Here is a 56353-nt window from a genome sequence, read left to right on the forward strand (position 1 = left end):
ACGGTGGCATCCGGTACATCGCCTTGCATGAAAATCCCGTACCAGGTCTGGGCACTGATCTCATCCATGCCCAGTTCTTTCAGCGTGGGAACATCCGGCAAGGCAGGAGCGCGTTCCGGGCTGGATACGGCCAGGGCGCGCAAGCGGCCATTGCGTATCTGCGCCACGGCCGACGGCATGGTCTCGAACATGAAGTCCACTTGATCGCCACTGATCAGCGCCATCACAGCCGGGCCGCTGCCTTTGTAGTGCACGGCGGTCATGGTGGTGCCGGATTTCTTTTCCAGCTTGCCGGCCATCAGATGCAGCATGGTGGCTACGCCACTGGTGCCATAGTTCACGCCAGCGCCTTGCTTGGCGGCGGCCAGCAGGTCGTCCACGCTGTGATAGGGCGAATTGGCGTTCACCACCAGCACATTGGGCATGGCGGCAATCAGGGTGACGGCTTTCAGGTCCTTGCGTGTGTCGTAGGGGAAGTTCTTCAACACGGCAGGTGCAATCATGTGATGCACGGCACCAAACAAGAGCTGATTGTCGGCGGGGCTGGAGTTGGCCACCATGCTGGCACCCAGCACGCCGCCTACACCTCCTTTATTTTCTACAACAACGGTTTGACCTATTTCATTGCCCAGAGCTTCGGCCAGAGGACGAGCCAGGGTGTCGCCCGAACCACCCGCGGCAGAAGGGACGATCAGTCGCACCGGGCGTTCGGCCCAGGCGGGGGGAGCTGCCCAGCTTTGGGGCGCGGCAGCAAAGATAAAACTGAGGGCAAGTACAACACGGGACCAGGGTTTCATGTTTTTTTACCTCCTCGGTAGTCGTCGGTTTCAGCCTTTGCCGGAGCCCAGGCTGCCGGGGTTGCTGCGCAGCTTGTCGATTTGATCTTGTCGTGGTGTCAGCCCCAGGCCGGGGGCGTCGGGCATGCGCAGCCAGCCTTGTTCGGGCTGAGGCAGGCCGGTGTAGATCTCGGCCATCATGGCGCTGGCGGCCAGGTGCCATTCCACATCGCCGCCATTGAGCAATCCGCAGTGCAGGTGACCGTTGTGGGAGGGGAACGCCCCGCCATTGGCGACGGACGCGTTAAAGCTTTCCGCCAGAGCGAAGATCTTGCGGGACTGGGTGAAACCTCCAGAAATCAGCACGTTGGGCTGCAGAATGTCGACAGCCTGCTGCATCAACAGATCCCGAAAGCGGTAGGACTGGCCTTCGTTTTGACCAGCGGCAATGGTGATCCCAGTGCTTTGACGCAATTCGCGCAAGCGGCCCGTGTCGTTCTGGGTAATGGGTTCTTCAAAAAAGCCGACGTCCAGATCACGGGCATGGCGGGCGATGGCTTTGGCGTGCACATAGTCCAGGCTGCAATTGCCGTCGATGTACAGCGGAATGTCGGCGGGGATGGCTTCGCGTACCAGGCTCATGCGGCGCATGTCCTGGCGGATCAGTTCGGACAGGGGGCGCGGTTCGTCGCGACGTTGCAAGCCGTGATGGCCTACCACCATCTTCAGGCCCTTGAAGCCTTGATCCACGCAGTCGCGCGCGACTTTAACCAGCTCTTCTTCGCCCAGGAAAGCAAAGCCGAAGGTCGCGTAGGCCGGTACTTTTTCACGGGCACCACCCAGCAGTTTCCATACGGGCAGACCCAGGGCTTTACCCTTGATGTCCCACAAGGCAATGTCCAACGCAGAGATGGCGTGCATGGCATAGCCCGTCTGACCACGAGGGCACACGTTCCAGTACATGCGATCCCACAGGCGCTCGGTGTTCAAGGGGTCTTGCCCGATCAGGTCGCTGGCCAGAATATCGTTGATGGTGCTGGCAACAGGGTGCTCTTCGGTAATGGCGCTAAGTCCATAGCCGGTGATGCCTTCATCGGTCTCGATTTCCACATGGCAGATGGCCAGGTTGGTGGGTTTTTGGATGCCCGCGCTATCGAATTGAAAAGGCACGTTCAAGGGAATCGCGCGTACTGCCGTGATTTTCATTTTCCTGTCTCCTTGCATTTTTTTGAATGCGTTTGCATGTAATTGTTTTAGGTTTATAGCGTTTTGTTGCAAGCGCGATCAATGGTGTAAACCCTTGATTTTATTGATATATAAAAGTCCAATCTGATGTATCAAAAAGGGTTTGCAGCGTTGTTTTTAAGGTTTTTAGTTGAAGGTTTTCTGCATCGGCAGATGCTTTAGCGGACGGGAGTGCAGACGTTTTGTGGGGTGCTCAAAAGCAGTGCAGGGGCTTGCAGCATAAGCAGGTAGACCGGCGGGGAAGAGGCAAGCAGGAGCGGGTTGTTAGTCCCTGTGCAGATCGCCGTGAAACGCTGGCGATAGACTCATCGAAAGAACGAATCATAAAAAAAGCCCTGCCAGGCAGGGCAGCTTGGCAGGGCTTTTTCTATACCGCGAAGTACGAGCAGGGAGCGGTCTATTTCCCCCGCAGCAACTGCATCTGACGACGATCTTTCTTGGTCGGACGTCCAGCATCAAAGTCCAGTGCAGGTTCAGGTGCCAGACGGCGTTGTTCGGCGGCTTGCGCGCGTCGTGTGCTGCTTTCTTCCGTCTCTTGATACAGCTGGCGGGCAAGCGGCGCGGGGCCACGTACACCGCTTAAGGCGGTGACGTGAACCTCCATGGCAGGAGTCTCCTTGCGCAAGGTAATCACATCACCGATTGAGACTTCGCGGGCAGGCTTGGTGCTTTGCTGATTCAGCAAAACCCGCCCTTTGGTGATCTCCTCGGAAGCCAGGCTGCGTGTCTTGTAAAAGCGCGCTGCCCAGAGCCATTTATCCAGTCGTAATTTGTCCATGCGCTATTGTAAATCCAGTCTGCAAAAGCTGGGCTTAATGCAGTTCCACCGCAGCGGCAGGAGCAGCCTGTACACGAGGCAAACGCAGACGCAGCAGCAGAACCAGACTGAAGACGGCCAGCAATCCGGCCCAGAACATGACGCGGTGAAAGCCGTCTGCCCAGGCGTGCTGGATGGCTTGCATCCAGAACAAGGAATCTGCTGAGGCAGGCAGATTCACCTGACCGGAGCTGATAATTTGTTGTGCCTGTTCCAGCATGGGATTGACCGGATCAAGACGACTGGACAGGGAGCTGACTGCTCCTTGGCTCATCAAGGAAGCCAGCAGGGCAACGCCCAAGGTCATTCCGGTTTGGCGGATGGCATTGGTGGTGGCTGATGCCATGCCGGAACGCTCACGCGGCACCAGATTCATGACCAAGGTACTGCACGCCGGTACCGACAAGCCCATGCCAATGCCCAGTACGGCCAATGCGAAACCGGCCATCCAGTAGGAAGCTCCAGGTTGCAGCACCATCATCAACCAGGAACCGGTAGCCATCAGGCCAAAGCCCGTAGTCAGGATCAACTTCAATCCAAAGCGCTGGCTCAAGGCTCCAAAACGGGAGGCCAGCACGGCCATGCCAATGAACTGGGGAGCCAGCCCCCAGCCGGTTTGGGTGGCACTCCAGCCCAGGGCGTTCTGGAAGAACAGGGACAGGAAAAACACATTGCTATAGGCGGCAAAGCCCAGCACAAAGGAGGCGATATTGGCGGTGCTGAAGCGGTAGTCCCGAAACAGGCTTAAAGGCAGCAAAGGGCGGGCGACGCGGGTTTGGGCATAGATAAATGCCACGAAGGTGAACGCTGCCACGACCAGAGAGCGAATCGTCTCGGTGGCGTGCCAGCCTTGCTCACCCGCGCAGATCAGGCCATAGGTCAGGGAGCCAAGCCAGATAACGCTAAGCAACTGGCCGACAGGGTCGAAAGCTGCGTGTTCGGGATTGGCCGACTCCTGAATACCCCACATGCCCAAGCCCAGGGTCAGCAGGCCCAGTGGCAGATTCAGGCTGAAGATCGAAGGCCAGTCGGCTACATCGACCAGCACACCGCCCAGAATCGGGCCCAGTACCAAAGCCAGGGCGCTGAAGGAAGACCAGCCGCCAATGACACGGGCACGCTGGGCCGGGTCTGGAAAGGCGTGGGTCAGGATCGACAGGGCTCCAGGAATAAGTAAAGCCCCGGCCATGCCTTGCACGACACGACCCCAGAGCAGGGCGCTTAGTGAACCGGCCAAGGCGCACATCATGGAGCCGACGGTGAAGGCCAGCACGCCCAGCAACCAGCTCTTCTTGCGTCCGTAGCGATCCCCCAGTAGCCCGGCAGACAACATGAAGGCGGATAGGCACAGCGCATAGGAATCCACGATCCACTGCAGTCCGGCCATATCGGTTTGCAAGGCTTGTTGCATGCGTGGCAAGGCAAGATTCACGATGCTGATGTCCAGGGTGACCATGAAAGTCCCCAGGTAAATGGCGATGGTTAGAGCAAGTCGGCGAGTCATGATATTTGATAAATGAGAATTATTATCGACTACTATAAATTATTGACTGACTGTCAGTCAATGAAAAATAAACAGGCTGGCTAAAATAGCGCCGTGACACCCGACGAGGCACTTTGTCGGGGTTTTTCTGATACTTTGACATCCATGACCGCTGCCAAAACACCTCGTACCCAACCCTCTGAAGTTCGTCGCCGAGACTTATTGGAGGCGGCTGCCACTTTGTTTCTGCAACAAGGGTTTGAAGCCACGCCGGTGGATGAAATTGTGTCGCGGGCGGGCATGTCCAAGGGCTTGTTCTATCACTACTTCAGCTCCAAGCAGGAGATTCTGGCTGCCCTGCGCGAGCAGTTCATCCAGCAGTTTCATGATCGTGTGCAGGGGGCGCTGGAGCAGGCGCCAGCAGAGGATTGGGTGCAGCGTCTGGCCTGTTGGATTCGAGCTTCGGTACAGGCGTACAGAGACACCCTGGAGATGCATGATCTGGTGTTTTCAGACCATATGCGCAGCAATTACCAGGGCGAACGCAATACGGTAACCGAGCCCTTGCACCGGATCCTGAGCGAAGGGCAGAAAGCGGGTGCCTGGTCTGTGGCCGACGTGAATTTGACCGCCTGGGTGATCTACCAGGGCATGCACGGCGCGGTCGACAATATGGGGTTGGAAACTGCAGAGCAGTGGGCCGTCATGGAGAACAATCTGGTGACTCTTTTTGTGTCTATGCTCGGGGCGACGCCGCCTCACCAAAATATGTAGGCTGTTCCAGTCGCACTGGATTGCTGCACTCAGCATACGCAGAACTGGCCTTGTTCTGATTTCTAAACAAGGCCAGTTGCTGGATGAGCAAAGGCTTAGCGGAACTGGAAGTGTTCCTTGTGCAAGGTCCAGGATTTTGCAGGCAGTGTTTGCTTGAGCTCACGTCGCAACTGTCGGCCCATTGCAGCCGGTCCACAGAACCAGATATGCAAAGGCTTGTCGGCCTGGTAATGCTGCAGCACCTCTTTGGGCGTCCAGCGACGGCCATCGGCATAAATTTCCAGGTTCACGTCCGGGTGCTCTTTGGCAGCCTTGCTCAAGGCCTGAGCCAATGGGTCAGTGCTGTGCTGACAGGCATATTGCAGATAGGCGTAGGGAGCGTGACCGTCCTGATGTTCCTGGCTTAACCAGGATAGAAATGGCGTGGCCCCGACACCCGCACCCACCCAGATATAAATGCCCTTGTCATCGCGGTCCGGCTGAGTGAAGCGTCCATAAGGGCCGTCCAGCTCAATGTTCTGGCCCACATGCAAACGCTCGGGCAGGCTGCGGGTCCAGTCGCCCAGCTGCTTGATATGAAAGCGCACAATTTGGTTGTCCTGATCCGCATCGGACAAGGTAAAGGGGTGGGACTCGGATTCACCCTTCAAACGCAAAAAGGCAAACTGCCCAGCCTGGTGACCTGGCCAGGATTGGTCCATGCGGCATTGCACCTCCAGCACATCACCTTGTGACGTACAGGAGATCACGGTGCCCGTGTGTGGGTAGGCCGAACTCAAGTTGCGTAGCAACTGGATGCCAGCTGCTGCTGTCCCGATCATCATGGTGATGGCCAGTGCCCAGCCGCCTATACCGCTCCAGTAAGCAGGGGGCGTCAGTACCACGCCATGAAAGATCAGGATCAAATAGGCCACTGGCATCAGGCGATGCAGGCTGTACCACTTTTTATAGGAAATCGTGCGGTGCGCCAGGGTGATGATCAGCATCAGAATCAGCGCGTAAAACGTCCATTCACCCAGTGATTTTGCATAGGGCTTGAACAGGCTGACCCATTCAGGAACCGGGGTTTTGGCCAGACGGCCGCCCGTGCCGATCGCTGCCGAGATCAGACCTTTGGATTCCTTGCTGAGCCAATGAGCCAGACTGAGCAAAATGGCGATGATACCCAGCCATTTATGCAGCCTGTAGGCTTTGTCCATGCCGCCTAACCAGGGTTCCAGACGGCGGGGACGCAGGGCCAGAATCATGATGGCTGTCATGGTGCCCAGTGCCAGAATCCCGGTTAACAGCATGCCTTCTTGTCGGACCACCCACAGCATATCGCCCGGTGGCGAGGGGGCCAGCCACAGGGCTTCAACAGCCCAGATCAGAAAGAAAGTGGAGAGCAGCAGTAAGAGAGGGCGACGCATGGTCTTTTCCGGATTGTTTGAAAGAGCCGGGTGCTGCGTAGTCGCGATGTGATGAACGTTCCGACGCAGCGCACCGGGAACACCTTATTGATGTTAGTACGCTGCCAGGCCGTTTGCGGAGCCAATATTCAAGAGTGTTTTGAGAAAACTCAAAGCGCTCCTAAATATTTGTTATTTAAAGAATTTGTTAATGATTCTGGTTGCTGTTTACTCTATTTCAGCTGGTTGCAGAGTAGTTCTTTTGATTGCTTTTCAAACCCGTCAAGCCGGGCAGATAAGCGATGCCAGATCCAGCAAAGCCGCGTCCTGGTGAGGCTGTCCGATCAGTTGCAAACCCAAGGGCAGTGGGCTGTTTTGACCGGGCGCGGGCAGGCTCAAGGTGGGCCAGCCCAACAAGGACCAAGGACGATTCAGTATCGAAGAGCCCGTGCTATCCAGTCCATAGGGAGCCGGGCCGGGAGCCGCTGGAGTCAGCAAGGCGTCGAAATGGCCATAACGCTCCTGCCATTCTGTTTGCAATTGGCGACGGTGCGCCTGCCAGGCGTGGTAATCCGCTGCAGGCAATTCCAGGCCTTGTTTGATGGCTTGCACGGTAATGGGGCGCAAGGCATCCGGGCTGGCTTGCCAGACGGGTAGCAGGCTGCGGGCCATTTCATAAGCCATGATCTGGCCTTGCAGGATCAGCAGCTCTTTCAGTTGTGGGTCCGCAGGCAGACGCTCCAGGTGGGCGCCTTGTTGCTCCAGATGCTCACAGCCTTGTTCCAACGCGGCCAGTGCTGCGGGTGTGATCGGGCCCAGATCTTTGCCATCCAGCACGCCAATGCGCGGCGCTGTGGGGACTCGACTATCAGGCAAGCCTTGCAGGACAGTGGCCACGCGGCGCAGCACGGACAAGTCCCGGCTGAAGTAGCCGATCGTGTCCAGGCTGTCGCACAACAGGAAAAGACCGCTGCGATGCACCGCGCCAAAGCTGGGTTTGAAACCCAGAATGCCGGTGAACGCAGCGGGGCGCATCATGGAGCCTCCCGTTTGGGTGCCCAATGCAAAATCAACCATGCCAGCTGCTACGGCCGCAGCCGAACCACTGGAAGAGCCGCCGGGCGTGTGCTCCAGGTTCAGTGGATTACGGGTGGGGCCGGGGGCTGCGTAGGCAAATTCGGCGGTGACGGTTTTGCCCAGGGCAATGGCACCAGCCTGACGCAGCAGGGCGACACAGGCGGCGTCCCGCTCGGCGGGTAGCGCATTGGGGAAATGCGCGCCGTAGCACGTGGGCATGCCTTGAACATCCAGCACATCTTTCACACCAAAGCTCAAACCCGCCAAGGGGCCAGTGGGATTGGTGCTGATACAGGTGGCGGGATCAGCCAGCCAGGACCAGGCCTGGATAGCCTGGTCCTGCGTAGCGAGAGGGGAAGGGTTTGCAGTCATAAGCGAGAACTGGAACTACTGAATCGAGATGTTCTGTGCCTTGATCAGCGCGGTCCAGCGTTTGGTTTCTTCTTTCACAAAAGCGGTAAATTCTTCAGGTGTGCCACCTACAACTTCCGCGCCTTGGGATTCCACAATCTGACGGTAGTCGGGGTCTTTCAGGGCGTCGTTGACAGCCTTGTTCAGTTTTTCCAGTACATCAGCAGGCAAGCCGGCGGGGGCAATCACGCCAAACCAGTTCGAGGCCACCAGATCCACGCCTTGTTCTTTGAAGGTGGGGGTGTCAGGCATGGCTTTCAGACGCTCTTCCGAGGTCACACCCAGTACGCGCAGGCGTGGGTTGTCGATTTGCATGTGGGGCAGGAACAGGCTGGCCAATTCCAGATAGAAGGAGATATTGCCGGCCAGCAGGTCGTTCGATGCAGGAGCGCCACCACGGTAAGGCACGTGTACGGCGTCAAAGCCGGAGGTGGCCTTGAACTGTTCCGTCAGCAAGTGCGAGGCACCACCAGCGCCAGTCGAGGCGTAGTCGAGTTTTTCGGGGTTCTTCTTGCCGTCGGCGACCAGATCAGCCAGAGACTGGTAGGGCGAGTTGCTGTTTACACCCAGTGCCATGGCACCGCGTTCGATCAGGGCGATGGGCTGCAAATCTTGTTCAGGGTCAAAAGGCAGGTTACTGCCGTACAGCGCCTTGTTCACTGACATGGGGCCAAAGTTGCCCAGGCCGATGGTGTAGCCGTTGGGCTTGGCGCGCGCAATCATGCTGGTGCCGATATTGCCGCTGGCACCGGGCTTGTTTTCCACCACGATTGTCACGCCCAGGCTGTCGCTCATTTTTTGAGCCAGCATGCGCGAGCGGGTATCCGAGCTGCCACCTGCAGCGTAGGGCACCACAAACGTAATGGGCTGCGAAGGGTAAGCCGCGTCGGCCATGGCCGAACCGGAACCCAGCAAGGTCAGCGTGAGCAGGCCACTCAGTAAAGGGGCGCGATGCTTGAATACCGTCATGTCTATCTCCTGCTTTGGGCCAATATTCGCAGTGACGTGCAGTATGGCCCTGTTTTTGATAAGTGTCAGGACGGATGGTAGTAAGAGCTGATTATGTTGTCTAATATTAAAAATAATCGTTATTGATCTGTTTTTTAACCTAATTGGCGGGCATATGCTGGACTCCAAATTAAGTGAAATGTTCTTGGTGGTGGCTGAAGAGCTGCATTTTGGTCGAGCCGCCCAGCGTTTGTTCATGACCCAGCCGCCCTTGAGTCAGGCCATACGCAGGCTGGAAGAGCAGGTAGGGGCGACCTTGTTTATCCGCACCACACGCACGGTGCAATTGACGGCGGCGGGAGCGGAGTTGCAGCGCCGCCTGCGCTTGATCGGCAACGAACTGGAGCAGACCTTGCAAGCGGTACAGCAGGTGCACAGAGGCGAGACTGGCATGTTGCGCATAGCCCTGACCCCCAGCAGCGCCTATGCGGGGGTATCCAAGCATTTGTATCGCTTTCGACAGGACTTCCCGCAGGTGGATATTCAGATCTACGAGATGAACTCCAGCGATATGCCTGCGGCTCTTTATGAGCGCCGGGTGGATGTGGCCTTGATTCGGCCTTCCTTTGCCGTGCCCGATTTGAACCCGCAGCTGGTGGAGTCCGAACCCATGATGTTTGTCGTCAGGCGGGATGATCCACGTGCTCAGGAGCATAGTCAGGGGCTGACCTTGCACCAGGCTTTCTCTTACGAAATGGTGGCGTATTCGCGGCAACAGTCGCGTTACTTTCATCTCTTGCAGCAGCGCATGCTGCAGCGCTCAGGCTGCCTGCCGCGCTTTGCACAGGAAAGCATGGTGCCCACGGTGCTGGTCATGGTTGAAGCGGGCATTGCTCCGGCTATTGTTCCCGCTTCCCTGGCGCGCTTGCGCACCGATACCTTGGAGTATCTGCCTTTGCTGGATGCAGACGATATTGCGGCCGAGCTGATGAGTGCTTATGTCTCGGACAATACCAACCCGGCCTTGGTGAATTTTCTGGCGGTGCTGGAGCAGAATCGCTCAAGCTGATTGACGGGCGGCCAACCATTCCCGCATGGATTGACCCGTGCGCTGCCGAAACAGGCGGGACAGGGCAGAGGGGTTGGCGTAGCCCAGATCCAGAGCAATACGTTTGGCAGATTGGCCTTGTGCCAGCCGCTGGCAGGCCAGCGACAGGCGCCATTGGGCCAGATAGTCTGCCGGTGTGTCGCCCACCCAGTGCTTGAATTGCACGGCAAAGGCGCTGCGCGACATCTTGGCTTCCTGTGCCAGTGATTGCACGGTCCAGTCCCGACCGGGATCGGCCTGAATAGCCAGCAGTGCGCGCGCGATGGGTGGGTGTGACAAACCTCGGAACAGGCCTACGGGAATCTCGCAACGATCAGGATGGTCAAACAGCCAGCGTAGTAATTGCAGCAACACGATCTCGAACAGACGGTCTGCCAGCAGGCGATGGCCGCAGCGCACGGACTCCGTTTCTGCAAAGAGCAGGCCCAGTGCCTGTTCAAGGCCGGCCGCTTCTTCCAGCGGCACAATAATCAGATCGGGCAGGGAGCGGGCCAAGGGATGATGCTCACCCCCATCAAAATCCAGGGTGGCACAGGTGAAATCCGAGCCTTCATTGGGCAGATCGTAAAAAGCGTGCTCCAGCGGACGGGGGTAAAACAGCAGGCTGGGGCGGTCAATGGTCAGGACTTCCGGCACGGGATCGCGCGGATCGTGGCGCACGCTTAACTGGCCACGCCGCAGAATGTGCAAGAAGGCCCGTCCGGGTTGGGCCGCAAAGCGGGTGACGCCACACAAAGAGCCGTTGTAGAACAAATGAGCCCGAACACGGAATTGTTCCAGCAAAAGGGAGAGGCGATCCAGGTTCATGAAAACATCCTTGTCTGGATGAAAAGGTAAGTTGTCGGGACTAATCTTATCCAATGATCTTGATCTTGGCGAGACACTATCCCTGCAAGCTTTTTCCGGCCACCCCGGCCCACTTCACCAGGAGATCATCATGTCGCGTCTTACATTGCCTGACCTTGCCCAAGCTCCCGCCGCCAGCCAGCCTGCTTTGCAGGAAATTCAAAAAGCCTTTGGTGGCAGCGTGCCTGCCATGTTCCGTATGGTGTCCAATTCGCCCGCCGCCTTGCGCAGCATGTGGGGCTCTTTCGGTGCCTTTGCCGGTGGCAAGCTGGGTGCGAAACTGGGCGAGCAATTGGCGGTTGCCATTGCCGACCGTAATCGTTGCGAATACTGCCTGGCTGCCCACAACGTGCTGGGTGCCAATGCTGGCCTAAGCCCGGAGACACTGGCCCAGGCTCAGCGTGGTCAGTCGGATGATCCACGTACCGCCGCCGCTTTGAAATTTGTGCTCAAGCTGGTGGATCAGCGTGGGCAAGTCTCGGCCGCCGATGTACAAGCCGTGCGCGATGCCGGTTTTTCCGAAGGTGAGGTGGTGGAACTGGTCGGTGTGACTGCCTTGAACCTGTTCACCAACTACATCAACAATGCGCTGGAGGTTCCGGTGGATTTCAAGGCCGTTGAGCTGACTGCCTAAGCATCGATATGGAAGCCCGCTTGCTGATATGCATGCGGGTTTTCTTGCGTCTGTTGTCTGTGTCTTATTTGGCTGACAAGGGACCGGAATTGATAGCTGTCAGCGGCTGGTTCACATCAAAAAAGCGCGCATCAATGCCGGTGATGCCAAAGCGGTTGAGCCGCTTGCTGTGCATGTCCAGATAAGCCTGCGCGCTGGCTTGATCGGTGAATAGATACACGCCACCTGCTTTGGACTGTTCTTTATTCTCGGTCCAGATTTTCCAGATCAAGCCAGGTTCCAGGCAGATGGATTGCGCCAGTTCTTGCATGGCTTCGCTCATCTCTGAACCCCAAGGGCCGGGGTAAGGAAAATCAACATACAGCAGGGTGCTCATGATCGGCTCCATATCAAAATACGTGTCGAACATCATACCTTGATGTTTGAATTGTCCAGTACTGTCTCTTATTTGTCATGGGACGTTGAAAGGCCCGTGATTGGCTGGCCTCCCCCTTGAAGGGGGCGTATAGTTTTTCTTTTGCTATTTGCTGGTGGAAGCCCTCATGTCCTGGACCGCTTTGTTGTTGGTGGTGTGTGCTGCGTTCATTCATGCGGGTTGGAACTTGCTCTCTAAACGGGCGGCGATGGCAGGGGCGCATTTTGTATTCGCCTATTCCTTTTTTGCCATTCTGTTTTATTTCCCCATCACGCTGTGGGTGGTCTTTACGCAAGGCAATATGCCCTGGACCAGCGAGACCATTACCTGTTTGGTGCTTAGTGCCTTGCTGCACATGGGTTATAGCCTGAGTTTGCAAAAAGGCTATCAGGTTGCAGACCTGTCCGTGGTGTATCCCATTGCCCGTGGTACGGGCCCCATGCTCTCTTCCATTGGTGCTTTTATCCTGCTGGGCGAGCCTGTGCGTCCTTTGGGAGTGCTCGGCATCTTGCTGGTCGTGATGGGGATTTTGCTGATCGCCACGCAAGGTCGACTGCGCCGTTTTTTCAGCCCTGCAGCGCTGACGGGTGTGCGTTGGGGCATGCAGACCGGGATTCTGATTGCGGCCTATACCGTGGTCGATGCCTATGGCGTCAAGGTGCTGCTGATCTCGCCATTCCTGCTGGACTGGTTCAGCAATGTGTTGCGCCTGGGGATGCTGGCCCCTTTTATCGCCAAGCGGGGCCGGGCAGGCTTCGTCAAGTTCAAACCTTATTGGAAACTGGCGGCTGCAGTGGGTTTGTTATCGCCCATGTCCTACATCCTGGTCTTGCAGGCATTAAGCATGGGCGCACCCTTGTCCATGGTGGCTCCCGCCCGTGAAATGTCCATGATGGCCGGCACCATATTGGGTATGGTCGTCCTGCGCGAAAAGGCCAATGTCTGGAGTTTGCTCGGTTGCGCCATCATGATCAGCGGAGTCATTGCCCTGACATCCGGGCCGGCGGCCTGATCCGTCTCTTGAAATATGGTGGGTCGTCCCTATCTGTCTGCAATAGGGCGCGCTTTGGCGTGCGGCAATCAACCCATTTTTTTGCTTTTTCACCATGAGCCAGACTGACACTGCGAATACGTCCGAAACCTTGGGTTTTCAGGCTGAAGTCAAACAATTACTGCATTTGATGATTCACTCCTTGTACAGCAACAAGGAGATTTTCCTGCGTGAGCTGGTATCCAATGCGTCGGATGCCTGTGACAAACTGCGCTTTGAAGCTATCGACAATCCGGCTTTGCTGGAAGGCGACCCGGAAATGCGTATCCGCGTGGAGTTCGACAAGGACCAGCGCACGATCACCATTTCCGACAACGGCATTGGCATGTCCCGTGATGAAGCCATTGCCAACCTGGGCACCATTGCTCGCTCGGGCACCAAAGAGTTCTTCTCCCAACTGACGGGCGACAAGCAAAAAGACACTCAACTGATTGGTCAGTTTGGCGTGGGCTTTTACTCCTCCTTTATCGTGGCCAATAAAGTGTCCGTGCTGACACGTCGTGCCGGTAGCGATCAGGAAGCCGTGCTGTGGGAGTCCGCCGGTGAAGGCGAGTTCACCATTGCCGCCGCTGAAAAAGCCGAGCGCGGAACCACCATCACCTTGCACCTGCGTGAAGGCGAGGACGATTTCCTGGACGGCTGGCGACTGCGCAACGTGCTGCGTCGCTACTCCGATCACATCTCCTTGCCCGTGCAAATGCGCAAGGAAGAGTGGGACGAAGAAAAGCAGCAACAAGTAAAGCAGGACGAGTGGGAAAGCGTGAACCAGGCCAGCGCCTTGTGGACACGCTCCAAGTCGGAAATCACCGACGAGCAGTACCAGGAGTTCTACAAGCATATCGCTCACGATTACGAGAACCCTCTGGCCTGGACACACAACCGGGTCGAAGGTCGTAGCGAATACACCCAGCTCCTGTTCGTACCCAAGCAAGCTCCTTTCGATCTGTGGGATCGCGATGCTCGCCGTGGTGTGAAGCTGTACGTGAAACGCGTGTTCATCATGGATGATGCCGAGCAGCTGCTGCCTGCTTACCTGCGCTTTGTGCGCGGCGTCATCGATTCGGCTGATTTGCCACTGAACGTTTCGCGTGAAATCCTGCAAGAAAGCCGTGATGTGCGTGCCATCCGTGAGGGTAGTGCCAAGCGCATCCTGTCCTTGCTGGAAGATCTGGCCGAGAACCAACCCGAGCAATATGCCGAGTTCTGGAACCAGTTCGGCCAGGTCCTGAAAGAAGGCACTGGCGAAGACATGGGCAATCAGGCCCGTATCGCTGCCTTGCTGCGCTTTGCCTCCACGAATCAGGAAGGTTCGGCCCAGACCGTGTCCCTGAACGACTACATCGGTCGCATGAAAGAAGGTCAGGACAAGATTTACTACGTCACGGCTGACACTTTTGCCGCTGCATCTAACAGCCCGCATCTGGAAGTATTCCGCAAGAAAGGCATCGAAGTGCTGTTGATGTCCGACCGTGTGGACGAGTGGATGTTGTCTTACTTGCGCGAATTTGAAGGCAAGCAACTGGTATCCGTGGCCAAGGGTGGCCTGGACCTGGATTCGCTGGCGGACGAGGAAGAAAAGAAACATCAGGCCGAAGTGGCTGAGACCTTCAAACCTCTGGTCGAGCGCCTGCAAACCACACTGGGCGAGAAGGTCAAGGAAGTGCGCATTACTGCCCGCCTGGTCGATTCCCCCGCTTGCGTGGTGGTCGATGCCAACGAGCTGAGCCCGCACCTGCTGCGTATGCTGCAAGCCGCTGGCCAGGAAGCTCCCGAGGTCAAGCCGATTCTGGAAATCAACCCGGAGCACGCCTTGATCGCCAAAGTCCAGGCCGCTGACGACGAGGCTTTTGGTGAGTGGGCTCAATTGTTACTGGAACAAGCCATGCTGGCCGAAGGTGCCGCATTGCAAGATCCCGCCAGTTTTGTGAAGCGTGTGAACCGCTTGCTGTTGAATCTGTAAACCTGAATCTTGCTGGCTCTGCCTGTGGGTGGAGCCAGCAAGCGTTTATCCTCATAGCCTTGATCTTCATTTTTAAGATCAAGGCTTTTTTGCGTCCATTGGCAGAGGACTAAGGGGAGAAGCGGGAAGATAAGGGACTAAACAAACGTTTGTGGCTAAGCGATTTTTTATTTTTTGTCCATCTTAATGAGAATTGATCGTAATACGATGTATGGACGCCACAATGTAAGGACAAAAACGCGGTTTTTGAACCGAATTTCAGGAAATCGTAAGATTTGGATGGACTTCATAATAAGAATGATTGATATTACCGCTTCCTTTAAAAGCGCTTATCTGGCAGCGAAACATCGCTAATAGCGAGCGATCGGACTTGATTCGATGGCACTGCCCCAAAAAAGAGCGATAACTACCACATGGAGCTGGTGATGTTGTTTGTTTCCACCCTGCCGCCTAGTCGGTTCGCCGAGACGGTTTTGTCCGCAGCATTGTTTGCTGCTCTGACAACTCCTGCAATTGCTCAAACCGCCAATCCAGGCGTGACCGAGCTGCAATCCATCAAAGTTCAAGGCACGACGGATGCTAATGGCATTGATGGTTTTCAAGCGCATAAAGCGCAATCGGTGAAGTTTTCCGAGACACTGCTTAACACCCCGCGTTCCATCACCGTGATCCCGGAGGAGGTGATCAGGGACCGTGGCGCAACGTCGCTGCAAGATGTGTTGCGTACGACTCCTGGCATTACCCTGGGATCGGGCGAAGGAGGCACGCCTATGGGTGACCGTCCCTTTATCCGGGGTTACGAAGCCAGTACCGATATTTTTATCGACGGTGTGCGCGACTATTCCCGTGGCTCGCACGAGACCTTCAACCTGGAATCGGTTGAAGTCTTGAAAGGTCCCAGCTCGGCTTATACCGGCCGTGGCGGTACCGGCGGCAGCCTGAACCTGGTGACCAAGTCTCCCAAGCTGAAAGACTTCTTCCAGGTGGAAGCGGGCTATGGCACGTCTGATCAATATCGTCTGACTGCTGACGGTAACTACGCTTTCTCGGATACCGGCGCCATCCGTCTGAATCTGATGCGTATGGGCGGCGAAGTGGCAGGGCGCGATGGTGTAAAGATTGATCGTTGGGGCATTGCTCCTTCCATCGCCTTTGGTTTGGGCACGCCAACGCGTGTGACCTTGTCTTACTCGCGTCTTGAGAACAAGGACATGCCGGACTTGGGCTTTCCTTTCAAGAATGCCGCCAATCCGGATCGCGTCACCCCACTGGAGGCCGATCGCGATAACTTTTACGGTCGCCGCAATGTGGACTTTCGCAAGTACATTGCCGATACCGCTTCGGCCAGCGTCGAACATGATCTGAATGATCGTTTCACGGTGCGTAACGTCACGCGTTACAGCAAGACTCTGAATCACTATCTGATGACGCGTCCGTCTTTTGATAACTGCGCCGCAGGTGCAGGCGGGGCTTGCGCGACGGAAGGTGCTGGCTTGCAGTTCCGTCGTGACGACCGTACGAACTACCGTGTTGCTGAGTCTCTGTTGAACCAGACAGATGTCTACGGCAGCTTTAATACTGGTTCGATCAAGCATGACATCGTTGCAGGTGTGGAAATCAGTAAGGAGGAAATCCACAACAAAGCGATGACGGGTGGCCCAGGCCGTGATACTGACTCGTTCTACGACCCGAACCCTAATCGACAGTACAACTATTCGCTGCAGTACGGTCCCAAGACCAAAACCGGCGATATCAAGACCCGTTCGGCCTACATCTTTGACACTGTGACCTTGAATGATCAGTGGATGATCAATGGTGGTCTACGCTTTGATCGCTTTGAAGCCGACAACACCAAAGAGTCTCGCAAAGACGATATGTGGAACTACCAGTTGGGCGTGGTCTACAAACCCGCACAAAATGGTTCCATTTATCTGAGCTACGGTACATCTTCAAATCCTACGGGTGAAAACCTGGGTCAGGCCGGTGGTGCAGATGGCCCGGCAGGCGGAGCAGCAATTCGTGACTTGAAGCCAGAGCGCAGCTACAGCTGGGAACTGGGGACCAAGTGGGATGTGGCTGACGAGAAGTTGTCTTTGACAGCGGCCGTTTTCCAGACCGACAAGAAAGATGCTCGCTCTACTGATCCGTTGACCGGTGACGTGTCCTTGAGTGGCAGCAATCGTGTGCGTGGTCTGGAGTTGGGCGCGGCTGGTGCAATTACCCCTAACTGGAATCTGTGGGCTGGCTACACCTACCTGGATCCCAAGATCAAGAAGTACCGCAACAAAGACAATGTCTTTGACGGCAACCAGATGAAGTTCATCTCCAAGCAGAGCTTCAATATCTGGACAACCTACAAAATCATGCCCGAGTTGACCTTGGGCGCAGGTGCCACATTTGTAGGCAAGCGCTTTGTGGATGACGCCAACCAATTGAAACTGCCTTCTTACTGGCGTTACGATGCGATGGCGCGCTACGACCTGAACAAGAACGTGTCCTTCCAGTTCAACGTCAACAACATCAGCAATGTGCGCATGTATGATGCCTCTCACGTTGGTATTTTTGCCAACGTCGGCCCAGGCCGCTCCTACATGTTCAATGCCTCTTACCGCTTCGAGTAAGCTGCAGCTTGTAGTGTAAAGTCGGATGGGCCGCCCTCTTGAGGCGGCCTGTCTGCTTCTTGTACGACTTTGTGCTTTTTTGTTCTTGCAGGTATCCCATGCTGATTACTATCCCGGACGTTCTCAACGCTGAGCAATTGCGAGACTGTCGCCAGGCCCTGGAGCAGGCGCAGTGGGAGGATGGGCGTGCGACGGCGGGTTATCTGGCCCAGCACAGCAAACGGAACCTGCAACTGCCTCTGGATGCGGCAGTGTCTCGCCAGATGGGCGAGTTTCTGATGCACGTACTGGGTCAGCACAGCGGCTTTATTGCCGCTGCTTTGCCCCTGCGTATGCTGCCGCCACGCTTTAATCGTTACGAGGGTGGCGGGGAGTACGGCAAGCACATTGATAACGCGATTTTTACGGTTCCTGGCACGGCTCAGCGCTTGCGTACGGATGTGTCCACGACCTTGTTTTTCAGCGATCCTGATGAATACGAAGGTGGAGAGCTGATCATCGAGGATGTGTACGGCACGCAGTCCATCAAGCTGCCTGCAGGACATATGGTGGTGTATCCCGGAACGAGTCTGCATCGCGTCCAGCCTGTCACTAAAGGAACGCGCTATGCCTCGTTTTTCTGGACGCAAAGCATGGTGCGCCATGCGCATCAACGCAAGTTGCTATGGGAGCTGGATCAGAGCATTCAACAACTGGCCAAGCAGAATGCGGATGCCCAGGAGCTATCACGCCTGACGGGGATTTATCATAATTTGCTGCGTGAATGGAGCGATGTCTGATCGCCTGGAGCTTGATTGACCATGTCCCAAGAACGACTGCCCCCGCTCAGTAGCATCCCGGCTCAGATTGCCTGCCTGAGGGATTACGAACCGTATGCCCGTCAGCGTATGCGCGCGCAGGATTGGGCTTACTTCAGTGCAGGGGCGGCGGATGAGCTGACGCTGAAAGACAACCTGGCCAGCTTCGGGCGCTGGGGCTTATGGCCTGCTGCTTTAAGCACGTTTGATCAGCCTTCCACCTGTTTGACGCTGCAAGGGCAGTCCATGGACTACCCGATTCTTCTGGCTCCCGTGGCTTATCAGCGATTGGCTCACCCTGATGGTGAATTGGCCAGTGTGTTGGGCGCGGGTGCGATGGGAGCGACCAGTGTAATTAGCATGCAGTCCAGTCATTCCTTTGAAGAGATTGCCGCACAGGCGCATGCCCCCTTGTGGGCGCAGTGGTATTGGCAAAGGGATCGCGCATTTACTCTGAATTTGCTGGGGCGGCTTGAAGCGGCAGGGTATACCGCGCTGATGCTGACAGTGGATGCTGCGGTCAATGGTGTGCGTAATCAGGAACAGCGTGCGGGCTTTGCCTTGCCCGCAGGTGTGGATGCCGTGAATTTGCGGGGTGCCCCAACGCAGCAGGCGGTTTTAGGCGCAGCAGGCACCAGTCCTTTGTTTGGCAGTGGTTTGCTAGATACGGCCCCGACTTGGGATGATCTGGCCTGGCTGGTGCAGAACTGTCCTTTGCCTGTTTGGGTGAAGGGAATCATGCGACCCCGTGATGCTCAGCGAGCCCTGGAGATGGGGGTTGCCGGGATTGTTGTGTCCAATCACGGTGGGCGAACCTTGGATGGTGCCCCCGCTTCTGTGGACGTCTTGGCTCAGGTTTGTCAGGTCGTGCAGGGCAGGGTGCCGGTCCTGATGGATGGCGGTATTCGCCGCGGAACAGATGTGCTCAAAGCATTGGCGCTGGGAGCAACAGCCGTGATGATTGGCCGTCCCTATATTTATGGTCTGGCCGCTGCAGGAGCGGCCGGTGTTGCTCATGTCCTGCATATTTTGCGGGCGGAGCTGGAAGTGGCGATGGCGCTGACCGGCTGCAATACCTTGGCCGATATTGGCCCTGAACTACTTTATCGGTCTTGATCTGGCACTTGTCTTTGCTTTGGTCCCAACTCTTGTTCCGGCAATGTTTCTTTGGGCCAGCCATGTTCCCGCTTCACCCGTTCCCAATCAAAGAAAGGGCCCGGATCTGTCTTGCGCCCCGGAGCGATGTGCTCATGGCCACGTACGGCGCGCAAGTTATGGCGCATACGTAAGGCGCGGCTCAGGCGGGATAGCTCCCGGTACTGCGCTTCTGTGAATGGCTCGAAATCGCTGCCTTCCAGCTCAATGCCAATAGAGAAATCATTGCAGCGCTCGCGGTCTTCAAAGCGCGACACACCCGCATGCCAGGCGCGGCGGGTAGTGGGAACAAACTGGATGATGTGGCCAGTGCGCTGGATCAGAAAGTGGGCCGAAACTTTCAGGTCCCGGATGTTCTCGAACCAGGGGTGGGCGCTGATATCCAGCTTGTTTTGAAAAAAATCCCGAATGTAGGGGCCGCCGAACTCTTGCGGTGGCAGGCTGATATTGTGCAGCACCAGCAAGGTCGGGGTGTCGCCCTCGGGGCGGTCATCCTGATTGGGTGACAGGGCACGCAGGACATTGGCATGAGGTTTCAGCCAGCCCTGTCGGTCCAGGTCGTAAGCGTGGTGCATGCGGGCCATGGCGTTAACTGCGTGGGCCGCGCTTGGCGTGTTCCAGGCTGCACCAGGTGTGATGATTGCTCATCAAGGCTTCGGAGCGTGGCAGATAAATCCCACAGTGTGCACAACGGACCATTTCTTCAGCAGCGCCTTGCTTGCGCGGGGGACGCATGGTGGGATTGGGTGGATTGCGCTTGCGGGCCTTGTTTTGCGACACGATGCGGGCAATGATCATGGCCGCCAGGATGGCGACAACCCAAAATAAGACTTTACCCAATTTTCCCTCGTTGCAAGATGACGTCTAGTACAAAGTGGCTGCCTGTATAGGCCAGCAGCAGGAAGGCAAAACCGGCCAAGGTCCAGCGCAAGGCAACGCGACCACGCCATCCATACTGTTTTCGACCCCATAATAAGCCACCAAATGTAACCCAGGATAGCAAGGTAAAGACAGTTTTGTGGTCGGCGGGCAAAAATTTACCGTCTATTGCCATGGAGACGGCGGCACCGCTCAGGATCGTGAAGGTCAGAATCACAAAAGAGACACGGATCAGGCGAAACAGCAGCTCCTCTTGCACCAGCAGGGGCGGCATGGTGTCCAGAACCCGGCTGAACAAACCGCGTTGCTCCTGATGAAGAATAGGGCGGTGCAACTGACGGTCCAGAGCCGTCATCAAGACGGCGTGCAAAGCCGCTACGGTACTAAGCCCATAGGCGACCAGCGCAATCATCAAGTGAATACGTAGCCATTCATTACCCACATGGTTGACGATATGGCCTTCGGGAAAGGCCATGGCCAGCAGGCTGACGATTGTGGCTGCAGGCAGTAGAATGAGCAGCAGGCTGTCCAGACGCAGATACAGGCTTTGGAACCAGAACACCACCATGCCCAGCCAGATTGCCGCTGACAGGGCCAGTGCCCAGCTCAGATGCAGCCCCTGAGGCAGCACAATAGTCAGTAGCAGGCCCGCTCCGTGCACAATGATGGCGCAGAGCAAGGCCACCCGGCTGGGGGCGTTCAGTACGGTTCGGGTGCTGCCGCGAGTCAACGGACGCCAGAGAGAGATCGACAGCACGATGTACGCCAGTGCGGCGAGCAAGTGAAATACAATACTTGCAGACATAAGTCCCGGATTTCCTGAAAAACGGTACGGGGCGTACCTCAAGTGGCCATTTTATTCTTATTCGTAGACCACACGATAACCTAGTTTAAGCGAACCCAGTCCTATGTTTGAAAATCTGACCCAGCGTATGTCGCGTGTGGTGAAAACCATGCGCGGACAGGCTCGTCTGACCGAATCCAATACTCAGGATATGTTGAGGGAAGTGCGTCTGGCTTTGCTGGAAGCGGACGTGGCCTTGCCCGTCGTGCGCGAGTTTGTCGCACGGGTCAAAGAAAAGGCGCTTGGTGTTGAAGTTGCCGACAGCTTGAATCCTGGCCAGGCACTGGTGGGTGTTGTTCACCAGGAGCTGACCAATCTGATGGGCGCAGACCTGGGTGACAACGCCAGCGAACTGTCCCTGGCGGCTCAGCCTCCCGCGATTATTCTGATGGCCGGTCTGCAAGGTGCGGGTAAAACCACCACCACCGGTAAGCTCGCCAAATGGCTGAGCGAAGGCGGCCACGTTCAGCATGGTCGCAAGACAGGCAAGAAGAAAGTTCTGGTGGTCAGTGCCGACGTGTATCGTCCAGCCGCTATCGAGCAGTTGAAAACCGTTGCCGCCCAGGTGGGCGTCGAGTTCCTGCCGTCGGATCCTAGCCAGAAACCAGCCGACATTGCCCGTAATGCCCTGGATCACGCCAAGCGTCATCACTTTGATGTGCTGATTGTCGATACGGCCGGTCGCCTGGGTATTGACGAAGAAATGATGCGCGAAATTCGCGCTCTGTACGATCTGCTGAACCCGATTGAAACCTTGTTCGTGGTCGATGCCATGCAGGGGCAGGACGCGGTCAACGTGGCCAAGGCCTTTGCTGATGCCTTGCCGCTGACGGGTGTGGTGCTGACCAAGCTGGATGGTGATGCACGTGGTGGTGCGGCCTTGTCCGTACGTCATGTCACCGGCAAGCCGCTGAAGTTTGTGGGTGTTTCCGAAAAGCTGGATGGTCTGGAGCCATTCCACCCCGAGCGTATGGCTCAGCGCGTGCTGGGCATGGGCGATATTGTTTCGCTGGTTGAGCAGGCCCAGCGCAATATCGACATCGCCGAAGCGCAGAAGATTACCGACAAGATCAAATCGGGCGACAAGTTCGACCTGAATGATTTCCGTGACCAGCTGCAGCAAGTCAAGAAGCTGGGTGATATGGGCTCCTTGCTGGAAAAACTGCCTGCCCAGTTCTCGCAAGCCGCGTCCCAGTTGCAAGGTGGTCAGGCTGAACAGCAATTGCGTCGTACGGAAGGGATCTTGAACTCCATGACCCCGGCCGAGCGTGCCAAGCCCGAACTGCTCAAAGCCTCGCGCAAGCGTCGTATCGCTGCCGGTTCTGGCGTGCCAGTGCAAGAGGTCAACCGCTTGCTCAATCAGTTCGAGCAAATGCAAGGCATGATGAAGCAGATGAAAAAAGGCGGCATGGCCAAGATGATGCGCGGCCTGGGCGGTATGGGTGCCTTGAAAGGTCTGGCTGGCAAGGGTTTCAAAGGCTTTCGCTAAGAAGCGCTTGGAGCTTGCCGCAAGGGCGTGAATTGCTCTGGCAGGACCATCAAGAAAAAAGCCCGCATACGCGGGCTTTTTTTCGTCCTGAGCTGTTGTTGTTACAGCGCAGGAATACGCAGTACCTGACCGGGATAGATCTTGTCAGGATGGCTGAGCATAGGCTTGTTGGCTTCAAAAATAACCGTGTATTTTGCGCCGTTTGCCTTGCCGTAGTGGGTTTCAGCAATTTTCCACAGGGTGTCGCCCTTTTGTACGGTGTACATGGTGGCTTCTGCGGAAGGCTGAGCAACGCTGAGCTGGTTGTCGACTTGAGAGACACCCAGGGTGTTACCCAGAGCCAGCACAATTTTTTCGGCTTGTTCGGTGGAGGCTGCTTGGCCGCTAACTGTGACTTTGTCGCCATCAACCGTCAGATTCAGACCATCGGCGGAAAGTTGGTGTTTGGCCAGTTCTTTCTGGAGTTCGTCAGCTGTTGCTGCTTTGGCTTCGTTGGCACCAAAGAGTTTTTCGCCGACATCTTTAAGAAAACTGAATACGCCCATCGCTTTGCTCCTGAAGTTAGGGTTCTACGGCTGCCTGCTTGATGGCAGGCGAGACGGCCCATTATGACCTCATTTTTATCCCCGAAGCCGTAGCTGAATGTCAGCAATTGTGCATTTTAAAGGGCGAGTATCAGCCGCCACCGACGGCAACCACGATTTCAATGGTGTCGCCTTCTTTGATCGGGGTGCTGGCGTGCTGGCTTTTGGGCACGATATCGCCGTTCAGTTCCACGGCAATACGCTTGTTCTCGTAGCCCAGCTCGATAATCAGCGTGCCAACCGTGTCGGAGTTTGCCAGAGTCTTGCTCTGGCCGTTCAGGGTAATGTTCATTCTTGTCTCTGGATATGGTCCGGCCAGGGCCGGACGAGTGATTCAGATGGCAAATTTCTGGGTGGCGGCCAGCAGCCGGGCCAAAATGCCGGGTTCGTCGTAGGCGTGGCCTGCGTCCGCAACCATATGAAATTCTGCTTGGGGCCAGGCGCGATGCAGTTGCCAGGCTGTATGCGCCGGAGTGCACACATCATAGCGTCCCTGCACGATGACACCGGGAATGCCATGCAAGCGGTGGGCGTTTTTCAGCAACTGATCCGGCTCCAGAAAACCCCGGTTCATGAAATAGTGGTTTTCAATACGCGCAAAGGCCAAAGCGGCTTTATCACTGGACTTGGCGTCCAGGTGATTCTGGCTGGGCAAGAGCGTGATGGTATTGCTTTCCCATTGCGACCAGGCGTGCGCGGCCCGTAACTGCACAGCGGGGTCATCGCCTGTCAGACGCTTGTGGTAGGCGGTAATCAGGTCCCCGTGCTCTTCCTTGGGAATGGGGGCCAGATACTGTTCCCAGATATCGGGAAACAGGCGCGAGGCACCTTCCTGATAAAACCAGTGCAGCTCTTCAGGACGGGCCATGAAGATACCGCGCACAATCAGTTCGCTGACGTGCTCGGGGTGAGTCTGGGCGTAGGCCAGCGCTAGAGTCGAGCCCCAGGAGCCGCCAAACACCAGCATCTTGTCGGCCTTGAGCTTTTCCTTGCGCAGCCGCTCCATGTCCTGAACCAGATGCCACGTGGTGTTGTTCTCCAGGCTGGCATGAGGGTAGGAACGCCCGCAGCCGCGCTGATCAAACAGCAGCACATTGTATTTTTGCGGGTCGAACAGGCGACGGTGATCGGCAGAACATCCTGATCCCGGCCCACCGTGCAAGAAAATGGCCGGTTTACCTGCCGGGTTGCCGCAGCATTCCCAGTAGATATGGTGCCCATCATCGGTGTGCAACGTGCCTTGGGCGTAAGGCTCTATAGGCGGGAACAGGGTAGCGCTCATTGTACTTTCTTGGGCCAGTTCAGTTCAGGGGTAGGGGTGTCATTGCGGGTGAAGATCAGATCCCACACGCCATGACCCAGACGCAGCCCACGGTTCTCGAACTTGGTCAGTGGACGGAAGTCGGGGCGGGGTGCGTAGCCTTCGTGCGTGTTGCTGAGCATGGGCTCGGCGGACAGCACTTCCAGCATTTGTTCGGCGTAGTTTTCCCAGTCGGTGGCGCAATGGATGTAACCACCGGGTTTCAGACGGCTGGTCAGCAACTGAATAAAGGGCGATTGCACCAGACGACGCTTGTGATGGCGCTTCTTGGGCCAGGGGTCGGGGAAGTAGATATGAATACCGGCCAGCGAGCCGGGAGCGATCATGTCGCGCACCACTTCCACCGCGTCATGCTGGATGATGCGGATATTGCTGATCTGGTTGTCATCAATGCGCTTGAGCAAGGCTCCGACACCGGCATTAAAGACTTCCACGCCCAGGAAATTGTCGTCGGGACGAGCCTGGGCAATTTTCTGGGTGGTTTCACCCATGCCAAACCCGATTTCCAGAATCAGGGGATTGTCATTGCCAAACACCGTTTCCGGTTTCAGGATGTTGTTGCGGTAGCTGATCGACCACAGGGGCAAGAGGCGCGCCAGGGCTTGTTCCTGGCTGGGCGTAATGTGCGCGCGCCGATGAACAAAGCTACGGATATGGGTCTCGCCGGAATTGCTGTTCGCGACATTGGGCGACAGCAGGGATTGTTTTTCGTTGCTGGAGGTCATGGTTGTGGCGCGGGCATCAGGAATGGCTCGCGTATCAGCTAAAAGCGGGAAAACTCTATTGTAGTGAGTCTTGCCGCCGAATTCATGTGGTGGCGCGCGAAAAAGATAGGGCCGGGGCGACGCATGAAGAAAAGATCGCGCTATAATTTTCGCTTGCCCATTCGCGGGATCGTCTGCTTTTGAGGCAGACCTCTCCATCAGGGCGGGTGTAGTTTAATGGTAAAACTGATGCTTCCCAAGCATCCGTCGTGGGTTCGATTCCCATCACCCGCTCCAGTTCTGATATCTCCCCCAATACTTTTATCGGCTGTTCACCGCACTGTCGCGTGATGAGCATATTGGCCATTTGCTTGTACAGGTGTCTTGTAGCGCTGTGCCGCTTCTTGGCGTGTGATCAAGCACCTGTACCCACTTGGGTATGGAGAGTTTCACTGAAAGCATATACTGCGTCCTTATTGTTCATATTTGAGTTCTTATGATTTATATTTGTTCATATATGAATGGATAAAAATATGACTGATTCAGAGAATAAAAATGCTCCTCGTAGTGTCATCTCCCGTCCTGTAGACCGTGCCTTGCTGCGGCTGGGGCGGGATATCTCTGCGGCTCGCCGTGCGCGACGATTAAGCCAAGAGGATTTGGCCCAGCGTATTGGTACGTCGTTGAGCACAGTCCGGCGCATGGAGGATGGTAATGCCGGTACTGCCTTGCATACTTTTTTAAGCGCTTTGCATGTGTTGGGACGCTTGAATGATGTGACTAAAGTAATGACCATGGAAAATGATGCCTTGGGGATGGACTTGCTGCGTGAGCAGTTGCCCCAGCGCGTCAGGCGGCCACGACGTATCAAAGCGGATCAAACCTCGGGGGCCAAGTCGCAAGATGATTCGGCCTCTGTGAATCCTGACAAGTTGGAAGGTTTCTGATGACGACACGATCTACCAAGCGCTCAGACCTGGAGGTGCACCTGGGTTCCAGGTTCCAGTGCGCATGTTGTGGGACACCATACTTCAGGTTAACGGTGAAGGAAGCAGAAGCAATCTGGGCGGAGATTGTTCAGGCTGTTAGTCGTTGCCGTAGCGTCGCCAAAGGGCTAGGCATGCAAAGTACGGATCTGGTGGATTTTGAGCCGGCATTTGCTTAACTTCATTCCCATGGCACTATACCCAGCATGCAAGAAGATCTTTTCGGCGATGCCATTCCTCAGCCACCCGCCTCAAAGCCCGCTGCTCCTTCCCGACGCAAAATCACCAAAGTCAGCCTTGCTGCTTCCGCGCTGGAGCTAAGCGATCTGGCCGCCCAGCTTCCTGAAGCCTTGCGTTTCGGTGTCTCCACCTGGTCTTACCCTGGTTGGGAAGGCTTGATCTGGGATGGCGAGTACGAGTCGAGTATCTTGTCCAAGCACGGCCTGGAGGCCTATCACCAGCATCCCTTGATGCGCACCGTCTGTGTGGATCGCACCTTCTGGCGTCCTTTGACGGTCACGCAGTATTCCGCCTATGCCGCTCAGGTTGATGAAGATTTTCGCTTCGTTGTGAAATGTCCTTCCATGATTACGGATGCCCAAGTTCGTGATGAGCAGGGCAAGGTACGCAAATCTAATCCGGACTTTCTGGATATTCGTCTGGCTGTAGAGCAGTTCGTGCAGCCTGCAGTCGAGGGCTTGCGTGCCAAGTTGGGCGTCTTGGTCTTCCAGTTAAGCCCTCTGTCCTGGGGCTGGTTGAATCGTTCGGCAGAGTTGTTCGACAAGTTGGGGCAGATGCTGGCAGCGGCGCGTGAGGCTTTGCCGCAAGGCTCACAGGTGGTGCTTGCGGTAGAGGTAAGAGATCCAGAGCTGTTGACTCAACATCTTGTCGATACGCTCAAGGCCAATGGCGCGACATTTTGTCTGGGGCTGCATGGCAAGATGCCGCCGATTGAAGAGCAACTGCCCGTCTTGCGCGCCTTGTGGCCGGGACCCTTGGTGTGTCGCTGGAACTTGAACCGGGAGTTTGGTGCTTACGGCTATGCCGATGCTCAAAAAAAGCATACCCCATTCGATGCCATTGTCAGCGAGGACGTGCATACTCGCACGGTGCTGGCCCGCACGATTCGCGGGATCACGGGGGCGGGGCAGGCGGCGTATGTGACGATCAGCAATGATGCGGAAGGCTGTGCGCCGCTCTCCATTCAGCGGCTGGCGCAACTTGTTGTGGCACAAGAAAAATAACCACAGGTCTTGAGAAGCGAGCCTCACAAGTGGGGCGGTTCACAAGACCTGTGGTGCTGCCTGATGAGCTGGAGGCTCAATGCATGCGGGTTCTGGTCCGGTTCGTGATTATTGTCTGGATTTGTGAATCAGCTCATCCGTCGTCATGACATGCGCGGTGGATACTGCCAGCACCCCCAAGGTGACGCGGTGTACTTCTTCAGCCGGAATCGCCCCAAAGCCCATATCCGGGTAGTTGTAGGTGCCTGTGGCATCAGAGATAAAGGCCACTTTGTAGCCATGGAACATGGCATCGCGAGCCGTAGCGTGGCAGCAGTTTTCGGTGGTCACGCCGGTGATGACAACGGTGTCGATCTTCCGAGTACGCAAGATGATGTCCAGGTCGGTGCCAAAGAACGCGCTGTACCTGTGCTTCTTGATGACGACTTCATCCCCCTGTGGGGCTACTTCGGGGTAGATATCAACGCCCGCTGTCTCATCTACCAGCCCCACCTGGTTTTGAATCGGAGGGTAAATCTCTCCGAACAGGCCCATATCGCAGCCGTTGCGGCGGTGGGCGTGGGCGGTGAAGATCACTTCCATGCCAGTTTGGCGAGCGTGGCCCAGCAGTTTTTGCAGGCGGGGCATCAACTCCATGCCCATGGGTGTTTCCAGTGGGGCGCCGGGTGCGATGAAGTCGTTCTGCATGTCGATCACAATGACCGCCGTGCTGCTGGGGTTGATTTGATCAATTTGAATAGCCATTTCATTCTCCTTTGGTTTGCTCACGGCCGGGCGACTGTGTATTTGGTATTGCCGCTGCCGGTGTCATAGACGCTTGTAGAGTAGGAGGGTGGCGCAGTTCTGGCTTGGCTGCCACTGCCAGTTTTACGTTTTTTTTGACTGTGCCTGCCATCCTGGACAGTACACGGGCAGGGAGCTGAGGCTTGGTATTGTCAGGGCTTGTCTGTCTTTGGGTAATGGACGTAATCTTGTTGAAAAACGATTAATCCATCGGTGCAGATAGCCCCGATTATGGAGACTGAACCTATGACAGCGATCATAGCGGTCAAGCCCGGAGACAGCTTTGAGCACTGGCACGAGGTCACTTGCAGGCAGTTTTCACAGACCGAGTGCAGCCAGATTGCCCGGCCCCAGTTTCAGGCGCGGGTCACCCTCACTAGTTTTGGTGGTTTGGGCCTGAGCAGCATCTGGTCTGCCACCCCTCAGGGGGAGGCGATACGGGTGAGCAGACGGCAGGCCGATATCCGTAAAGATCAGCGCGACTGTTTCATGCTGTGGCTCATGCTGGATGGTCATATTCAACTGAGCCAGGACGGACGCTACGTCAGCCTGGGAACAGGGGATCTGGTACTTCAGGATCAATCTCGGCCTTTTGATCTGGAGCTGGGCTCTTTGGCTCACGCGGCCATGGTCATGATTCCCCGCCCCTTATTGGCATCGCGCTTGCCCTCGGTGGGCAATCTGGCAGCGCGTCGTATTGCAGCCAACTCGCGTCTGGGGCCGATGGCTGGTGCCTTGGTCAAGCAACTGCTTGGTATGGGGGAGGCGGCAGCGGACGGTATGGATCAGCGTGTGACGGCTTCTGTGCTGGATATCTTCTCCGCGGTATTCGAGTCTGACGCTCCTGCGCTTTCTCGGGGTACTCGTCAGGAGCGGCGGCTGGAGCAGGTTCAGGCTTATATGCGTGCACATTTGCATGATGATACGCTGGATGTGGACCAGATTGCCCGTGCTTCGTCTATGGCGACTCGCACTTTGTACCGACTCTTTGCTTTTGAGGCGACAACCCCCATGCAATGGCTGTGGGAGCAGCGTTTGATCCATAGCTACCGTTTGCTGGAGGGCGGGAAACCTAAACGGGTGACCGAAGTGGCCATGGCCTGTGGCTTCAAGGACCTCTCTCATTTCAGCCGTCTATTTCAGGCGCGATTTGGGCAATCTCCCTCGACGCTAGGCTACACGGGCAGGTCTTGAACTTAGCCTGTTCAAGTGGCTTTATATCCAGGCTGCGTGTTTGGGGGTAGCAACGTGCGCAGGTGCCAGCTGCAAATCTCGTTTTTATGGTCAGAACGTGTAGGCCCAGTTAGACCAGCCAGCCAATCGGAATGCTTGCTGGTTGACTGGCTCTATATTCAAAAATGTAAAGTAAACATTACTTATTGACAAGTAGTGTTGACTTCTATAAAGTCAGGTTTACTTTACATTCAGGTGCTTAACCATGCTTGCCAACCGGAACTCTTCCTCTGCGCCGTCACCAGGTCGCAGCTATCTGATTCGCACTTTGCTCTTTATGGGCGTGTATATCCTGGTCAATGCCTTGACCATTCTGGGCCTGTTTGACAGCCTGCTCGGTCGGCCTGTTGGTTGGCTGATTGCCATAGCCGTCGCCTTGCCTGTGGCCGGACAAGTCTGGGCCACCTTGCGCTTGATGGCGCAAAGCGATGAGTTCGTGCGGGTGATCGTGGCCAAGTGTTTTGTGCTGGCCTCAGGCGCAACCTTGACCTTGTGGACAGCCTGGGGCTTTGGGGAAACCTACGCCGCTGCGCCCCATATTCCTGCCTGGCTGATTTACCCCTTCTTTTGGGCGGTGTTCGCTCTGGTTTCACCCTTTGTCCGGACTAGCGATTAAATGAAAAATCGATTGCGTGTATTGCGGGCCGAGGCGAACTGGACGCAGGCAGATTTGGCGGAGCGCTTGGGGGTGTCCCGGCAGGCGGTCAATGCGCTGGAAACGGGCAAACATGCACCGTCCCTGGATTTGGCATTCAAGATTAGTGCCTTGTTCGAGCAGACCGTAGAAGATATTTTCGAGAACCCGTATCAGGAATCTCGGGTTTGAACGCGGTTACGTTCTGGCTGGCATTCCCACTTGTGGATGCCTTTTGGACATCCATGCGCAGGTATTGAGAAAAGCCAGTGCTCAAGCCCGAAGCAGTGATCTTGCAGGCTCAGACACTGGCTTGCCTTCTTACTTGGTGGTGTAACCACCGTTGATCAGAATGGTCTGGCCGGTAATCCACCAGCCGTCACTGACTAGATGACGGATAAAGGGCACAACATCTTCAATGTCCGTCAGCCCGGTCTTGGAGTAGGGAGACAGGGCAGCCGCGGTCTTGTGATAGGCCACGGCATCCTCGCCCTCGGCTGGATAGAAGAAGGGCGTATCCATAGGACCAGGGCCCACCGCCGTGACGGAAATACCGCGTGCGCCATATTCTTTGGCGGCGGCGCGGGTGTAGTGTTCTACCGGCGCTTTGGTGCCGGCATACGCGGCGTAAAAGGGGGTGAAGGCACCCAGCAGGGATGTGACCAGGGTGCAGACTTTACCATTGTCCTGTACGTGTTTGCCGGCTTCTTTCAGGAAGAAAAAAGCAGTTTTAGAGTTGATGTCGCTCATCTCCTCGTACTCAGCTTCACTCACTTCGGTCAGTGGCTTTTTCAGTACTTTGCCCACCGTGTTGATGGCGATATCAGGGCGGCCAATTGCGGCGACGGTATCGCTAAACAGTTTTTCCATGGCACTGGCCGAACGCAAGTCGGCCTGGAAGGCGACGGCTTGTGCACCAGTTGCCTGGATGGCTTTGACGGTGGCTTCGGCATCCGCTTTGGAGCTGTCGCTGTTGTAGTGAATGGCAATGGCGCTCGCTCCTTGCTCTGCCAGGTCGCGGGCGATCAGGCCGCCCAGATTCTTTGCCCCGCCTGCAATCAGAACGGTTTTACCTTTGATGCTGTGCTTTGCCATGATGACTCCTTGCTAGTGTGGGCTGCGGGCTGCAAGCCTTTTCGTTTTTTCATGATATAAGTCGCTGAAATTGTTTAAATCATCTAGTTCTGACATCATTTGTCTGAAAAAACGAACAATACGCACCGCTGCTTGAGTCAACCGGGTCTAGCAGTTCAGCCCGTGTTTTGCTGCTGCTTATCTGGAGAAAGTTATGGACCGCATTGACCTGTTTCGCATCTTTACGCGGGTCGTGGAGTGTGCCAATTTCACCCGCGCGGCGGATACCTTGGGTATGCCGCGCTCTTCGGTGTCGGCCGCCATTCAGGAGCTGGAAGGGCGAGTGGGCGCTCGCCTGTTGAATCGCACCACGCGCAAAGTCACAGTCACGCAAGATGGTGCGGCGTTTTACGAGCGCTGTCTGCGCGTGATTGCTGATGTGCAGGAAACCGAAAACCTGTTTCGCCAAGCCAGTGTGGGGCCTAGTGGCACGATCAAGGTGGATGTGCCGGGGCGGGTAGGCCGCCTGATTGTGGCACCTGCGCTGCCGGAGTTTCTGGAGCGCTATCCGCATGTCCATGTGCATCTGGGCGTGACGGACCGCGAGGTGAATCTGATTGAGGAGCAGGTGGATTGTGTGCTGCGCGTGGGACCATTAAGTGATTCGGGCCTGATCGCCAGAAAAATGGGCAGCTTGCCCTTGATCAATGTAGCCAGCCCCGCTTATCTTGCCCGTTATGGCATGCCCCAGACGCCAACGGATCTGGAGAACCACCAAGTGGTCCGTTATGCCTCGCCCACCAGCGAGCGTGTGGCTCCTTGGGAGTGGATGGAGCAGGACAAGCGTCAGGTGCTGGATCTGCCAGGTCGTGTGACGGTGAATAATGCCGAGGCCTATATCGCCTGCTGTCTGTCCGGCTTGGGGCTAATTCAGATCCCTGCTTACGATGTGCAGGCGCATTTGCAATCAGGTGAATTGGTGGAGGTGCTGCCGGATCACCGTGCCGCTCCCATGCCCATGTCCTTGCTGTATTTGCATCGCCAACACTTGTCGCGCCGTTTTCAGGTGTTTGCGGATTGGCTGGAAAATTTGTTGCGTCATTCCGCCTTGGAATGAGGCTGGTCTCGAACGTTTTTGTCTGGGGCTGCTCCAAGCTGCAGCGGACAACTCAAAACGGGGTAGCGATGGAAATCAGAAGAATTCGTGCGACGGACTGGGACTGGATACAGCAATGGTTCCAGGACGAGGACTTGAACCGCGAGTTGGGGCCACTGGATCAGGAGTGGCTGGAGCACGTGTTGAACCAAAGCGATGGCGTCCAGCTGGTTGCCGAGCAGAACGGTCAGCCCATTGGTTTGATTGGGTGTGCCTGGGGAGACGGGCGAAATCTGCCACATGCAATTACCGATATTGCCGTTGCGCCGCCATTACGCGGCAATGGTCAGGCCGGAGCCATGCTGGAAGCGGTATTGGCTTGGCCAGGCCATCCCCCATGTCGTAAATGGGTGGCTTTTGTGTTCCCCGAAAACCAGCGTGCCTGCCGCTTTTTTACACGCTTGGGTTGGGAACACGTGGACTTTGCCGATGGTATGAACGAGTTCGAGTACAAGTGTGTTCGTTCGGAACCGGATCGATCCTGAGCAGCTCGGTTTCTGTCAGTAAATCATGGACCTTGAGTGACAGGCGCTTGGGCCACGAAGGCCCGTTATGCTTGTCTGTCCCGTTGGATAGGTGCAAACAAAGCTGGTTTGGCTCTGTTTGCCTTGTTCTTCTCAGGGATAAAACAGCAGCAGCCCGAACACGGCGAAAACCATCAGATGCATATAGCCTTGAATGGGTGAGGTTCGCTTGCTGCTAAAGCTCAAGATACTGAGCAGTGCCGTGATCAGAAACAACACGATTTCCATATTGCTGATGCCCATGATCACTTGCTTGCCGGTGATCAGACCAATCATCAGCACCACTGGCACAGTCAGCCCCACGGTAGAGACGAAGGCACCCAGACACAGATTGATAGCGCGCTGCATTTCATTGTTCATGGCCGCCTTGATCGCAGTGATGGACTCCGGGGTGAATACGATAATTGCGATCAGTACACCGCCGACGGCAACGGGGGCGCCCGAGGCGGCGATACCGTAGTCCGTCACAATGGCCAGATGGTGTGCCAACAGGACGATAGGCAGGATCAGGGCGATCAGCACCAGACTGCGTATCAGCATCGCGCGAGTCGCCTGGGGATCACGCGATGTGGGTGTCGTATCTTCAGTGCTTTGAATCGCCTGATTGGGCTGCACATAGTCATGGCGGTGACTGCCCATTTGCAGATACAGAAAGATGGCATAGACCAGGCCCGTCAGAACCGAAATGCCAATGGCCTGGGTGGTGCTGAACTCGCCCGCATTGCTGGTGTAGTTGGGCAGAATCAGGCCCACACTGGTCAGCAAGACGATCATGGACAAGTAGGTATTGGTGCCTTGGCGATTGAACTCCTGATCGCCATTGCGCGCTGCGCCGGCAATCAAACACAGGCCGGTGATCAGGTTCAGGATGATCATCATCACGGCGTAGATCGAGTCCCGACCTATGGTGGGAAAGTCGCCCGGCCCCAGCAGTACCGAGGCAATCAGGATAACTTCGATCAGCACAATGGACAGGGTCAGGATCAGGGTGCCGTAGGGCTCGCCCAGTTGGTGGGCCAGGTGGTCGGCTTCACGGACCACACCAAACGAGGCCGTCAGGATAGTCACGAACAGCACCAGAAAGACGATGGCCGCCGTGGTGCCGTTCAGGGAGTCTCCCAGCCATTGCCCGCCGAAAATCATGAACAGGACAACAATGGACCAGGAACCGAGCAGACGCAGCCAGGTGATGGGAGTAATGAGTTGAGTTGAGGGTGATGCAGGGTGGGCCATCGTGGATGCTCCGCCAAAGAGGTAGGGCCGTCCCTGTACTGAAAAGGCAGATCCAGGTCGTCCCGGATCTGTTTTGAATTGAACTATTCAAGTAGCCACGATTTTATCACCTTGCCCCCTGGCGGCAAGTGCAGACCCTCTGAAACCGGATTTGTGTGGCGTGCAGCCATCTTTTTCTGTATCTGGCCAAGGTGGAGGTGTGAAGGGCGGGTTCCTTTATCACCTTCCTGGCATTGTTTCGTTCAACAGTTTTATTTTTATGTGAGTCTGGCTCGAGTCTCCTGTGGACCTTGTTCTTTTCCTGTTGCCATTTACGGCGGACACCACCCAGATGAGAAAACAGGTGGGCCCATGGAGCGAATACATGGTGTGTTTTCTGTATAGGGTTTGTTCTTCTCCATAGCCTGGCGGAATTTTCCGGGAGACACTCCCGCATACGTTTTGAATGCGGTAGAGAAATTGGCCGGGCTGGAAAATCCTAAATCGGTCGCAATCACATCAATTTTCAAGGCCGTAGTCTTCAGCAAATACTCGGCCCGATACATACGCTGCAATCGGATATAGCTACTTACACTTAAGCCAAAATTACGCTGAAATATATTCATGATTTTTCGACGCGAAATCTTGAACATATCGCACAGTTCTTTTTGACTGGGCGGCGCACCCAGATTGGCATCAATGGTTTTCTGAATGGCATGGATCAGCATGCTGGTTTCGGCTGTCGTGCTGGGCCGCTGGCTTGGCATCTTGCCCGGCACAAGTGCAGGCGCCATCTGCTTGGGGCAGCGCAAGGGCACGTTGATACGTTCTTTTACTTCATCGACCGCATACGGATTGCCAATGTAATCAACCGCACCAGCCTTTAGAAAAGTGACGCATTCATCGCTGCTGCCATCCATGCGTGAATCCAGAACGATGATGGGGATTTGGGCCGTGGCTTTTAATCCTTGCAACATATGGGTCAAGGACAAGGCGTCTATCCCCGTCAATTGCTTATCCATCAGGATAAGTTCGGGTAGCGTTAATTGGGCCTTGGTATATCCTTGCACTCCGTCCGCAGCAACAGAAACCCGAAAAGCACCAGCCAGCAGGGCTTGAAGAAGTTGTTCGTGCTGTCTAGTGTTATTGGAGATCAGCAGAATCCTGATTTTTTGATCTGGCTGATACTTTATAGTGGCGTATTTGTTCAATATAAAGCCCCGCGCCCTTCTTCTGACGAAGACGGCTACCTTTACTGGCATTGCTCAAGTAGCCAATTTCCTCAGAATACAGACTCAATGAATAGATAAAATCTATCGATATGATTCGTACGGCAGACATAACATTCTGTATCAATGGAAAAAGTAAATTTTCAAAATTGCTCATTGCATTTCATTTTTGGCAGGCGGCATGCCGAAAGCCCGAAACTCGGGCCTTAAGGCGGACCCAAAAGTCCAATTTCAGGAATGCTACGCTGGCGTATCGGTGAATTTTCCTGGCAGGAAAAGGCGTGATTCTACGGCTTTTACCTCTGAATAAAGGACTATGTTCAGGCAGGCCAGCCGCGGTTTTGCCCGCACTAGTGTGCATCTGGATGAGGTCGTCCGGGGAAGATTGTGAGGCTCTTTGGGTGACGATTTGTTCAAGCAGCAAGCGCAGCCCGTAGCGAGGCGTTTATTCGCCGCTTTTTTGTTAGATTTTGACCAAGTACGGATGCTCGCCGTTGATGACTGTTAGGGCTATTAGAGCGATTTCGGTATAGACCGTTTGAATCATTTTGATGGCTTGGGGGCAGGGTTTGAGCCTGCGAACCAAGCTGTAAACAAGTAGAGCGGGGCAAGGTAGATAAACCTTGCCCCGCCCTTGTTTTAAAAACAGTCAGGCTTGGTGTCGGGCTTGTGCTTCAAGCTGGCGCAGGATGCAGGGCGATGGCTTCGTCCAGCATGTCCAGCCTGTCCTGACCCCAGAACAGTTCGCCCTGATACACATAGGAGGGCGAACCGAAGACACCGGCTTTAATGGCCTCTTCGGTGTGGGCTTGATACTGCGCCTGCATCAGCGGTGCCTGTTTCAGCCAGTAGTCTGCATCCAGCTGCTGTGCTTGCAGGATTCGAGCCAGTTGCGTGGGGTCAGCAATGTTCTGCTCCTCGCACCATTGTGCCCGCAAAATGGCTTTGTACAGATCCAGCACCGGCATACCAGCCTGATTGATAGCAATCACCAGGGTGGAGGCCAGCGTGGCGTCTGGGCACATGAAGCGCGGTGTGGGATTTACCTGTATGCCCAATTTGCGACACCAGCGTTTAAGCTCTGCAATGCGATAAGCCTGACGTTCTGGTGAGCGCTGTCCCAGCAGGACACCGCCTGTACGTGCATAGACTTGCGGCAAGTCCACGGGTTTGTAGTGGATAGGGATGCCATGCTTGCGAGCAATCGCTTCCAGTCTGTCGGCTCCCAGGTAGGCCCAGTCCGAATTCATCCAGAAGTAGTAGTGAATACCGGCTGCGTTCATGTGCGTACCTTTCGGCTGGATAGGGCGGGAAGAGAGAAGTGCGTCGGCCCATGCATGAACCAGGTACTGGCAAAAGCAATCAGACCCAGCGCGCTCAGGTACCAGACGATGTAGTCGGGTTGACCGTCGCCATAGGCCAGCAGGGAGGTCGCCACCAAGGGAGCCAGGCCGCCACCGATGGCACCGGATACCTGCACGGCAATGGAGATGCCGCTGTACCGCACTTCAGGTGGAAATTGCGTGGAAAACAGGCCACCTTGCGGGCCATACAGCGCGGCATACACCAGCCCAATCGCAATCACCAAAGCCAGGGTGATGGTCCTGGAATCCAGGCTGCCCAGCATGGAAAAGAAGGTGGAGGAGAATGCCAGCATGCAGATCGTGCCTGCCATAAAGACCCATTTGAAGCCGATTCGGTCGCCCAATACGCCAAACAGGGGCATGGTGAACAAGGCCGCGAAGGCACCCCAGACGGTGGCATCCAGCATGACGCTGCGCTCTACTCCCAAGGTGGTGGTGGCGTAAGCCAGGGCAAAGGTCACCACGGTGTAGAACCAGGTCACTTCTGCCAGACGGCCTCCCACGACCAGCAGGACTTCGCGTGGGTAATGACGCAGAACTTCCAGAGCAGGAATCGGAACCTGTTTGCCCTTTTTGCTCATTTGCTCGAAGTCAGGGGATTCGGCCACTTTGGCACGTATCCACCAACCCACCAGCAGCAGGGCGACGCTGGCCAGAAAGGGCAGGCGCCAACCCCAGGACAGCATGTCTTCCTCTGGCAAGCTGGCGACGGCGCCCATAGCCAGGGAAGACAGGATCAGGCCGGGGGCAACCCCTGTTTGCGGCAAGCTGCCAAAAAAGCCCTTTTTGCCTTCCGGGGCATGTTCAACCGCCATCAACACGGCCCCGCCCCATTCTCCGCCTACTGCGATACCTTGCAGAAAGCGCATCAGCACCAGCAGCACAGCGGCCCAGTAGCCAATGCTTTCATAAGAGGGAATCAGGCCGATCAGGATGGTGGGGATCCCCATTAGAAAGAGCGTGATCAGTAGCATGGATTTGCGGCCCAACTTGTCGCCAAAATGGCCGAAAACAAATCCTCCTAAAGGACGAGCGAAAAAGCCCACAGAGTAGGTGGCAAAGGCCGCCAGTGTGCCCGTAATCGGGTCAAAGGCGGGGAAAAAGATCTTGTTGAAAATCAGTGCGGCAGCGGTGCCGTACAAGAAAAAGTCATACCACTCTATGGTGGTTCCCATCATGCTGGCCAAGCCAGCGGTAACGTATTGGCGCGACGAACGCGCCTGTCCATTGTTAGGCATCGTCATGGCGACCTCCTGGTGGAAGCGGGGTATTGGTTGCGGGCGTCAGCGAGTTTTAGTTAAGGGCGCAATGCCTTGGGTCTGACGGGACCAGTAGTCAAAGGTAGCGTTAACAATGGAGGGCTTGAGCAGATAGTCGTGCGCTTCGGCCGCCAAGGTATCGTCCACAGGGGTAAGTGGGCCAAAGGCCGCTTGTGCACGCACTTGCAGACGTGCGGCGCGTTCCAGATACACCGACAGGTACGTGGCTTCCTGGCAGCTTTTACCTGCGGTCAGATAACCGTGGTGGGCCAGAATAATGGCACGCTTGTCACCCAGGGCTTTGGAGATGATGACACCTTCCTGATCGGCAATGGGCACGCCAGGCCATTCGCCCAAAAATGCACAGTCATTATGCAGAGGCGTCATGTCCATTTGCGAAATTACCAAGGGCTGGCGGGCGGTGGCCAATACCGTGGCCCAGGGCGAGTGTGTATGGATGATGGAATTGACGTCGGGGCGAGCTTCGTAGACCCACAGGTGAAAGCGTGTGGCCGGGTTGGCCATGCCTTCGCCGCTAAGGGTATTCAAGTCGCGGTCAACTTCAATGAAGTCTTCGGGGGTGGCTTCGTCAAAACCCAGACCAAAGCGCAAGGTCCAATACGCACCGGGGCGCTCGGAACGGACGCTGATCTGGCCGGCCAAACCAGCTTCCTGCTCGGTCATGGCCAGGATGCGGCAGGCAAATGCCATGGTTTCGCGGGTGTCGCGTTGCACTTGCTGTAGATGAGTGGCCATCTCTTTGGTGGCGCGTTCATCAAAATAGGATTTGTCTCTGAGTGGGGTATCCATGTGCTTGTCTCCTTTGGTAGGCCTCGTCGATCCTTGTGCCGACGATGGGATTCATTGTCTTGATTTACATCAAGAGGAGCTATGCGCGCTGGCTCATAGCTCCTATTCCATTTGCTTGGGGCCTTATCAAGGAGACGAGCCCGGCAGTGGTGCCGGGCCGGGAGACAAGCGCTGGGGCTGCTTAACCCTGGCGCCAGCGGGAGCGCTCGCGGCGTCGCGAGCGGGACCAGGGATGTTGCACCTTATGCGGCTGTGGCCGGGGGTCGGGTGGATGTCGCGTGTCATTGCTTTCCACGGGATTGGAGTCCGGTTTAGGCGAGTCCAGAAAGACATTGATGGAACAATCGCAATCGAGGTACATGGACAGTCCTTTGTCAACGTGAAGAAAGGGGAGGCGGTACGCAGGCTCCGTTCCGGACCTGGGAGGCTCCCGAAAAAAACGTGTCGTAGCTTTCTTGCAGGGCATGCAGGACCATTTCGGGGTAATGGTCATGCTCGGTGGGCAGACGCAATTGCAGCTGTGCCAGATGCTCGTTGTCCTGCTGCCCGCCCCACTGCTTGTGATAGTGGCCGTGCTGATAGCCGCGCAGTTGGCGCAAGCGGTTCAGGGCATTCTTGCCCGCGTAGGAGTGGTAGAGCGTGTCCAGTGTCAGACCACAAAGAGCAGCCAGTTGGGCAAAGCCGCTGAAATCGAACTGGCGTGTCTCCAGAACGCGCAAGGTAAAGCGTTCCAGAGCCGTCATGATGGCCGTAGAGTCGCTGGCGGTGGCTGATGCGTGCTGGAGCTGATCCAGTGCGGTGGCGGCTTCTTGCTCGCGCAGCGCATCGTTGGCACGCAGTACATCGCACAGACCAAAATGCAGGATGTCGATCAGCTCCAGTTGGAGTTGCGGCAGATTGCGCTCGCTATGCTGCCACCACTTCCAGTCCAGGTAATCGGCCAGCTCCGCACATTCCACCCAGATCGCCCGGTAGTAGTCCTGCTTGGCCACTCGCCAGTTCGGATCAATCAACTGATTCAGCTCGGTTTGCAGGGCCAGCATTTGCTTTAAGCGGCGGGCGCCGGGACCGGCTGGAGCGACAGTTATTTGCTGCCCCAAACGATGTTTCTGACGACCTTGATCGTCAAAGTTTTCAGGTGCCAGCCAGGCCTGGAAATTCGCTTTCAGGGCTGGCCAGTCCTGGTCGGTAATGGAGAACCAGGCTGTATCGCGCGAGCGGCCCTTGTACACAATCGCCTGACGGAAGATACCTTCATAACGAAAGCCCAATCGTCGTGCAGCGGCTTGGGAGGGGGCATTGTGTGTGTCGCACTTCCATTCGTAGCGACGGTAGCCCAGTCCATCAATTGCATAAGCCATCAACAGGTAGTGGGCTTCGGTGGCCATACGGGTTTGTTTCAGAGCGGGCGACCAGGCTACAAAGCCCACTTCAATGCAGCCGTTTTGTGGGTCGATCCGCATCAGGGACAAGGTGCCCAATGCGCGACCCGTGGTTTGTTCGACGACGGCGTAATGCACGGCATTGCTGGCCTGGCTGATGGTTTGCAGGTGCTGGTCGAACTGTGCGCGGTTGTTAAAGGGGCCTACAGACAAATAGGTCCAGTCGCGGCCATCGCTGGCGTTGCTGTAGGCCTCGTACAGGCTGTCGCCATGTTGTTCCGGGTTCACGGCTTCCAGACGGCAGTATTTGCCGTGCAGAACGCAGCGTGCTGGCTGCGGGCGGGCCTGCCAATGAGGGAGCGAGGGGCCAATAGGCTGGTGATACGCGTTCAGCTGAACCATGACTTGTCTTCAATAGAAAACGCTCCAGAAATGCCAATCTGTGGCACAGCTGGAGGCGGGAAAGGGAGTGTGGGGCCGGGAGACAAGAGGCGTCTTGCTAGGCCACTAATTGATTCTATTGAGCAAGTGGCCGGTTGCAGCAATCCGCTTTGCTGCTTGTTTCCAGACCGCATTGCTAAAACAGCGTTGAAACGCCCAAGAGCCAGTGATGGCGGGCCTTGGCTTAGAGCTTGAACAGCGGACAAAACTATCCTGCGGCCAAGGCACAGATGAGGGGCAGGCCGCCTGGCAGACCAAAGTGGCAGGTACAAAAAAAGCCGAGCTGCCTTGTGGGCAGTCTCGGCTTGGGACCAGGCTTTAAGCCAGGGGCTTAGAGCTGATTCAGGTTCAGACGCAGAACGCTGTCCTTGGCACCTTTCAGGTAGTGCGGGCTCTTGTCGCCATGAGGGATTTTGATAGTGACAAAAGCGGTCTGGCCGTCAGCGCTCAGCGTGACGCTGTTGGGGTGCACAGGGGCGCTGATACGGTGTTTAACAGCCAGGGTGTTGGCATCCAGAATGGTGACCGAACCGGTACCGGCTGGTGTTTCACGATCCACGCCACGGTTGGTGGCGATCAGCTCTTTGCGAGCGTCGTTGTACACGATATCCAGCAGCCCCAGACCCACTTCAGCCGTGTTTTCCACTTTGCCGGAGCTGGTGTCGAATTGGTAGATCTTGCCGGTATTGGCGTCAGCACCAAACAGTTTCTTGCCATCCGCGCTCAGGGCGATGTTCACGAAGAAGTGGCGGGAATCTTCACGTTTATCGCTTTTTGCATCGCCAGTGGTGAAGCGCTGTTCGATAGCGCCGGTGGCCGGGTTGATGACGGCAATTTCATCCTTGCCGCCGTGGCCCACGAACAGACGCTTGGTGTTGGCATCGTAGGCAGCGCCAGCAGGCCACAAGCCCACGTTATCGATATTGTGCAGGATACGACCGTCGGCGCCATCCACAATCCATACGCGGCCTCCTTCGGAGGGATTGGTCACGAAGATGCGGTTGTCTTGCTCGTCAATAACGACTTTACGGGTGTGTTCCCAGCCGCCCTTGTCTTCTTTTTGACCCAGTTGGATCAGTTGCTTGACGGTGCCATTCAGGCTGTTGATTGCCAGCAGCGAGCCGTCCAGGGTGTTGCCCACGTACAGAGTGTGAGTTTTCTGGTTCAGGCCCAGTGCAAAGGCACGGCGCGGCAATTGGATCAGTTGCGATTCACGCAGCGTGTCCTGGTCCAGAACGTGCAGGAAGCCAGCAGCACGGTCTTCAAACAAAGGAGTAGCAGCAACAAACAACTGCTTGCTGTCCTTGGCAGCCAGAATTTCGTAGGCACCATCAATGGTGTCCTGACGGAAAGTGACCTGTGCCTGAGGCGCAGTCGCATTAAAGGACGATGTTTGGCCCGCTTGTTGCGATTGCGGTGCAGTCTGGCATGCACTGAGCAGCAAAGCGCCCATTACGGAGGCAACAATCATTTTTAAAGAGGCTGGGCGGGACGCAATCATGTATTTCCTTTGGGATTCAATAAATGAGAATCGTTACTATAACTGCTCTGTTTTATAAACTTTTCTGACTTGTCTGTCTATGTAAATACGCAAAACCCTGCTTGATGGCAGGGTTTTGAATGGTCTTTGTTTTAGTCCTGGTTGGAGCCTTGCCCAAACCGGGCTTGCCAGGCTTCATACACTTTGCGTTTTTCAGGCAAGGGCAGGTGTTCCATTTTTACGCCCTGTTTGCCAAAGTTCTGCTGCATTTTTTTGTAGAAGGATTCGGTGGACCAGCCAAAGGGCTCGCCTTCCTCATCGTCGGCGCAATACACCACGCGCTCCACGCCCGAGGCGATCATGGCGGCCATGCACATGGGGCAGGGGATGCCGCTGGCATACATGGTGCTGCCTGCATGGCTGCTGCTTTTCACGTTCTGGCTGGCAGTACGCAGCGCCTGGATCTCAGCGTGCGCGGTGGGGTCATGGGCAATGTAGGTCTCATTTACCCCTTCGGCCAGAACTTGACCATCGCGGACCAGCACTGCGCCAAAGGGCTGGCCGCCGCGGGCGACATTCTCTTCGGCGATCTGGATGGAGCGCAGCAGATAGTGTTTATCGTTCATGTTTTTCTCCTGTAGAGAAGCAAGGTTGGAATGAGCCTTGAAACCAGAGTCCCTATTTGCGCCTTGTGGGACACCTGCGGGCACAGGCGGCATCAGGGGGACGCGTTCCGGTTTGGCGTGTTTGTAATGCAAAACAGCCGCTGACGGGCAGCGGCTGTTCTGTTTCAGACCCTATTAGCGAGTGCCGCCAAGTGTCAGATTGGCATGACGGTTTACGTCTTTGTACAGCAAGTAGCGGAAACGGCCTGGTCCGCCTGCGTAGCAAGCCTGCGGGCAGAAAGCGCGCAGCCACATGAAGTCACCGGCTTCCACTTCAACCCAGTCCTGGTTCAGACGGTACACCGCCTTACCTTCCAGAACGTACAGACCGTGTTCCATCACGTGCGTTTCAGCGAAAGGGATCACGCCACCGGGTTCAAAGTTCACGATGTTCACGTGCATGTCGTGACGCAGGTCGGACATGTCGGTGAAACGGGTGGTGCTCCAACGGCCTTCGGTGCCAGGCATGACGCCAGGTTTCACGTCTTTTTCGTTGGTCACAAAGGCTTCAGGGGCATCCAGGCCTTCCACACGCTGGTAGCGCTTGCGAATCCAGTGGAAGTTGGCCAGCTCGCCCGTGCGGTTGTGCAAGGTCCAGTTGGTGGAAGGAGGAATAAAGGCATAGCCGCCTTCTTCCATGATGTGCTTGGTGCCTTCCAGAACCAGTTCCAGCTGGCCCTTGACGACAAAAATCACGCCTTCGGCTTCGGGGTCGGACTCAGGATTGTTGCTGCCACCCTGTGGGCCTACTTCCATGATGTATTGGGAGAAGGTCTCGGCAAAGCCGGACAGAGGACGTGCCAATACCCACAGACGGGTATTTTCCCAACCGGGCAGGAAGCTGGTCACGATGTCTTGCAGCACGCCTTTGGGCAGCACGGCATAGGCCTCGGTGAACATGGCGCGGTCCGTCAGCAACTGAGTCTGAGGAGGATGGCCACCTGGAGGGGCGTAGTAATTGACTTTGGACATGTTGATTCCCATTGAAATTCAGTAAGGAAAAATCTGTCGAACGGCACGGCGCAATCCCGGCGGCTGGCAAAAGGCACAGGCGGGATGTCGTTGTAATGCGCGGGACCAATACACCTTAACGACTGCTGGTGATATTTACAAATTAAATGTATAAATCTCTAGTATTTGTTTTTTGAATAAACGGGCGGCGGGGTGGATTACCCTGGCGGATTTCAGAAAGGGTTTGAGCATATGGATCATCAACTATCAAGCAGTCCCAGCCTGAACCGGCCCTTGTACGACCTGGACCTGCTGCGGGCCTTGTTGACGGTAGTCGATTGCGGCAGCTTCACGGCGGCCGCAACGCGTTTGCATTCCACACAGTCCACGATCAGCCAGAAAGTGCGGCGCCTGGAGGAACTGGCCGGGCTGCGTCTGCTGGACCGGGCCAGCCGGGGCGTCAGCACGACTGAAGCGGGGCAGACCCTGTTGGGTTACGCCCGCCAGATGCTGGCTTTGAATCATCAGCTGTCTGAAGCCCTATCCGGTTCTCTGGTGACTATTTCCGTGCGTCTGGGCGTGCCTGAGGACTTTACCAATGGACAGACCATGCGGGCCTTGGCGGGCTTCAACCGTCGCTTCCCGCAGGTGCGTCTGGAAGTCAGTAGCGGCCTGAGCAGCGACCTGCTGGCCGCTTACGATCAGGGTGAGCTGGATCTGGTGCTGGTCAAGCAGCGTCACAATGCCCGTGAAGCGGTGGCTTGTCTACCCGAGCAGACGGCCTGGGTGGATAGTGCGACTGATCCGGTCTTTCATCTGGACCCCATCCCCTTGGTGACCTTCCCGCGTCGGGGTGTGTATCGAGAGGAAATCATCAGTGCTGTCGAGTCCTTGGGACGTCGTTGGCGTATCAGCTTTACCAGTTCCAGCTTGAGCGGTATTCAGGGGGCGGTGGCAGACGGGATGGGGATCAGCTTGCTGCCGCGGCGTGCGGTGCGCGATGACCATGTTGAATTGGGCCAAGCACAAGGTCTGCCCCGTATCGATGCTTTTGAACTGGCGATTTTGCATCGGCCTCATGCCAATGAGATGGTGACGGCCTTGTCCCGTGTACTGGTAGAGATGCTGGCACCCGAGAGCGCCCGCCGTCCTGGATAGCCTGCTGTTGGGCTGGCGAGGCTCGTAGAGCTTAGACAGGGTTTAGCGCTTGGGTGTGACCGGATCAAAGTGCGTCATGACATCCAGCACGGGCTCTTCGGCCATTACACGGTCCCGTGCGGCCACGGCAATGGCATGACCTTGTGCAATAGTCAGGGTGCCGTCCATTTCCAGATCCACTTCTACCCAGATCATGTCACCCAGCTTGCGGGTTCTTAGCTGGTGTATGCCTTCCACACCGGGGGTCTCGCGCAAGAGCTTGGCAATGCGCTCTTCCGTTTCCTGATCGACCGCTTTATCGGTCAGGTCGTGAAATGCGCCAATAGAAAACTTCCAGCCCATGCGCAGAATCATCAAACCCACAATACTGGCGGCCAAGGGGTCGCCCAAGGGCAGACCTGCCAGGTTGGCCATCACCCCGACGCTGACGACCAGCGAGGAGGCTGCGTCGGAGCGCGCGTGCCAGGCATTGGCAACCAGCATGGTCGAGCGCAAGCGCTTCGCGACACGCAACATGTAGCGAAACAGGAGTTCTTTACTACAGAGCGCGATGAAGGCAATGGCCAGGGCAATCGGGTGTACTGCTTCGATGCTGCTGGGGTCGCGCAAGGAAGACACGGCATTCCATAGCATGCCCAGTCCGACGGCCAGCAAGAGGCCGCCAATGGCCAGGGTGGCCGCCGTTTCGTAGCGCAAATGTCCGTAAGGGTGATCTGCGTCCGGACCTCGACGGCTATGGCGGTTGGCGATCAGCACTACAAAGTCCGACAGCAGGTCGGACAGGGAGTGGATGGCGTCAGCAATCAGGGCCTGCGAATGAGCAAACAGACCCACCACAATTTGCAGCACGCTCAAACTGATATTGACGATGACACTGACCCAGGTGGAGCGCTGTGCACCAAGGTGCCGATCCAGTTCAGTAGGGGGGATGTTTTCCATGCCAAGAGGTCCTTGCATTCAAAGCAGCAGACTGTGCATCAATACAGCAGTTTCAAGATAAAGAGTGTATCGGCTTTCCGGGGTTACGGGGCGCTGAAAGGGGCTTGGCAGGCTGTTTTGAGCCTATTCTTTGGTAGATGTAGACAAAAAAGCCTCGCTTTTTCGGCGAGGCTCTTTTGCGTATCAGGAATGCGTCTTAATTGATGCGCATACCGGGCTGGGCACCGGGGAATGGTTCCAGAATATAGATGCCTTGATCCACCGCATCATCCGCATGGCTGGCCGCCAGCACCATGCCCTCGGATACGCCGAAACGCATCTTGCGAGGAGCCAGGTTAGCGACCAGTACCGTCAGCTTGCCGATCAGATCTTCGGGCTGGTAAGCCGACTTGATGCCGGAGAACACTTGGCGCAAGCGGCCTTCGCCAGCGTCCAGGCTCAGACGCAGCAGCTTGTCCGAACCTTCTACGGCTTCGCAACTGACGATTTTGGCAATGCGCAGGTCCACCTTGATGAAGTCCTTGATGTCGATGGTTTCGGCAATGGCTTCACCACCGGGCAACACGACGGGAGCGGGTGGCGGAGCCAGCAGCTCGTCCACCATGGCGCTGTCTACTCGCTGCATCAGATGCTTGAAGGGAGCGATGTGATCAGGCAAGGCAGCCACGTCGTCCCAGACAAAGTCGCGGTCCAGACCAAACAGTTCGTGGGCCACGCGATGGGTCAGGGTGGGCAAGATGGCGGTCAGCATGACGGATAAGCCCTTGAAGCCAGCCAGGGTGCGCGAGCAAATATCTTGCAGCGCATCTTTCTGAGCTTGCTCGGCGGTCGCAATGCCTTTGGCCATGACCCAAGGTTGGGCGGTATCAAAAGCCTGGTTGATGATGTCGGCCTGAGCCATGATCTGGCGCACGGCACGACCATACTCGCGGCTTTCCAAGTCGGTGCGGACTTTCTCGGCGACTTCCTTGAGCTGGTTTTGCAGTTCGGAAGTGTCGCCCTGGTATGCCAGCTTGCCATCAAAATGCTTGCTGATGAAGTTGGCGGCACGGCTGGCGATGTTGACGTACTTGCCAATCAGGTCGCTGTTGACGCGGGCAATGAAGTCGTCAGGATTGAAATCCATGTCTTCGACGTGCGAGTTCAGCTTGGCGGCCATGTAATAGCGCATCCACTCTGCATCCATGCCCAGCTCCAGGTAGCGCAGAGGCGAAATGCCGGTGCCACGGCTCTTGGACATTTTCTCGCCGCTAACCGTGATGAAACCGTGCACGTTCAAGGCGTCAGGCACTTTACGGCCGGAGAACTTCAGCATGGCAGGCCAGAACAGGGCGTGGAAGTACACGATGTCCTTGCCGATGAAGTGGACCTGCTCGGTGCTGCCTTCCGGATCCAGCAAGGCATCAAAGTCCAGACCGGCCTTGGCGCAGTAGGCTTTCAAGGAGGCCAGATAGCCAACAGGGGCGTCCAGCCAGACGTAGAAATATTTGCCGGGAGCGTCCGGAATCGGGATGCCGTAGTAGGGTTCGTCGCGGGAAATATCCCAGTCGTTCAGAGAGGCCTCTGCGCCTTCGCCTGTACCCAGCCATTCGCGGGTCTTGCCCAGCACTTCCGATTGCAGACGTGGCTTGCCCTGGGCGTTCTTGCCCGTGGTCCACTCTTGCAGGAAGGCTACGCAGCGCGGGTCGGACAGACGGAAGAAAAAGTGCTCCGAGGTCTTTAACACCGGACGTGCATTGGTCAGGGTGGAGTAGGGCTCGATCAGTTCGGTAGGAGCGTAAACCGCGCTACAGACTTCGCAGCTGTCGCCGTACTGGTCCTTGGCGTGACACTTGGGGCACTCGCCCTTGATGTAACGATCGGGCAGGAACATGCCTTTGACCGGATCGTAGAACTGTTCGATGGTGCGGGTGTCAATAAAGCCGGCGCTTTTCAGCGTGCGGTAGATATCCTGGGCCAGTTCGACGTTGTCTGGCGAGTCCGTACGGTGCCAGTGGTCGAATTTGACGTTAAAGCCGTTCAGGTAGGTGGGGCGCTCGGCCGCGATCTTGTCTACCAACTGAGCGGGGGTAATGCCAGCGCTTTCTGCCTTGAGCATGATGGGCGCGCCATGGGCGTCGTCCGCACACACAAAATGCACAGTATGTCCCGACATTCGCATGGACCGAACCCAGATGTCGGCCTGGATATATTCCATGATGTGGCCGATGTGAAACGAGCCGTTGGCATACGGCAGGGCGGTCGTAACAAATATCGTTCGTGACATGACTTAACAAAATAAAAGAGAAAGGGAACAAGGATTCTACGGTCTATTGCACACTTGTGCTGCGCCAGACCGAGGAATGTCCACGGGCAAAGTGCTGATCGGCAATTGCGAATGATACAAATGCACACACCCTGAGCCTTTGACGACTCAGGGTGTTCGGGGGCAGTGCCTAATCAGCGTTGCTGCTCGCCAAAGGCTTGGCGAACAGTCAAGAACTGTTAAGGAATCTCGCGCATCTCGATGTCGGTGACATCACGCGAACGTGGTGTGGTCGACTGTTTGCTGGCAGCGGCAGGGCGGCGGCGCTGGTCCCAATAGGCTTTGACGCCGAAAGGACGGCCACTAATACGCGCCACAATGTATAAAATGCCGATCGCAATAGCGGTAGAAACCATGAAGATAAACGCCATGATTGCACCGAAAATTGTCAGCAAGACAAAGAGGGCTGTGCGGATAATCTGGTTAAATGTGTTCATAGGGTTAGTATGACATCATAAGTGTAAAAAAATTCCTCTTGAACCGCTAATTTTCTGGTTTAAAGGTATGGTGATGTTTCTTTATATCAAGGTTTTGGATAAATGACAGTGAGTTCCGAGCGCGTGTTGCAAGCCCTGGCGAGTGTGACCGATCCCAACACGTTAAAGAAGTTATCGGTCGATGCGGGTCGATGCGAGCTGAGCATTGACCAGAACCAGGTTGAGCTGACTTTGCACCTGCCCTATACGGCTTATGACATTCAGGGACAGCTGCGCGAACGTATCGAGCAAGCCTTGACAGGCATGGGTGCCACCCTGTCCAAGCTGCATTTGAATCCCCGCATTGGCGTGCATGCTGTGCAGGAAGGGTTGCGACCCATGCCCAATATCCGCAACATTATTGCGGTGTCCTCGGGCAAGGGCGGTGTGGGTAAAAGTACAACGTCGGTGAACCTGGCTTTGGCCTTGCATATGCAAGGTGCGCGTGTTGGTTTGCTGGATGCGGATATTTATGGCCCTAGCGTGCCCACCATGCTGGGCCTGCACGAGCGCCCACGCAGTGCAGACGGCAAGATGATGGAGCCGCTGATTGGTCACGGTTTGCAAGCCAACTCGATTGGTTTCCTGCTGGACGAAGACGCTCCCGCAATCTGGCGCGGCCCGATGGCAACCCAGGCGCTGACACAGCTGCTTACACAAACGCGTTGGGATAATCTGGACTACCTGATTATCGATATGCCTCCCGGCACTGGCGATATCGCCTTGACCTTGTCGCAGAAAGTGCCTTTGACGGGTGCAGTGATTGTGACCACTCCTCAGGATCTGGCGCTGATCGATGCCAAGCGTGGCTTGAACATGTTCCAGAAGGTGAATGTGCCTGTTCTGGGTATTGTGGAAAACATGTCGGTCCATATCTGCTCGAACTGTGGTCATGCTGACCCGGTCTTCGGTCAGCATGGTGGTCGCGATATGGCCAGCCAGTTCAACGTGCCTTGGCTGGGTGCCTTGCCGTTGGCAATGAGCATTCGGGCTCAGACCGACTCCGGTACCCCGACGGTGATTGCCAGCGCAGACAGTCCCGAGGCCCGCCTGTATCACGAGATTGCCAATCGCGTTTCGGCTAACTTGTCGCAACTTCCTCCAGACACGTCGGGGCAGCGCCCCAAGGTTGTTCCTCGTCCTCTTTGAGTACGTATGCGCAAATCCGGCTTTTGCCTGTTGTTTTCGATAGTCCTGAGCCCTGCAGTATGGGCTCAGTCTTCCGTTCCCGATGTCATTATTGATCCGGGGGGCGTGCCCCCCCAGGCGCTGAAAGAAATTCAGCGCGCGGTCAGTGCCATTACACGTTTGGCGGAAGACCAGGACTTGGGAGAGGTCTCGCGTCTGCGGCGCCGGGCTCACGATGCGACCGTCTCCGCCTTGCAGACTCAGGGTTATTTTGACTCTGTGGTCACGCTGGAGGTGGGTGAGGATTCCAGCGGTGAATATTGGGACATCATTATTCAGCCGGGCGAAATCACGCGCGTACGAGACATTGCCCTGGACTTCAAAGGCAAGATTCAGGAGCCGGAATATCAGGTGCGTCTGGAAGGGATCAAAGCCAGCTTTCCTTTGAAAGTGGACGATCCCTTTTTGAATTCGGTCTGGTCCTCCGCCAAGTCGGATCTGCTGGAAAGTGTACAGCGCCAGGACTTTTACTACGCTCGTTACATAGACACGCGGGCAACCGTATTGGCCGATGAAGGCGTGGCCGACCTTTCCCTGAAAGTGGATAGCGGGCCGAGGGTTCGCATGGGGCCGCTGGAAACCACTGGCCTGAAGCGAGTTCCCCAGTCTCTGGTAGACCGCTATGTGCGCTATACCCCCGGTGATCCTTACGATCAGGACAAGCTGGACGAGTGGCAGCAATCTTTGGCTGCCACCACTTTTTTCCGGGGTGCCTTTGTCACCCTGGATGAACAAGCCGGCAAAAAGAAAGAGCTTCCAGATGGTGATGTAGAACTGCCTGTACGTGTACGGGTTACAGAAGCGCCATCCAGGCAGTTCACCGGCTCCTTGGGTTTTGACAGTGACCACGGCGCGCGTGTTGAGGCCTTGTATCGAAAGAATATTGTGTTTGGCCTGCCGATCTGGACCGAGGCCGGTATTGGCGTGGATAAAAAACGTCAGCGGGCCTTTTATGACATTCACTTGCCGCCCACCATTAGCGGCTACAAGAACAGTTTTGGTGTCTTGTACGATCGCTCGGACATTGAAGGTTTGGACACGGAGCGGGCGGCCCTGGGCTGGAAGCTGCGCCAGGAGCGACAGGCAGCGGGCAATAGCCGCGTGGAATATGAAACCGAATGGGGCTTACTGGGCGCCTGGGACAAGACCAAGATTTCCGGTCTGCCCACCCGTGAAACACCTTCTGCCATTGCAACCTGGCAATGGCTGCGTCGGGACGTAGACAAGAAGTACGATCCGCGCGAAGGCAATCTGATTGATTTTGGCGTGGGCGCCGGTGTCACGCTGGACAAGGGCGAGACCTTTTACCGCAGTAATTTGCGATTGCAGCAGTGGTGGCCAGTTGGGGAGCGGGATATTTTGTCCCTGCGGGGTGAAATCGGTAAGGTTTGGCGCATGACGGACCGCACACCGCCTGACTTCGGTTATCGCACCGGGGGCGCTCGCAGTGTCCGTGGCTACAAATATCAAAGCATTGGGCTTCGACAAGGCGACGCCGTGGTGGGCGCGCCAGCCATGGCCGTAGCCAGCGTGGAATACACGCACTTTTTCACCAGTATGTATGGCATGCGAGCTTTTGTTGACGTGGGTGACGCTGCGCCCAGCTTTGGTGATATGGATTTAGCCTGGGGCTACGGTTTGGGTGCGGTGGTGCGCACCCCTGCTGGCCCTTTCAATCTTGATCTGGCCTATGGTCAGCGAGACAAACGCGTACGTTTGAGCTTTTCTTTGGGAATCGCATTTTAATGGCTTGGGTTCGGCGCTGGTTCCGATATTTCGCTTTGTGGGGCATTCCCTTTGTGGTGATTGCCCTGCTGCTTGTTTGCGGCTTTGTGTATTGGGTGCTGGCCAGTCAGGCCGGTACAAGCTGGGCCTTGCGCACGGCTTTGCCCTATGCGCAGGGCAGCGCCCAAGGCGTGCGCGGAACCATCTGGGATGGCTTGAGTATCGACCACCTGGTGCTTGGCCTGCCGGACACCCATGTGGATATCGAGCGTTTGCGCTTGCAGGCCAACTGGAAAGAACTGTGGGAACGCCGCCTGCACGTGGTAGAGCTTAGTGCTCAGAAAGTGGATGTGGCCTTGACCTCCTCGGACGAGCCCAAGTCCGACGAGCCCTTCACAATGCCCGAGCTGCCTATCAGCATTGCCGTGGACAAGCTGGCTTTGGGGCAGTTCTTGTTAACGCAGGATGGCACGCCCTTGCCGGTCGCGATTGCGGATTTGTCTTCGGCACTGGCGTTGGATTCCGACAGCGCGCAGCTTCGACTGTACGATTTGATGGTGGCTAATGAGTCCATCCGCGCCGGCTTTCAGGGTGAGGTGGAGTTGGCGGGACTACAAGCGCCTTACCCGGCACGAGCCGATATTCAAATCATTGCTCGCGGTTTGACGGCCGATTCGCCTATTTGTGCGAAACAGTATTTGCCTGCTTATGCAGAGCCGTCGAAATCCGGCAAACCTGCCGAGAAGGCAGTAGTCGATCGGTCCAAAAAAACAGCCACGGTTGAAACGGCCAAGACCAGTGCCAAGGCTGCAATAACACAGCAAGGTCAAGCTGAGGCCAGCGCACCGAGTCATGCAACTCCTGCCAGCCAGCCAGTCGATCAGCCCGTAGACGCCCATGGTGTCGCCGGAGTCATCAGCTCCGAGCCCGAGGGTAGTACGGGTCTTGGCGATGAAGAACGTATCCAGGAACCAGTTGCTGTTCCTGAGCCCGAGCCTTTGCCCGATTGTGTGGTCAACGCTCAAATCACCTTGAATGGCTCTCTGGAACAAGCCACCTTGCTGCTTAACGGACAGGGCCAGGGCTATAGCCTGGACGCCAGCGCAGAATTGAGCCCGCTGGATTCCGTGCCAGTGCGTCAGGCCAAGGTGGCGGTGAAACTGCCGGACGAGTCCTCGCTGGATGCAGACTTCGCCTGGGATGCCACGCAGGAAGGTGTGCACGTTCAGGATCATTTCAAAGGTCAGTTCCGCAGCGACAAGCTTGATCTGCATGCCTTGTTGGGCGATGTGCTGCCCGACGCCCTGATTAATACCCAAGGCCAGTTCGATGTGGTCTTGGCGGATAAAGAACAATTGCTCTCCGCGGATGTGGATGTGCAGCTTTTGCAGGGCAGTCGCTGGAACAAGCAGGCCGCTATCGGGCAGATCAAGGCAAAAGCGTCGGCTCCGGCTCAGCCGGGCCAAGCGGATTGGTGGCGTTTGCTGTCGGTTTCGGATGTGCTCACCGATATGAAGATCGGGGATAACCAGGTTCAGTTGAAAGGTGGTTTTGGCATGTCTGGCAAGGCCGAGCTGGATTTGCTGGCGAAGATGCCTCGTGCCGAGCAACTGTGGCCTGGCCTGGAGCTGGGCAAGGCGTCGGCAGAAGGGCAGTTGCGTGGCGATATCGCTCATCACACCCTGCAGTTGAAGGGCCAGTACGACTTGGGCGGCAAGGCCAAGGGGCAGTTGGGCCAAGGCATGGCCGAGGCCGATCTGGCACTGGAAGGTGGCTGGCATTTTGCCGATCAGGGCAAGGCCGCGTATTGGGATGGCAAGGTAAACCGTTTGGTGGCCGACCATGCCGGTTTGATCGTGCGTTTGCAGTCGGCACTGCCTGTGCGTTTTACCGATGCTCTGCGGGCGCCGGAGCCTCCTGTTCAAGTTGCCACAGCAGAGGCCAAGGACCAATCCAAGGTTGAAGGTGATGTAGCAGGCCAGGGGGCCGCCAAGGAAGAAGGAGCGGCTCAGGCCGGTATAAATCCTGAAACTAAGGGCAGCCCCGATACTAAGCCTGCTGCTGCGGCCAATGCTGCTCCGTCTGCTTCATCGGCAGCAGAGCAAGCGAAGGCACAGGCTGGCGTTCCCGAAAACGCAGCCGATAAAACAGCAAACGCTCCCAAGGCACCCGAGCCTTTGGCTCCCTGGTCAGTGCGAGTTGGTGCCGGTACCTTGAGCACCACAGTTGATGGCGAACCCTGGATCAATCTGCGTCATCAGGAATCCACTTACCAGCCTGGACAATGGGCCAGCCGTGGTGAGTTGTTGGATCTGGTCCTGTCCGAGCCTCGCATCGCGCGCTTGCTGCGCAAAGTTGGCGTAGAAGAGAACGCTGACAAGGCCAAGGGTGGTGTCAAGATTGCCAAGAACAAGAAAACCCAGCCGCCCGAAATTGATATCAAAGCGCGCTGGGACCTGAAATTTAATGGCGCCTTGTCCGGCCAGGTGCGCGTCGACCGCGTGGCGGGGGATGTACAGGTTTTTGCTGAGCCGCCCATGTCCCTGGGGCTGGAAGATCTGAGTATCGTCATCAATGCGAAACCTACCTCGGCCACGACCAGCCGTCTGGATGCCCAGATGGATGTGCGTACCAAGGAAATGGGTTACGTCACAGCCAAGGCCCAGACTCCTCTTCACGGGCTGGCCTTGAATGAGAACGATCGCAAAACGGTCAGCATACAAGCCAATATTGACGACTTGAGCTGGACACGCCTGTTCCTGGGCGATGCCATGGAGCTGGGCGGTCGCTTGAATGCAGACGTGAATATTGATGTGGGCGCGAAATGGGCCTGGACCAGTCGTGGCACGGTAAGGGGCCGCGAGTTGCGTTTCACACGTCTGGATGACGGCATCCGTCTAATTGACGGTCAGTTGGATGCCCGTTTCGATGGTGACATTTTCCGCCTGGAGTCCTTGACGTTCCCGGCTCGCCCACGAGTAGAGCCGCAGGAATGGCGTACCGCAACCTGGCTGAAAGAGAGCCCGGACGCCAAGGATGGCAAGCTGACTGTGTCGGGGCAGTGGAACCTGAGCACTCAGCAAGGGGCCTTTGACGTGGATATTTTCCGCTTCCCGATTCTGCAGCGCTCCGATCGTTACGCCATGATGTCCGGCAATATCAATCTGGACATGGAACTGCCGCGTATTGCCATTACCGGCAAGGTTGTTGCTGATGCGGGTTGGTTCAACCTGGACATGTTGGGTGGTATTCCCACTGTTGATAGCGATGTGGTGATTGTGCGGGCAGGCGACGAGCCGGTTTCCGAGCCTTCCCAGGCTGCAACCGACATGAGCATGGAAATTGATGTGGATCTGGGGCCGCGTTTTTACCTGACGGGTTACGGCGTGAACTCCGGTCTGGTTGGCAGCCTGAGGGTCACCATGATTGGCGGCAAGTTGACCGGCATGGGTGCCTTGCGCACTCGTGGCGGGCGAATTGAGCTCTATGGTCAGAAGTTGCTGCTCAAGCGCGGAACCGTGACCTTCCAGGGTGACATTACCTCGCCTATTCTGGACATCGAAGCCTTGCGTACCGGTCAGGCTGTAGAGGCAGGTGTTAAGGTAGCCGGTACGGCTCGCAAGCCCAGAATCGATTTGGTGTCCTACCCGGAAGTCAGCGAAGTTGAAAAACTGTCCTGGCTCCTGCTGGGCCACGGGCCGGATGATTCTGGTGGTGACATGGCCTTGCTGCTCAGTGTGGGGACGTCCTTCCTGGGCGATGGCGAGCCCTTCTACCGCAAGTTCGGGATTGATGAAGTGGCGATGCGCTCGGGCGACCTGGGCAGTGCCGGTAGCATTTTGCCGGTGGAAAGTGTGGTCAAATCCCTGAACAGCGGCACCAGCAACGAAGAGCGCAAGTTTATTGCGATCACCAAGGCACTGACGGCGGATATTTCCGTTAGCCTGGAGCAGGCCATGGCCGATACCGGAACGGTGGGTCGAGCCAGCTACCGCCTGGCACGAGGCCTGACGGCTGAGGTCAGCGCCGGTACGGTAAACGGTCTGGCCCTGATTTACCGCTGGTTCTCGAAGGATTGATGCGGGCTTGCCCGGCGCAAAGCGGGCAGAGAATTGTGGCGCAAATGACATATTTGCGCCGCAATTGGCTTGTGTGTGTATCTAAACGATAAAATAACCGGTTACTGATTTAAGGCGGCTAATTTCTTATGAGTATCAAAAGCGACCGTTGGATTCGGCGGGCTGCTGCCCAGGGCATGATCGAGCCTTTCGAGCCAGGCCAAGTGCGCAATGTAGACGGACAACGTATCGTCAGCTACGGCACCAGCAGCTATGGCTACGATGTGCGTTGTGCCAACGAATTCAAGATTTTCACCAACATCAACTCGACCATCGTGGACCCCAAGGCTTTCGATGAAAAATCCTTTGTGGATTTTGTCGGTGATGTGTGCATTATTCCGCCCAATTCTTTCGCGCTGGCCCGCACGGTTGAGTACTTCCGTATTCCTCGCAGTGTGTTGACCATGTGTCTGGGCAAAAGTACTTATGCCCGTTGCGGCATCATCGTGAACGTGACTCCGCTGGAACCCGAGTGGGAAGGCCACGTCACCCTGGAGTTTTCCAATACCACCCCGCTGCCAGCCAAGATTTACGCCGGTGAAGGGTGTGCACAGATGTTGTTCTTTGAAAGCGATGAAGTGTGCGAAGTGTCGTACCGCGACCGCGGCGGCAAATATCAAGGTCAGCTAGGCGTTACCCTGCCTCGTACCTAGGAGTTCTGGATGAAGTTTCGTTTTCCCATCGTCATCA

53 protein-coding genes and 1 tRNA gene (2 of these 54 running past the window's edge) are annotated in these 56353 nt (G+C 56.3%); 23 read left to right on the forward strand and 31 right to left on the reverse strand.

Annotation, left to right across the window (positions count from 1 at the left end):
* From NBV64_RS03130 to NBV64_RS03145, 4 genes are all read right to left on the reverse strand, one after another.
* Nucleotides 1-797 carry the 5' portion of a Bug family tripartite tricarboxylate transporter substrate binding protein gene (locus NBV64_RS03130; RefSeq protein ID WP_250756680.1) on the reverse strand. Its footprint begins 178 nt before the window's first position, so only the first 797 of its 975 coding nucleotides appear in the window; its start codon is at nt 795-797; its stop codon lies beyond the left edge, outside the window.
* Nucleotides 798-827: 30 nt separating this feature from the next.
* Nucleotides 828-1982, reverse strand: coding sequence for a mandelate racemase/muconate lactonizing enzyme family protein (locus NBV64_RS03135; protein WP_083054207.1), 1155 nt, complete (start codon nt 1980-1982; stop codon nt 828-830).
* 436 nt (nt 1983-2418) lie between these two features.
* A complete protein-coding gene (locus tag NBV64_RS03140) occupies nt 2419-2799 on the reverse strand; it encodes an RNA-binding S4 domain-containing protein (RefSeq protein WP_250756681.1) in 381 nt (126 codons plus the stop codon).
* Nucleotides 2800-2833: 34 nt separating this feature from the next.
* The gene (locus NBV64_RS03145) at nt 2834-4342 is read right to left on the reverse strand and encodes a DHA2 family efflux MFS transporter permease subunit (protein ID WP_250756682.1); all 1509 of its coding nucleotides are present in this window, start codon (nt 4340-4342) and stop codon (nt 2834-2836) included.
* Nucleotides 4343-4486: 144 nt separating this feature from the next.
* Between NBV64_RS03145 and NBV64_RS03150 the strand changes: the two genes are divergently transcribed.
* Nucleotides 4487-5095, forward strand: a complete 609-nt coding sequence (locus NBV64_RS03150; protein WP_250756683.1) for a TetR/AcrR family transcriptional regulator — start codon at nt 4487-4489, stop codon at nt 5093-5095.
* A 95-nt stretch (nt 5096-5190) separates the two neighbouring features.
* On the opposite strand, the gene NBV64_RS03155 is transcribed toward NBV64_RS03150, so the two are convergent.
* From NBV64_RS03155 to NBV64_RS03165, 3 genes are all read right to left on the reverse strand, one after another.
* Nucleotides 5191-6504 (reverse strand): ferredoxin reductase family protein, encoded by a 1314-nt coding sequence (locus tag NBV64_RS03155; protein ID WP_009463216.1) that lies wholly within the window; start codon nt 6502-6504, stop codon nt 5191-5193.
* A gap of 261 nt (nt 6505-6765) precedes the next feature.
* The gene (locus NBV64_RS03160; protein WP_250756684.1) at nt 6766-7932 is read right to left on the reverse strand and encodes an amidase; all 1167 of its coding nucleotides are present in this window, start codon (nt 7930-7932) and stop codon (nt 6766-6768) included.
* A 15-nt stretch (nt 7933-7947) separates the two neighbouring features.
* The gene (locus NBV64_RS03165) at nt 7948-8940 is read right to left on the reverse strand and encodes a Bug family tripartite tricarboxylate transporter substrate binding protein (protein ID WP_009463220.1); all 993 of its coding nucleotides are present in this window, start codon (nt 8938-8940) and stop codon (nt 7948-7950) included.
* 154 nt (nt 8941-9094) lie between these two features.
* On the opposite strand from NBV64_RS03165, the gene NBV64_RS03170 reads away from it, so the two are divergent.
* Nucleotides 9095-9988: a LysR substrate-binding domain-containing protein gene (locus NBV64_RS03170; RefSeq protein ID WP_026484978.1), complete on the forward strand. Its 894-nt coding sequence runs from the start codon at nt 9095-9097 to the stop codon at nt 9986-9988.
* Here NBV64_RS03170 and NBV64_RS03175 read toward each other — a convergent pair.
* Nucleotides 9980-10834, reverse strand: coding sequence for an AraC family transcriptional regulator (locus NBV64_RS03175; protein WP_060186239.1), 855 nt, complete (start codon nt 10832-10834; stop codon nt 9980-9982). The genes NBV64_RS03170 and NBV64_RS03175 overlap by 9 nt on opposite strands.
* Before the next feature lie 130 nt (nt 10835-10964).
* Between NBV64_RS03175 and NBV64_RS03180 the strand changes: the two genes are divergently transcribed.
* Nucleotides 10965-11507, forward strand: a complete 543-nt coding sequence (locus NBV64_RS03180) for a carboxymuconolactone decarboxylase family protein (RefSeq protein ID WP_009463226.1) — start codon at nt 10965-10967, stop codon at nt 11505-11507.
* Between the two features lie 64 nt (nt 11508-11571).
* On the opposite strand, the gene NBV64_RS03185 is transcribed toward NBV64_RS03180, so the two are convergent.
* Nucleotides 11572-11883: a monooxygenase gene (locus tag NBV64_RS03185; RefSeq protein WP_009463228.1), complete on the reverse strand. Its 312-nt coding sequence runs from the start codon at nt 11881-11883 to the stop codon at nt 11572-11574.
* Nucleotides 11884-12049: 166 nt separating this feature from the next.
* On the opposite strand from NBV64_RS03185, the gene NBV64_RS03190 reads away from it, so the two are divergent.
* From NBV64_RS03190 to NBV64_RS03210, 5 genes are all read left to right on the forward strand, one after another.
* The gene (locus NBV64_RS03190) at nt 12050-12934 is read left to right on the forward strand and encodes an EamA family transporter (RefSeq protein WP_009463230.1); all 885 of its coding nucleotides are present in this window, start codon (nt 12050-12052) and stop codon (nt 12932-12934) included.
* Nucleotides 12935-13028: 94 nt separating this feature from the next.
* On the forward strand, nt 13029-14933 hold the full coding sequence (gene htpG / locus NBV64_RS03195; protein ID WP_250756685.1) for a molecular chaperone HtpG: 1905 nt from the start codon (nt 13029-13031) through the stop codon (nt 14931-14933).
* 425 nt (nt 14934-15358) lie between these two features.
* The gene (locus NBV64_RS03200) at nt 15359-17554 is read left to right on the forward strand and encodes a TonB-dependent receptor (protein WP_250756686.1); all 2196 of its coding nucleotides are present in this window, start codon (nt 15359-15361) and stop codon (nt 17552-17554) included.
* Between the two features lie 98 nt (nt 17555-17652).
* The gene (locus NBV64_RS03205) at nt 17653-18333 is read left to right on the forward strand and encodes a Fe2+-dependent dioxygenase (protein ID WP_250756687.1); all 681 of its coding nucleotides are present in this window, start codon (nt 17653-17655) and stop codon (nt 18331-18333) included.
* A gap of 21 nt (nt 18334-18354) precedes the next feature.
* Nucleotides 18355-19467, forward strand: a complete 1113-nt coding sequence (locus NBV64_RS03210) for an alpha-hydroxy acid oxidase (RefSeq protein WP_250756688.1) — start codon at nt 18355-18357, stop codon at nt 19465-19467.
* Here NBV64_RS03210 and ampD read toward each other — a convergent pair.
* Genes ampD through NBV64_RS03225 form a run of 3 tightly spaced genes read right to left on the reverse strand, consistent with a single transcriptional unit; the run spans nt 19455 to nt 21190 of the window.
* Nucleotides 19455-20090, reverse strand: coding sequence for a 1,6-anhydro-N-acetylmuramyl-L-alanine amidase AmpD (gene ampD / locus NBV64_RS03215; protein ID WP_250756689.1), 636 nt, complete (start codon nt 20088-20090; stop codon nt 19455-19457). The genes NBV64_RS03210 and ampD overlap by 13 nt on opposite strands.
* A gap of 4 nt (nt 20091-20094) precedes the next feature.
* Complete coding sequence (locus NBV64_RS03220) at nt 20095-20346, reverse strand: PP0621 family protein (protein WP_009463238.1); 252 nt, start codon at nt 20344-20346, stop codon at nt 20095-20097.
* Nucleotides 20339-21190, reverse strand: coding sequence for a cytochrome C assembly family protein (locus NBV64_RS03225; RefSeq protein ID WP_009463240.1), 852 nt, complete (start codon nt 21188-21190; stop codon nt 20339-20341). Before NBV64_RS03225 ends, NBV64_RS03220 begins: the two co-directional genes overlap by 8 nt.
* A 103-nt stretch (nt 21191-21293) precedes the next feature.
* On the opposite strand from NBV64_RS03225, the gene ffh reads away from it, so the two are divergent.
* Nucleotides 21294-22718: a signal recognition particle protein gene (gene ffh / locus NBV64_RS03230; RefSeq protein ID WP_009463242.1), complete on the forward strand. Its 1425-nt coding sequence runs from the start codon at nt 21294-21296 to the stop codon at nt 22716-22718.
* A gap of 101 nt (nt 22719-22819) precedes the next feature.
* Here the strand turns inward: ffh and lysM are convergent, their stop codons facing one another.
* The 4 genes from lysM to trmB form a co-directional block, all read right to left on the reverse strand.
* Complete coding sequence (lysM, locus tag NBV64_RS03235; RefSeq protein WP_042482834.1) at nt 22820-23263, reverse strand: peptidoglycan-binding protein LysM; 444 nt, start codon at nt 23261-23263, stop codon at nt 22820-22822.
* Between the two features lie 130 nt (nt 23264-23393).
* Nucleotides 23394-23594, reverse strand: coding sequence for a sulfur carrier protein ThiS (thiS, locus tag NBV64_RS03240; protein ID WP_060186249.1), 201 nt, complete (start codon nt 23592-23594; stop codon nt 23394-23396).
* A gap of 42 nt (nt 23595-23636) precedes the next feature.
* Nucleotides 23637-24584: a prolyl aminopeptidase gene (gene pip / locus NBV64_RS03245; protein WP_203145128.1), complete on the reverse strand. Its 948-nt coding sequence runs from the start codon at nt 24582-24584 to the stop codon at nt 23637-23639.
* A complete protein-coding gene (gene trmB / locus NBV64_RS03250) occupies nt 24581-25348 on the reverse strand; it encodes a tRNA (guanosine(46)-N7)-methyltransferase TrmB (RefSeq protein WP_250756690.1) in 768 nt (255 codons plus the stop codon). The genes pip and trmB overlap by 4 nt, the downstream gene beginning before the upstream one ends.
* A 202-nt stretch (nt 25349-25550) precedes the next feature.
* On the opposite strand from trmB, the gene NBV64_RS03255 reads away from it, so the two are divergent.
* The 3 genes from NBV64_RS03255 to NBV64_RS03265 all read left to right on the forward strand — a co-directional run bounded on the left by NBV64_RS03255 (nt 25551) and on the right by NBV64_RS03265 (nt 27557).
* Nucleotides 25551-25624 (forward strand) — tRNA-Gly (locus tag NBV64_RS03255).
* A 236-nt stretch (nt 25625-25860) separates the two neighbouring features.
* Nucleotides 25861-26274 (forward strand): helix-turn-helix domain-containing protein, encoded by a 414-nt coding sequence (locus NBV64_RS03260; protein WP_009461154.1) that lies wholly within the window; start codon nt 25861-25863, stop codon nt 26272-26274.
* A gap of 245 nt (nt 26275-26519) precedes the next feature.
* Nucleotides 26520-27557 (forward strand): DUF72 domain-containing protein, encoded by a 1038-nt coding sequence (locus tag NBV64_RS03265; RefSeq protein ID WP_021446984.1) that lies wholly within the window; start codon nt 26520-26522, stop codon nt 27555-27557.
* A gap of 108 nt (nt 27558-27665) precedes the next feature.
* Here NBV64_RS03265 and NBV64_RS03270 read toward each other — a convergent pair whose 3' ends face one another.
* A complete protein-coding gene (locus NBV64_RS03270; RefSeq protein ID WP_009461152.1) occupies nt 27666-28301 on the reverse strand; it encodes a cysteine hydrolase family protein in 636 nt (211 codons plus the stop codon).
* A 285-nt stretch (nt 28302-28586) separates the two neighbouring features.
* Between NBV64_RS03270 and NBV64_RS03275 the strand changes: the two genes are divergently transcribed.
* The 3 genes from NBV64_RS03275 to NBV64_RS03285 all read left to right on the forward strand — a co-directional run bounded on the left by NBV64_RS03275 (nt 28587) and on the right by NBV64_RS03285 (nt 30399).
* A complete protein-coding gene (locus NBV64_RS03275) occupies nt 28587-29534 on the forward strand; it encodes an AraC-like ligand-binding domain-containing protein (protein WP_021446983.1) in 948 nt (315 codons plus the stop codon).
* Nucleotides 29535-29778: 244 nt separating this feature from the next.
* On the forward strand, nt 29779-30189 hold the full coding sequence (locus NBV64_RS03280; RefSeq protein ID WP_009461148.1) for a hypothetical protein: 411 nt from the start codon (nt 29779-29781) through the stop codon (nt 30187-30189).
* Complete coding sequence (locus NBV64_RS03285; protein ID WP_009461147.1) at nt 30190-30399, forward strand: helix-turn-helix transcriptional regulator; 210 nt, start codon at nt 30190-30192, stop codon at nt 30397-30399. It begins immediately after the preceding gene.
* A gap of 129 nt (nt 30400-30528) precedes the next feature.
* On the opposite strand, the gene NBV64_RS03290 is transcribed toward NBV64_RS03285, so the two are convergent.
* Nucleotides 30529-31302: an SDR family oxidoreductase gene (locus NBV64_RS03290; RefSeq protein WP_009461146.1), complete on the reverse strand. Its 774-nt coding sequence runs from the start codon at nt 31300-31302 to the stop codon at nt 30529-30531.
* Nucleotides 31303-31495: 193 nt separating this feature from the next.
* Between NBV64_RS03290 and NBV64_RS03295 the strand changes: the two genes are divergently transcribed.
* Both NBV64_RS03295 and NBV64_RS03300 read left to right on the forward strand, forming a co-directional pair.
* Nucleotides 31496-32398, forward strand: coding sequence for a LysR family transcriptional regulator (locus NBV64_RS03295; protein WP_060186258.1), 903 nt, complete (start codon nt 31496-31498; stop codon nt 32396-32398).
* Between the two features lie 68 nt (nt 32399-32466).
* Nucleotides 32467-32922: a GNAT family N-acetyltransferase gene (locus NBV64_RS03300; protein ID WP_009461144.1), complete on the forward strand. Its 456-nt coding sequence runs from the start codon at nt 32467-32469 to the stop codon at nt 32920-32922.
* Nucleotides 32923-33054: 132 nt separating this feature from the next.
* Here NBV64_RS03300 and NBV64_RS03305 read toward each other — a convergent pair whose 3' ends face one another.
* From NBV64_RS03305 to NBV64_RS03350, 10 genes are all read right to left on the reverse strand, one after another.
* Entirely contained in the window at nt 33055-34194 is a 1140-nt protein-coding gene (locus tag NBV64_RS03305) for a calcium:cation antiporter (RefSeq protein ID WP_250756691.1), read from the reverse strand.
* Between the two features lie 311 nt (nt 34195-34505).
* Nucleotides 34506-35384 carry a response regulator transcription factor gene (locus NBV64_RS03310; RefSeq protein WP_009461142.1) on the reverse strand — a complete coding sequence of 293 codons (879 nt, stop codon included), beginning with the start codon at nt 35382-35384 and terminating at the stop codon, nt 34506-34508.
* A 692-nt stretch (nt 35385-36076) separates the two neighbouring features.
* On the reverse strand, nt 36077-36685 hold the full coding sequence (locus tag NBV64_RS03315; protein ID WP_009461141.1) for a 2-hydroxychromene-2-carboxylate isomerase: 609 nt from the start codon (nt 36683-36685) through the stop codon (nt 36077-36079).
* Nucleotides 36682-38010: an MFS transporter gene (locus tag NBV64_RS03320; protein ID WP_009461140.1), complete on the reverse strand. Its 1329-nt coding sequence runs from the start codon at nt 38008-38010 to the stop codon at nt 36682-36684. The genes NBV64_RS03315 and NBV64_RS03320 overlap by 4 nt, the downstream gene beginning before the upstream one ends.
* A gap of 39 nt (nt 38011-38049) precedes the next feature.
* Nucleotides 38050-38835 (reverse strand): aldolase, encoded by a 786-nt coding sequence (locus NBV64_RS03325; RefSeq protein ID WP_026485007.1) that lies wholly within the window; start codon nt 38833-38835, stop codon nt 38050-38052.
* Nucleotides 38836-39016: 181 nt separating this feature from the next.
* On the reverse strand, nt 39017-39196 hold the full coding sequence (locus NBV64_RS03330) for a hypothetical protein (RefSeq protein ID WP_137430725.1): 180 nt from the start codon (nt 39194-39196) through the stop codon (nt 39017-39019).
* 13 nt (nt 39197-39209) lie between these two features.
* A complete protein-coding gene (locus NBV64_RS03335; protein WP_021446979.1) occupies nt 39210-40619 on the reverse strand; it encodes a GNAT family N-acetyltransferase in 1410 nt (469 codons plus the stop codon).
* A 370-nt stretch (nt 40620-40989) separates the two neighbouring features.
* Nucleotides 40990-42159 carry a YncE family protein gene (locus NBV64_RS03340; RefSeq protein WP_009461136.1) on the reverse strand — a complete coding sequence of 390 codons (1170 nt, stop codon included), beginning with the start codon at nt 42157-42159 and terminating at the stop codon, nt 40990-40992.
* 131 nt (nt 42160-42290) lie between these two features.
* Nucleotides 42291-42764: a nucleoside deaminase gene (locus NBV64_RS03345; RefSeq protein WP_250756692.1), complete on the reverse strand. Its 474-nt coding sequence runs from the start codon at nt 42762-42764 to the stop codon at nt 42291-42293.
* Nucleotides 42765-42938: 174 nt separating this feature from the next.
* Nucleotides 42939-43775, reverse strand: a complete 837-nt coding sequence (locus tag NBV64_RS03350; protein WP_009461134.1) for a bifunctional allantoicase/(S)-ureidoglycine aminohydrolase — start codon at nt 43773-43775, stop codon at nt 42939-42941.
* Between the two features lie 231 nt (nt 43776-44006).
* On the opposite strand from NBV64_RS03350, the gene NBV64_RS03355 reads away from it, so the two are divergent.
* A complete protein-coding gene (locus NBV64_RS03355) occupies nt 44007-44912 on the forward strand; it encodes a LysR substrate-binding domain-containing protein (RefSeq protein WP_021446976.1) in 906 nt (301 codons plus the stop codon).
* Nucleotides 44913-44954: 42 nt separating this feature from the next.
* Here NBV64_RS03355 and NBV64_RS03360 read toward each other — a convergent pair whose 3' ends face one another.
* The 3 genes from NBV64_RS03360 to NBV64_RS03370 form a co-directional block, all read right to left on the reverse strand.
* Nucleotides 44955-45851: a cation diffusion facilitator family transporter gene (locus NBV64_RS03360; protein WP_009461133.1), complete on the reverse strand. Its 897-nt coding sequence runs from the start codon at nt 45849-45851 to the stop codon at nt 44955-44957.
* A 196-nt stretch (nt 45852-46047) separates the two neighbouring features.
* Nucleotides 46048-48117, reverse strand: a complete 2070-nt coding sequence (gene metG / locus NBV64_RS03365) for a methionine--tRNA ligase (RefSeq protein ID WP_250756693.1) — start codon at nt 48115-48117, stop codon at nt 46048-46050.
* Nucleotides 48118-48335: 218 nt separating this feature from the next.
* On the reverse strand, nt 48336-48593 hold the full coding sequence (locus tag NBV64_RS03370) for a hypothetical protein (RefSeq protein ID WP_009461132.1): 258 nt from the start codon (nt 48591-48593) through the stop codon (nt 48336-48338).
* Nucleotides 48594-48695: 102 nt separating this feature from the next.
* Between NBV64_RS03370 and apbC the strand changes: the two genes are divergently transcribed.
* From apbC to NBV64_RS03395, 5 genes are all read left to right on the forward strand, one after another.
* The gene (apbC, locus tag NBV64_RS03375; protein ID WP_250756694.1) at nt 48696-49781 is read left to right on the forward strand and encodes an iron-sulfur cluster carrier protein ApbC; all 1086 of its coding nucleotides are present in this window, start codon (nt 48696-48698) and stop codon (nt 49779-49781) included.
* A 6-nt stretch (nt 49782-49787) separates the two neighbouring features.
* Entirely contained in the window at nt 49788-51566 is a 1779-nt protein-coding gene (locus NBV64_RS03380) for an autotransporter assembly complex protein TamA (RefSeq protein ID WP_009461130.1), read from the forward strand.
* The gene (locus NBV64_RS03385; RefSeq protein ID WP_250756695.1) at nt 51566-55624 is read left to right on the forward strand and encodes a translocation/assembly module TamB domain-containing protein; all 4059 of its coding nucleotides are present in this window, start codon (nt 51566-51568) and stop codon (nt 55622-55624) included. Before NBV64_RS03380 ends, NBV64_RS03385 begins: the two co-directional genes overlap by 1 nt.
* Nucleotides 55625-55752: 128 nt before the next feature.
* Nucleotides 55753-56316, forward strand: a complete 564-nt coding sequence (gene dcd, locus NBV64_RS03390; RefSeq protein ID WP_009461128.1) for a dCTP deaminase — start codon at nt 55753-55755, stop codon at nt 56314-56316.
* 9 nt (nt 56317-56325) lie between these two features.
* Nucleotides 56326-56353: the beginning of an arginine/lysine/ornithine decarboxylase gene (locus NBV64_RS03395; protein ID WP_009461127.1), read on the forward strand. It continues 2246 nt past the right edge of the window; only the first 28 of its 2274 coding nucleotides appear in the window; its start codon is at nt 56326-56328; its stop codon lies off the right edge, out of view.

It is taken from the genome of Alcaligenes sp. DN25, from assembly GCF_023674485.1.
Lineage (GTDB): Bacteria > Pseudomonadota > Gammaproteobacteria > Burkholderiales > Burkholderiaceae_B > Alcaligenes > Alcaligenes phenolicus.

Excerpts from the sequence above, each read along its gene's own strand:
- NBV64_RS03135 (WP_083054207.1), bottom strand. The coding sequence starts at position 1,982 with ATGAAAATCACGGCAGTACGCGCGATTCCCTTGAACGTGCCTTTTCAA.
- NBV64_RS03140 (WP_250756681.1), bottom strand. The coding sequence starts at position 2,799 with ATGGACAAATTACGACTGGATAAATGGCTCTGGGCAGCGCGCTTTTAC.
- NBV64_RS03145 (WP_250756682.1), bottom strand. The coding sequence starts at position 4,342 with ATGACTCGCCGACTTGCTCTAACCATCGCCATTTACCTGGGGACTTTC.
- NBV64_RS03150 (WP_250756683.1), top strand. The coding sequence starts at position 4,487 with ATGACCGCTGCCAAAACACCTCGTACCCAACCCTCTGAAGTTCGTCGC.
- NBV64_RS03155 (WP_009463216.1), bottom strand. The coding sequence starts at position 6,504 with ATGCGTCGCCCTCTCTTACTGCTGCTCTCCACTTTCTTTCTGATCTGG.
- NBV64_RS03160 (WP_250756684.1), bottom strand. The coding sequence starts at position 7,932 with ATGACTGCAAACCCTTCCCCTCTCGCTACGCAGGACCAGGCTATCCAG.
- NBV64_RS03165 (WP_009463220.1), bottom strand. The coding sequence starts at position 8,940 with ATGACGGTATTCAAGCATCGCGCCCCTTTACTGAGTGGCCTGCTCACG.
- NBV64_RS03170 (WP_026484978.1), top strand. The coding sequence starts at position 9,095 with ATGCTGGACTCCAAATTAAGTGAAATGTTCTTGGTGGTGGCTGAAGAG.
- NBV64_RS03175 (WP_060186239.1), bottom strand. The coding sequence starts at position 10,834 with ATGAACCTGGATCGCCTCTCCCTTTTGCTGGAACAATTCCGTGTTCGG.
- NBV64_RS03180 (WP_009463226.1), top strand. The coding sequence starts at position 10,965 with ATGTCGCGTCTTACATTGCCTGACCTTGCCCAAGCTCCCGCCGCCAGC.
- NBV64_RS03185 (WP_009463228.1), bottom strand. The coding sequence starts at position 11,883 with ATGAGCACCCTGCTGTATGTTGATTTTCCTTACCCCGGCCCTTGGGGT.
- NBV64_RS03190 (WP_009463230.1), top strand. The coding sequence starts at position 12,050 with ATGTCCTGGACCGCTTTGTTGTTGGTGGTGTGTGCTGCGTTCATTCAT.
- htpG (WP_250756685.1), top strand. The coding sequence starts at position 13,029 with ATGAGCCAGACTGACACTGCGAATACGTCCGAAACCTTGGGTTTTCAG.
- NBV64_RS03200 (WP_250756686.1), top strand. The coding sequence starts at position 15,359 with ATGTTGTTTGTTTCCACCCTGCCGCCTAGTCGGTTCGCCGAGACGGTT.
- NBV64_RS03205 (WP_250756687.1), top strand. The coding sequence starts at position 17,653 with ATGCTGATTACTATCCCGGACGTTCTCAACGCTGAGCAATTGCGAGAC.
- NBV64_RS03210 (WP_250756688.1), top strand. The coding sequence starts at position 18,355 with ATGTCCCAAGAACGACTGCCCCCGCTCAGTAGCATCCCGGCTCAGATT.
- ampD (WP_250756689.1), bottom strand. The coding sequence starts at position 20,090 with ATGGCCCGCATGCACCACGCTTACGACCTGGACCGACAGGGCTGGCTG.
- NBV64_RS03225 (WP_009463240.1), bottom strand. The coding sequence starts at position 21,190 with ATGTCTGCAAGTATTGTATTTCACTTGCTCGCCGCACTGGCGTACATC.
- ffh (WP_009463242.1), top strand. The coding sequence starts at position 21,294 with ATGTTTGAAAATCTGACCCAGCGTATGTCGCGTGTGGTGAAAACCATG.
- lysM (WP_042482834.1), bottom strand. The coding sequence starts at position 23,263 with ATGGGCGTATTCAGTTTTCTTAAAGATGTCGGCGAAAAACTCTTTGGT.
- thiS (WP_060186249.1), bottom strand. The coding sequence starts at position 23,594 with ATGAACATTACCCTGAACGGCCAGAGCAAGACTCTGGCAAACTCCGAC.
- pip (WP_203145128.1), bottom strand. The coding sequence starts at position 24,584 with ATGAGCGCTACCCTGTTCCCGCCTATAGAGCCTTACGCCCAAGGCACG.
- trmB (WP_250756690.1), bottom strand. The coding sequence starts at position 25,348 with ATGACCTCCAGCAACGAAAAACAATCCCTGCTGTCGCCCAATGTCGCG.
- NBV64_RS03260 (WP_009461154.1), top strand. The coding sequence starts at position 25,861 with ATGACTGATTCAGAGAATAAAAATGCTCCTCGTAGTGTCATCTCCCGT.
- NBV64_RS03265 (WP_021446984.1), top strand. The coding sequence starts at position 26,520 with ATGCAAGAAGATCTTTTCGGCGATGCCATTCCTCAGCCACCCGCCTCA.
- NBV64_RS03270 (WP_009461152.1), bottom strand. The coding sequence starts at position 28,301 with ATGGCTATTCAAATTGATCAAATCAACCCCAGCAGCACGGCGGTCATT.
- NBV64_RS03275 (WP_021446983.1), top strand. The coding sequence starts at position 28,587 with ATGACAGCGATCATAGCGGTCAAGCCCGGAGACAGCTTTGAGCACTGG.
- NBV64_RS03280 (WP_009461148.1), top strand. The coding sequence starts at position 29,779 with ATGCTTGCCAACCGGAACTCTTCCTCTGCGCCGTCACCAGGTCGCAGC.
- NBV64_RS03285 (WP_009461147.1), top strand. The coding sequence starts at position 30,190 with ATGAAAAATCGATTGCGTGTATTGCGGGCCGAGGCGAACTGGACGCAG.
- NBV64_RS03290 (WP_009461146.1), bottom strand. The coding sequence starts at position 31,302 with ATGGCAAAGCACAGCATCAAAGGTAAAACCGTTCTGATTGCAGGCGGG.
- NBV64_RS03295 (WP_060186258.1), top strand. The coding sequence starts at position 31,496 with ATGGACCGCATTGACCTGTTTCGCATCTTTACGCGGGTCGTGGAGTGT.
- NBV64_RS03300 (WP_009461144.1), top strand. The coding sequence starts at position 32,467 with ATGGAAATCAGAAGAATTCGTGCGACGGACTGGGACTGGATACAGCAA.
- NBV64_RS03305 (WP_250756691.1), bottom strand. The coding sequence starts at position 34,194 with ATGGCCCACCCTGCATCACCCTCAACTCAACTCATTACTCCCATCACC.
- NBV64_RS03315 (WP_009461141.1), bottom strand. The coding sequence starts at position 36,685 with ATGAACGCAGCCGGTATTCACTACTACTTCTGGATGAATTCGGACTGG.
- NBV64_RS03320 (WP_009461140.1), bottom strand. The coding sequence starts at position 38,010 with ATGACGATGCCTAACAATGGACAGGCGCGTTCGTCGCGCCAATACGTT.
- NBV64_RS03325 (WP_026485007.1), bottom strand. The coding sequence starts at position 38,835 with ATGGATACCCCACTCAGAGACAAATCCTATTTTGATGAACGCGCCACC.
- NBV64_RS03330 (WP_137430725.1), bottom strand. The coding sequence starts at position 39,196 with ATGTACCTCGATTGCGATTGTTCCATCAATGTCTTTCTGGACTCGCCT.
- NBV64_RS03335 (WP_021446979.1), bottom strand. The coding sequence starts at position 40,619 with ATGGTTCAGCTGAACGCGTATCACCAGCCTATTGGCCCCTCGCTCCCT.
- NBV64_RS03340 (WP_009461136.1), bottom strand. The coding sequence starts at position 42,159 with ATGATTGCGTCCCGCCCAGCCTCTTTAAAAATGATTGTTGCCTCCGTA.
- NBV64_RS03345 (WP_250756692.1), bottom strand. The coding sequence starts at position 42,764 with ATGAACGATAAACACTATCTGCTGCGCTCCATCCAGATCGCCGAAGAG.
- NBV64_RS03350 (WP_009461134.1), bottom strand. The coding sequence starts at position 43,775 with ATGTCCAAAGTCAATTACTACGCCCCTCCAGGTGGCCATCCTCCTCAG.
- NBV64_RS03355 (WP_021446976.1), top strand. The coding sequence starts at position 44,007 with ATGGATCATCAACTATCAAGCAGTCCCAGCCTGAACCGGCCCTTGTAC.
- NBV64_RS03360 (WP_009461133.1), bottom strand. The coding sequence starts at position 45,851 with ATGGAAAACATCCCCCCTACTGAACTGGATCGGCACCTTGGTGCACAG.
- metG (WP_250756693.1), bottom strand. The coding sequence starts at position 48,117 with ATGTCACGAACGATATTTGTTACGACCGCCCTGCCGTATGCCAACGGC.
- NBV64_RS03370 (WP_009461132.1), bottom strand. The coding sequence starts at position 48,593 with ATGAACACATTTAACCAGATTATCCGCACAGCCCTCTTTGTCTTGCTG.
- apbC (WP_250756694.1), top strand. The coding sequence starts at position 48,696 with ATGACAGTGAGTTCCGAGCGCGTGTTGCAAGCCCTGGCGAGTGTGACC.
- NBV64_RS03380 (WP_009461130.1), top strand. The coding sequence starts at position 49,788 with ATGCGCAAATCCGGCTTTTGCCTGTTGTTTTCGATAGTCCTGAGCCCT.
- NBV64_RS03385 (WP_250756695.1), top strand. The coding sequence starts at position 51,566 with ATGGCTTGGGTTCGGCGCTGGTTCCGATATTTCGCTTTGTGGGGCATT.
- dcd (WP_009461128.1), top strand. The coding sequence starts at position 55,753 with ATGAGTATCAAAAGCGACCGTTGGATTCGGCGGGCTGCTGCCCAGGGC.